We start from the raw sequence: 56308 nt of genomic DNA, 5'->3' as shown, positions 1-56308 counted from the left end.
CTGCGATTGGCAGTCTGTGCGCGAAGTCCATGAAGCCGGCGCCATTCTGGTTAGGCCTGATGGCTATGTTGCATGGCGTCAAAGCGATGCTGTCTGGACTGCCGATGACGCTGTAGTCCAATTGCAGCAAGCACTTCAAAACGTGCTCGGTTAGATTTTTCTCTGGGCCCGGCTTCGGCCGGGTCTTTATTCATCTGGGGAATGATTCCTCAGCCATAAAGAGTGCCGTCACCCGCGTGGCCCCACGCGTTCCTAGCACGGCTACCAAAACTGACTGTTCCGGACCCCGAGGTCAGCAATGCTTTGCTGGTGAGCGTTGCTCTGTGGGTGATGAACTGCCTTGAGTGCGATGAGGTTAACTATGGCTAAGGCCGCCGATGTTGTTGTGCAGTGCTTGGAAAACGAAGGTGTCGAATATGTCTTCGGCATTCCCGGTGAGGAAAACCTCGACCTATTGGAATCCCTGCGCAAGTCGAAGATCAATCTGGTTCTGACCCGCCATGAACAGTCCGCGGGCTTCATGGCCGCCACCTATGGCCGCCTGACTGGTAAGACCGGCGTCAGCCTGTCGACCCTGGGCCCTGGCGCGACCAACCTGGTGACCGCCAGTGCGTACGCTTACCTGGGCGGCATGCCGATGATGATGATCACCGGCCAGAAGCCGATCAAGAAGTCCAAGCAGGGCCGTTTCCAGATCATCGACGTGTGCGGCATGATGGACCCCATCACCAAGTACACCCACCAGTTCGCCTCGGCCGACAACATCCCGGCCCGCATGCGCGAAGCCTTCCGTCTGGCGGAAGAAGAGAAGCCGGGTGCCGTGCACCTGGAGCTGCCGGAAGACATCGCCGCTGAGCAGACCGATGCTCTACCAGTACCACGCAGCCTGCACCGCAGGCCGTTGGCCGAGCACAAGGCCATCGAGGCTGCGGTTGAGAAACTTCAAGCTGCGCGCAACCCGATCCTGGTGATCGGTGCCGGCGCCAACCGCAAGATGACCGCCAAGGTCCTCAAGCAGCTGATCGACAAGACCGGCATTCCGTTTATCACCACCCAGATGGGTAAAGGTGTGGTCGACGAGCGGCATCCGCGCTTCCTGGGTAACGCTGCCCTGTCGTCCGGTGACTTCGTACACCGTGCGGTTGAAGCTGCCGACCTGATCATCAACATCGGCCACGATGTGATCGAGAAGCCGCCGTTCTTCATGGTCCGTGGCGGCACCGAAGTCATCCACATCAGCTTCCGCTCCGCCGAAGTCGATGCCGTGTACTTCCCGCAGGTCGAAGTGATCGGCGACATCGCCAACGCCGTGTGGCAGATCAGCGAAGCGCTGAACGACACCGGGCACTGGGACTTCACCCGCCTCATGGCCATCCGTGAAGCCAACGAAGCTCAGATCGCCGAAGGCGCCGACGACAACCGCTTCCCGGTCTACCCGCAGCGCCTGGTCGCCGATATCCGTCGCGTGCTGCCGTCCGAAGGCATCGTGGCCCTGGACAACGGCATCTACAAAATCTGGTTCGCCCGTAACTACAAGGCGCACAAGCCCAACACAGTGCTGCTCGACAACGCCCTGGCTACCATGGGCGCTGGCCTGCCGTCGGCCATGGCGGCGCACCTGGTGTACCCGGATCGCCCGGTGATCTCGGTGTGCGGCGATGGCGGCTTCATGATGAACAGCCAGGAACTGGAAACTGCGGTGCGCCTTGGCATGCACATCACCGTGGTGATCTTCCGTGACGACGGTTACGGCATGATCCGCTGGAAGCAGGCAAACATGGGCTTCACCGATTTCGGCCTGGACTACGGCAACCCGGACTTCGTCAAGTATGCCGAAGCCTACGGCGCCCACGGGTACCGCGTGGAGAGCGCAGATGCACTGCAGCCGCTGCTCGACCACTGCATTTCTAATCCAGGCGTGCACGTGATCGACTGCCCAGTTGACTACAGCGAGAACGATCGCATCCTAAATAGCGAGCTGCGTGAGCGAGCGCTGGCAATCTAAAAGAACCTATCTCGACCTTTAGAATGTTCGATAGCCGTTGCAACAATGGCGAACGCCTATTGTCGCTGATTAAGGCGAAAGAAAGTCGATCGGCTTTCTTTCGCCGCATCAGAAAGACCATCGTGCATTTGGAGTTGACACCAAGGGCAGTCGTCGCGAAATTCGTGGAGGCACAATAATAATGAAGTCTATACGCTCGTCAATTGCTGTTTATTCTGGTTCTATATTGCTGGTTGCTGTTTTGTCTTTCTTGGCTGCCGTCTATAAAAGTAATTCTGAAGTCTTTGAGCTGGTCAGTCATCGTGTTCAGGGATTGCAGGAAAAAAATATTGAGAAATATTTGTTTGCGAATGCTGGTCAGCAAGCTGAAAAGATTTCGGCGGGTTTGGCTAACGCAGCACTGGTAACAAAAGCTCTTGCAGATGTAGTGTCATCTCAGGCTCAGCAAGAATCGCTGGCAGGGGTGAGCCGGAAAGCCCTGACAGATATGCTTAAAACGTTCATGGAGAGCAATCCAGGTCTTCTGACTATCGGCATAGGCTTGGAGCCAGGGGGGCTTGATAAAAATGACGCAGCTCATCGCGGACAGCCTGGTCATGATGAGCAAGGCCGTTTTCTACCTGCTTGGCTAAAAACTGCATCAGGCCCGATGCTGATATCTATGACTGACATGGGCAATCCTGAGCTGGCTGCTGAAGGGTTTCGCAAAGGCGAATATTATTTGTGCCCGAAAGAAAAGAGAACGCTATGCGTTCTAGATCCCAGAAGTTATGAAACAGATAAAGGACAGATTTTACTACCAGTTTTCTCTAGTCCGATAATTGTTGGTGGGAATTTTGTTGGCATTGCGACCAATGCGCCTTCGATCGCTTTCATACAAAATCTCGCAGAAGCCTCTAATGAGAAGATGTTGTCCGGTGTAGGTGAAGTAGCAATCATCGGGAAAAATGGAAGAGTTATCGCCTACAGCAAGGATAACAATCTCATTACTCATAACGTGAATGAGATCCTCAATAGCGATGAGGTCGCGTTATACAATAGCTCAAAACAGGGTTCAGCCTACAAGCTGGATAGAATCCATGGCGTTGTTGAGCTGTTCATGCCGTTTGCAGTTGCTGGCAGTGAAACCAGTTGGACAATCATGATCAGACTTCCATTGGAAGCCGTAGAATCAGAGTTGATGCGTCTGCAGGTTGACCTGCGCCAAAGTAGCGATAGCTCGATATTCTCACTCGGAATTTTTGGGTTGCTTCTTGGAGCGCTTGGAATAGTTACTATGTTGTGGCTCAGCGTAAGGATCGTTGCACCTATACGAGACCTACGACAAATGCTTTACGAAGTAGCTGCCGGTGATGGTGATTTAACAGGCAGATTGAGCATTAAGAGAAACGATGAAGTGGGAGGCGTCGCTAACAATCTCAATGGTTTTCTAGATAAGTTACAGGCTATGGTTAAGCAGATCATTATCTCTGTTCGCCAAGTCAGGCTTTCTTCAATTGCATCAGCTGGCAACGCAGAACAAACTAAGAATGGGCTTGGCTCCCAGAAGGAAGAGATTTCACTTGTGGTTACCGCCATCAATGAAATGACTGCAACTACACAAGAGATTGCCCGCAGCGCGAGTGAGGCGTCTGTGTCTGCAAGCTATGCGAATGATCAGGCCGGCGTAGGAGCTCAAGTAGTCGCGGTCAGCTCCAATGCCGTTAAATCGTTAGCCGCTGAAATTTCCAACGCTGCGGATGCGGTTAGAAAGCTGGCGTCAGAAAGCGATAGCATCAGCCAGATCTTGAAGGTTATTCGTGGCATTGCCGAACAAACTAATCTGCTGGCATTGAATGCTGCAATTGAAGCTGCAAGAGCGGGTGAGCAAGGTCGCGGCTTTGCTGTGGTCGCTGATGAGGTGAGGGCACTCGCTCAGAAAACCCAAAGGGCCACTTCCGAAATTGAGAGCCTGATTATGCTTCTCCAACAAGGTACGCAAGAGGCGGTTAATTCCATAAACTCTAGTCAAGGTAAAGCTGCTGATAGTGTGAGCCAATCTGAGCGTGTCAGCGAAGCGCTAAATAATATCGCTAGCTCGGTTTTGAAGATAAATGATATGAGTGCGCAGATCGCAAGTGCCGCTGAAGAACAAGCTATCGTTGCAAGTGAAATTCAGCAAAGTATGACGAAGATCGATAACACTGCAAGTGACATCTCAAAGTTGGCGGACGAATCATTTACTGCCAGCCATGAACTCAGGGTTCAAGTCGAGAATCAACAGGGCTTGGTCGAGCTCTTCAAGGTTGGGTAACCGGCCTTGGGGTGTACAGTGATTGACTATCCAGTCGACTCTGCGGCGAGCGATATACTAAAACGGATAGCCTTGCCGAACCTCCTTGCCTACTAAGTAGCAAGGAGGCTTCTTGAGCAAGGCCAAGAATGATCTGAGCGCTACCACGATCACTTGGTTCGGCTGATCCTTGCTTCGTAGTCCCTCATAGAGCAGACCGGTGACCAGTCCCTTAAAGACGGCTATTGAGGTGTGAAGGTCCAGCGTTGGTGGCAAATCACCCTGGTCAATCGCATTCCGAAGAACCTGATGAATGTACTGCTGGAAACGGTTGCTCGCTTGCACCATACGGTTATGGATCAAGCTCGATTCATCCAGTCCCTGGTAAATCAGGATCTCTGAGAACTGCTTTGATTCAGGGCTATGGACTGCCTCCAGCATGGCAGCTACAACCACCTCCCAGGAGCGCTCGATTCCCCTCTCTGCGGAAAATTCCAGCTCAAGTGGATGCCGCCGAGATGACAGCACTGCCTCGAGCACCTCCTGCTTACCGTTGAAATGCCAGTAGACGGCACCACGTGTGACGCCTGCCTTTTTAGCTATTAGATCTAGCGTGGTGTCTGAAACGCCTAGGGAAGCGAAAACCCCAACAGCAGCGTCAATAATGCGCTGTCGCGTCTCCTCAGCCTCAGCTGCTGTCTTCCTGGCCATCGACTTCAGTTCGTTTTCTTCGAGGCACGGCCAATCGCACGCTCGATGTTCTGCTTGCTTAGCAGAAGTGATTCTTTAATCGAGTCAGCTTGCAGCCTGGCCCTGGAGCTTGGCATCACTACAGCGAGCGAGTAGTAGCCTAGGTAAGTATCCAGCAAGGTTGCGAATGAGCACACGCCATCAATGTGTTCATCGATATCACTCGCCACCCCATCCGCTCTGACCGCTACCAGCTGCTTGATCAGATCCTGACGCCCCAGTGTGTTGGGGGTGAAAATAGGAAGCTTCTCGGCGAGTGCCGTTTGAAGCGAATCTTCAGGGAGTGCCGCGAGAAGCACTTTACCTGCTGCGGTTGCAGCTGCCGGCACGTTGATTCCGATTGGGAAGACAACCCGCAGTTCACGCTCGGACACAATGCGGTCCAAGACATAGATTTTCTCCCCCGCAAGCGACGCCAAGCAGACCGACTCGTCGAGCTCTTCCGCGAGTGAGTGTAGGTAGGGTTTTACCAATGAAAGGATGTCGGTTTGCGCCTGGTTGATGAGTTGGCCTAGCGCAGGCCCGAGTCGGAAGCCACCGCTTGGCCCAAGCGCTTCCACCAGAAACTCTTCCTCAAGGGCATTGATGATTCGTTGCACGGTCGAGCGGGGCAATCCCACCAACTGTGCGATGGCGGCCAGGCTCAGCCCGTGTGGGTGGTTGCCAAGTGCACGCATGATGGAGGCGGCTCGAGCAATGACCTGAATGCCGCCACTCTTCCCACCGATATCGTCTGCTTGATTCATAACCCTTCCTCTGCGCGGATTTCCGCCGCGGCCCTCTCTCTATGTGGTCGTCACTTTAGAGCTCCCCGTTTACTCAAGCCAGTCACCTGTCCTGATCGTTGACGACTTATCACCGCGACCGACGGTCGTTCTGGTTCGCTTGCATCCATCGTATCGCATAATGATACACTTGCCCACAATGCGATTCACATAACACTGGCCTCGGTACAGGGGCGGAGACATGGAGCCAACTGGTGAAACACTTACGACCTTTGCGCGCAACTCGCGTGATGCCCTTCGTTGCGCTGATGCTGATAACGGGGTGTGGAGAACAAAAGCAGTCAAGCGTGGCGGCTACGCCCCCTGAGGTGGGTGTCTATACGGTCCGTTCGCAAGCGCTGACTTTGACCACCGACTTGCCGGGGCGTACGTCGGCTTACCGGGTTGCAGAAGTGCGTCCGCAGGTTTCAGGAATTCTCGAGAAGCGTTCGTTTGTTGAGGGTGCTGAGGTCAAACTGGGGCAGCAGCTGTATCAAATTGATCCTCGTACCTATGAGGCTCGACTTCGCCGTGCTGAGGCCAACCGTACGACCGCAGAAAACTTGGCGCGGCGCTATGAAACACTGCTGCAGACCAAGGCCGTCAGCAAACAGCAGTACGACGACGCATTGGCGGCCTGGAAACAGGCTGAGGCCGACTATCAAGTCGCTCGCATCGACGTCCAGTACACCCGCGTGCTGTCTCCCATCTCGGGGCGCATTGGCCGTTCAGCAGTAACTGAAGGGGCGCTCGTTACCAACGGCCAAGCCCAGTCGCTGGCCACCGTGACTCAGCTTGATCCTATCTACGTAGACGTGACCCAGCCGATCACTAAGCTTCTGGGCCTGCAAAAGGCGTTGGAATCCGGTCGACTGCAGAACTCGGGAGAGAACCAAGCACATGTCAGCCTGAGTCTGGATGATGGCAGTGCTTACCCGTTACCAGGTGTGCTCAAGTTCTCGGAAGTCAGCGTCGATCCGACAACTGGGTCGGTCACCCTGCGTGCCGAATTCCCTAATCCAGACCGCAAGCTGCTGCCAGGCATGTTTGTCCACGCGCTGCTCAAGGAAGGTGTTCAGCAGGCGGCAATTCTGGTGCCACAGCAGGCTATTAGCCGTGATACGCGGGGTGTCCCGACTGTCTGGGTTGTGAAATCGGACAATACGGTCGAATCACGTGAAGTTGAGACCCTTCGCACGGTGGGGAACGCCTGGCTGATAGGCAAAGGCGTTAATGCTGGTGAGCGAATCATCACCGAAGGTGTCCAGCGTGTCCGCAGCGGTATTGCAGTCAACGCTGTAGAAGCGAAAAACGTCGATCTGGTAGCTGATTTTGCTACCAAAACTGAAGCCTCGGCTAACTGAGGGGGCGACAGTCATGTCTCGATTTTTCATCGACAGGCCGATTTTCGCCTGGGTTCTTGCAATTGTCGCGATGCTTGCCGGCGCGTTGTCGCTGGTAAAAATGCCGATTAGCCAGTATCCGAACATTGCAGCACCTGCGGTATCCATTCAGGTGAGCTACCCGGGGGCTTCCGCACAAACGGTTCAGGACACGGTGGTTCAGGTTATTGAGCAGCAACTCAGTGGTCTGGATGGGTTCCGCTACATGTCGGCAGAGAGTGCCTCTGACGGTAGCATGACCATCATCGTGACCTTTGAGCAGGGAACTGATCCTGACATCGCGCAGGTACAGGTGCAGAACAAACTGCAGCTCGCGACACCGCGCTTGCCGGAAGAAGTGCAGCGGCAGGGGCTTCGGGTTGTTAAGTACCAGATGAACTTCTTCCTGGTAATGAGCCTGGTTGATCGATCCGGCAAGTTGGACAACTTCGATCTGGGCAACCTGATTGCTTCACAGTTGCAAGATCCAATCTCTCGTATACCCGGTGTTGGCGACTTCCAGCTGTTTGGTTCGCCCTACGCTATGCGCATCTGGCTGGATCCAGGCAAGCTCAACAGCTACCAATTGACTCCGACCGACGTTGCGACTGCGATTCGTGAGCAAAACGTCCAGGTATCGTCTGGCCAATTGGGTGGATTGCCAACCCGCTCTGGCGTGCAACTCAATGCGACCGTTCTGAGTAAGACTCGCATGACCACGCCAAGCCAGTTCGAAGAGATCTTGGTCAAGGTCAATGCGGATGGCTCCCAAGTCCGAGTGAAGGATGTGGGCCGCGCAGAGCTTGGGGCGGACAGTTTCGCGATCTCCGCCCAATACAGGGACTCGCCTACTGCCAGTTTGGCGTTGCGACTGTCCACTGGCGGCAACCTCTTGGAAACCGTAGCTGCGGTCAAGAAGCTGATGGATCAGCAGAAGGCATACCTGCCTGAAGGGGTTGAGGTCATTTACCCCTACGACACGACGCCCGTCGTCGACGCTTCTATTGAGTCGGTGGTGCACACCATCTTTGAGGCCGTTGTCCTGGTCTTCCTGGTGATGTACCTGTTCCTGCAGAGCTTCCGGGCCACGTTGATCCCAACGCTGGCAGTACCAGTGGTGCTGCTTGCCACATTCGCCTTGCTGCCTTACTTCGGCATAAACATCAACGTTCTCACCATGTACGCCATGGTGCTGGCCATCGGGTTGTTGGTGGACGATGCGATCGTTGTGGTGGAGAACGTCGAGCGGCTTATGCACGAGGAAGGCTTATCGCCTCTCGAGGCCACTCGCAAGTCGATGGACCAAATCTCCGGGGCCCTGGTGGGTATCGGTATGGTGCTGTCGGCTGTGTTTGTGCCAATGGCCTTCTTTGGTGGCTCTGCCGGCATCATTTACCAGCAGTTCGCAATCACGATCGTCGTGTGTATGGGGCTGTCGATCTTTGTCGCTCTCGTGTTCACCCCGGCACTGTGCGTGACCATTCTCAAAGCTCCTGAAGGTCATGGTCATCACGAGAAGAAAGGCTTCTTCGGTTGGTTTAACCGAGTCTTCGACCGAGGCACGCTGCGCTTTGAGCGGGGTGTTGGCGCAATGCTCAAGCATCGCGGTCGGTACCTGCTGGCATTCGTGCTGATCACCGGCGGCACGGGTTATCTGTTTACGGAGATCCCAAAGGCATTTCTGCCCAATGAAGACCAGGGCTTAATGATGATTGAGGTGCGCATGCCGGCTAACGCCTCGGCTGAGCGGACCGAGGGTGTGCTGCAAGAAGTGCGTGAGTACCTGGCCAACGACGAGGGGGTGCTTGTTGAGCACTTCATGACGGTAAACGGCTTCAACTTCGCTGGCCGCGGTCAAAACTCTGGCCTTGTGTTGATCACGTTCAAGGATTGGAAGGAGCGTCACGGTAAGGGTCAGGGTGTATTCGACATAGCTCAGAGAGCGAATCAACATTTCGCCAAGATCAAAGACGCAAGTGTCATGGCATTCGTTCCACCAGCCATCTTGGAGATGGGTAATGCCATGGGCTTCAACCTCTATCTCCAGGACAACCTTGGTCTTGGGCATGAGGCGTTGATGGCGGCTCGGAACCAGTTCCTGCAACTGGCGAGTGAGAATACAAAGCTCCAAGCTGTCCGTCCAAACGGCAAGGATGACGAACCACAGTTCCAGGTGAACATCGATGACGAGAAGGCTCGTGCACTGCAGGTGAGCATTGCAGCCATCAACGAAACAATGTCGGCAGCCTGGGGATCGATGTACGTCAACGACTTCATTGATCGTGGCCGCGTTAAGCGGGTGTACATCCAGGGCGAGGATACTTCGCGCATTGCTCCTGAAGACTTCGACAAGTGGTACGTACGCAACAGCCTTGGGCAAATGGTTCCTTTCTCGGCCTTCGCTACTGGAGAGTGGGTCAATGGCTCTCCAAAACTGGAACGCTATGGTGGCATCTCTGCCCTGAACATTTTGGGTGAGCCTGCACCTGGCTACAGCACCGGTGACGCGATGATTGAAATCGCCGAAATCATGAAACAGCTGCCACCTGGCATCGGTTTGAGCTACACGGGTCTGTCGTACGAAGAGATTCAAACGGGCAACCAAGCACCCCTGCTGTATGCGCTGACTGTTCTCATCGTGTTCCTCTGCCTGGCCGCTCTCTATGAGAGCTGGTCGGTACCGGTGTCAGTGATCATGGTGGTTCCACTGGGCATTCTCGGCGCGGTTTTGGCCACGCTGTGGCGCGACCTTACTGCTGACGTGTACTTCCAGGTCGGCCTGATGACGACTGTCGGCCTGTCTGCGAAGAACGCCATTTTGATCGTTGAATTCGCCAAGGAGCTGTACGAGAAACAGGGCTACCCAATCGGCAAAGCCGCTGTAGAGGCTGCGAAATTGCGGCTGCGCCCAATCCTCATGACATCGCTTGCCTTCACATTCGGCGTGCTGCCTATGGCTATCGCGTCTGGGGCCGGGGCTGGTAGTCAGCATTCCATCGCTACCGGCGTTGTGGGGGGCATGATCACCGCTACCGTGCTGGCTGTCTTCTTCGTGCCTTTGTTCTACGTCGTGGTCGTTAAGCTGTTTGAGGGATTCATGAAGCGTAAACCTAACGCCAGCGAGGTAGAGACTCATGAAGTTTAAGTCTCTCCCCGTTTTTGCGGTACTCATGCTGAGTGGGTGCAGTTTGATCCCCGATTACCGTCAGCCAGACGCGCCAGTTGAGGCAAGTTGGCCAAAGGGCCAGGCTTACAGTGGGCCGGTTGCTGAGGCAGGTGCATCGACGGCTCTGCCCGAGGTGAAGCAGTTCTTCAAAGACCCAGCGCTCATCCGTCTGCTGGATGTTGCCCTGCAGAACAACCGCGACTTGCGAGTCGCAGCCAAAAATGTCGAGGCCTACAGGGCGCTCTATCAAATTCAGCGAGCAGAGCGATTCCCGACGCTCGATGGTGCTGCATCTGGCAGCCGGCGACGTCTGCCGGATGACCTGTCGCCAACTGGGCAATCCCGCATCGACAGCCAGTACGAAGTGGGATTGGTTACCGCTTACGAGCTGGATCTGTTCGGCCGCATTAAGAGCCTGACCAGCCAGGCACTGCAGCAGTACCTGGCGACGGAAGAAGCGCAGCACAGCGTACAAATCGCCTTGGTTGGTGACGTGGCTACCACTTACTTCCTATGGCGCACTGATCAGGCACTCTTGGAACTGACCGATGCGACACTGAATAGCTACGTCGAGAGTCTCTCGATGATCGAGGCCAGCGCTGGGGCTGGTACCTCTTCAGAACTCGATGTCCGGCAAGCTCGCACCCTGGTGAATCAGGCAGAGGCGCAAAAAGCGTTGTACACCCGGCGAATTGCTGAAGATGCCAATGCTCTTCAGTTGCTGGTGGGTGGAAAAATCCCTGAGGACTTGCCGAAAGGCTCACATTTGGCAATGAGCGCAATTGGGGACGTCCCAGCCGGGCTTCCGGCGGACCTATTGTTAAACAGACCCGATATCCGTGCGGCCGAACACCAACTGTTGGCCGCCAATGCCAACATCGGCGCTGCTCGGGCGGCGTTCTTCCCGCGCATCAGCCTGACTGCTTCGGTTGGATCGGCCAGCCGTGATTTGGATGGTTTGTTCAATGGTGGATCTGACAGTTGGAGCTTTGCCCCGCAGATCAGTGTACCCATTTTCAACGCTGGCAGATTGCGGGCCAACCTCGACTACGCCGAGATTCAGAAGGATGTCAGCGTAGCGACCTATGAGAAAAGCATCCAAACGGCTTTTCGGGAAGTCGCTGACGGATTGGCCGCTAGAGGTACCTATGGCAAGCAACTCACTGCCCAAAGCCAGTTGGTGGAGAACTACAAATCCTACTTCGATCTGGCGCAGCAGAGATATGACCAAGGTATCGATAGCTACCTGACTGTCTTGGATGCTCAACGAGAGTTGTTCGCGTCTCAGCAGCAACTGCTGAATGACCAGCTCAATCAGATCAACAGCGAAGTACAACTCTATAAGGCTCTTGGAGGCGGCTGGAGCACGAAGTCTATGTGATAAGTTGGGTGGCGCTTGGTTAAGTGTCGCCCTAACTTTCAGCATGAAATTGATTCGTCGCATCTTATTCAAGATCAAGATGGCGAGCGCTTGCCAATTTTACGTCGGGAGTAGAAGTCATGAGTCTGGTGTCAGTTAGTGCTCTGGAAGTGAGCTTTGTCGGTCGTCCGAGTGATGACGTGCTGTTGACTATTGATGAGCTTGTGAATGTCATCAAGTGCGATTCTGATTGTTTGAATTACGTGATGGTTGCGTTGAACAAGCAGTTTAGCTCGCTCATCATCAGTGGGTTTTGGAGTGATGAAGAAAGCATGGTTGAACACTATTCAACCCCAACCTTTTCTGCATTGCTCGATTGCTTGAGCAACAATTGCAAAAGCATATGCTTCAGGTCGTTCTTTGCTCGAGAAGAGTTGAGTATTTAAAATGATATATGATGAAAGTGCCCTTTTAGACGCAGATCTTCATTGCCTGATTGCATTCCTGGTTGTACATCGTGAGGGCGGGGTCAGCCGGGCTGCAGAATGTCTGGGGGTGAAGCAGCCTGCCGTGAGCAATCAGCTGGCAAAGCTGAGAGCGCGATTTGGGGATGAGTTGTTTGTCGGGAAAAGAGCTTGGACCCCAACTGAGCGAGCAGACCAGATTGCTGCCGCATTGGCTCCGGTGTTCAACAGATTGCAAGATGCAATTAGCGCTCTTGCAGATACACAGAAAGAAAATGACCTTGATCTAAGGCCGCCATGAATTGGCTAGTGCTATTGTCGTAGAGAAATTACGATAGACAATAAAAATGCTATGGTCTTTCGGCCATAGCGAAGAGAGGGTAATTTTTAATGATAACCCCAAGGAGACTACGTGTTGCCGGTGTCGTCATATTGGTTGACGCCATAGCAAATTCGGAGTTGGTAAAAAGCCGCCTGATAACAGGCGGCAAACCAAAGGACGATGAAACGTCGCAGGACTAGGTGTAGGGAGGGGAACCTAATCCCGCTTCTCATCGGTGTTAATTTTAGTTCGTATTTTCTTTGTGCGAAATCGATAGTGGTAATAGTAGTTATCGAAGGCTTTAGTAAGGCTTTATCATGAATCATGGTTGCCGGTCTAGTTGAGGTGGTTTTGTTTGAGCTCGATGCGGGGGTTTGATTTTGCCAGCGTAAATGTCAGCCCCTTGAGATCTTCTGCAGCCATATATAGACACACAGGACCGATAAGGTAATGAGCAGGTAGCTTGTGCTGAGCCTGATCGAATCCTCAGTCATGAGTTGTTACCAATTTTTGCGTACCTTGAGTTACTCCATTTCGCCCTTGTCGGGATCTGTACCTATTGTTGCGTGATGAATGTGGGATGGCGATGCGCGAGTGGCCCAGTCGACCCGAGGCGCCTAGGTCGCAGGGTGGTTTAGTTCTGCTTTTCCTGGGTTAGCGTGTGCTCATCTGTCTGATGTGATGCCATTTTAATATTGCATATGGCTTAGTATGCTGTGATGAGCGCAGCTGCGTGGTGGCTTGAAACCCGCCACACCTTGATGTAGCTTTTCGTTACGAAGACTGTTCGATTTTCTTACGGGGTGAACACTGTGAGCGTAAAGGTCAAGGTCGAAATCGAAAAGCTGCTTGGCGACTTCTGGGACAAGCGAGCGCTGGAGATACTTGAAGATCCATTGGCTACCGATGATCTCGGTGCGCCGCTTGATTCGATTGCTGCGTGCGATGCGTTCGTTGGGATCGATAAAATTGTGAACTGCAAGCTGCCTGTTGAGCTGATCGTCCGTCACGGTGGGTACACCTCCAGGCAGCAGTTCGTTACAGAAATCACAAATGGGGTGCTGAAGCATCTCGAAGGGGGCGCCGGTGGCTGAGGATCGGCAAGGCGAACGCAACCAGATAGGTGACCGGCTGCGTAGGGCTCGGGAGTACGTGGGGCTTTCGCAGGATGACGTCGCATCTGTGTTAGGGCTCCCGCGCCCCTCTATCACCAATATTGAGTTAGGTGTTCGAAAAGTCGAGGCTCTTGAGCTCAGCAAGCTGGCAAAGCTCTACCGTCGCACGCTGGATTATCTAACGACTGGGGTGGAGCCGGAGCCAGAAGCTCCACAGCAGCTGGCGTTCCTGGCGAGGGCCGTTAAAGGCCTGTCAGATAAAGATCTGGAAGAAGTCGCTCGCTTTGCTGAATTTCTGAAGCAGTCGGCGCGAAGAGATATGGAGTAACGCATGGCCCGTCGCAACATAGCGCTGACGACAGCGAGGATGGCTGCTGAGGTTTTCGAAAAGTCCCGCGCTATGGAGCGTATTGAACAGGACGGATACACCCGGGTGGACCCTTTCAAGGTTGCCGCCACCGAGGGGCTGTCTGTGGCACTCCGTCCTATGGACAAGCTGCTTGGCGCATTCATCCGCGATGAGCGATCAGGCATCTTGTTGAACTCGGCCCGGTCCGCAGGCCTGATCCACATGACTTGCGCACATGAATTGGGTCACTACTTCATGGGCCATAACACTGCCCTTGATGAGATTATCGAGTACGGCTCCAAGGCTGCTGAAATGGAGCAGGAAGCGGAGGCGTTTGGCTATCACCTTCTAGTACCACGCGCGCTACTGACCATTGTTTGTAAGCGGAAAGGCTGGAACATCAGATCCCTGCACGAACCCTTCAATCTCTATCAGCTCGCCCTCCGGCTAGGCGTGAGCTATTCCGCTGCTGCGTGGTCACTGCTGCGTCACCAGCTGGTTGATTACGACACCGTCCAACGCTTGCTCAAGACTCAGCCATCTGCGATCAAACAGGTTTTGTTTAATGGCCCGCTCCCTGACGCTACAAAGGACGTCTGGGTCTTCGATGAGCGTGACCAGTCCTCTGTTCTAGAGCCCCGTCCCGATGATCATCTGATCATCCGCCTGAAAAGCCATGCCAGTGCGGGCTTCTTGTGGCTCGCTGATTCTGTTGATCAGATCGTGTCTGAAGGCTTCACATTGCAGCCGGCGCCATCTGCGCCAGTTGATCCGAGTAGGCTGACCTTCGGGGCCGAGACCCCAATGGATTACCTGCTGACAGGCGCATCTGAAAGTTATGCCGCTCCTCAGGCCGTGGCTCTTTCCGAGATTCGGCCGTGGGAAGGCAAGCAGCCTGGAGATGCGTCCTACTCTTCCAAGGCTCACTTCGAGCCCATGGCGGAAGGGCTTTCGCGCGAATCCAAGTGGGCTCTGATCGAAGAGGTTCGGAATTCGTGATCACGGTGGAGTGCCTCGTCGACAAGCAGCCAGTCGCAGCCAAGAACCAAGGTAACCGTCCGACGTGTTTGGCGTTTGCAGTGACCGATCTCAACAGGTCATTCGTGGATGAAGATCTCGGACCAGAGTATTTTTACCGAGCAACGCTCTCGAGAATTCCTGGCTGGAAGCCTGGAGACGGATTGCAGATTCCTGCAGCAATTGAAGCCTCGCAGCTCGGTCATCCTACAGAGCGCGAGTACCCCTACCAGGCTGATGAGCCTCAGGTTCCGCTTGAGGCGCTTCCAGAGGATCTTGCGCTGCATGGGCGCTCAATCAAATTCTTCGCTGCAGATGTTGGGCATCTGATTGGCAGTATGCAGGCCATGGTACCTATGGGCTTGGCGTTGAAATTGACGCTCGACTTCTACCAGCCTGTGGATGGAGTCATCTCTTTCAGTCCGACAGTATTGCCGGGTGCGATGATGCACGCGGTCGTTGCCGTCGGCCTGGGCTATGACGAAGGCTCACAGCCTTGGTTCCTGATTAGAAATACCTGGGGAGAGGCATGGGGGCTCAATGGCCATGCCTGGATATCCGCCGCTTACATCGAGTCGCACGCTGCGTGCGCATTTGGAGTAGAACATGGCAGTTCTGATTCACGGTGAACGTATTGTTCCAGCTTGGCTGGCTGCCGCTCGCCATTTGGCCGGCTGCAAAGGAAACACTGAAAGAAACCTGGTGCTGGAAATTGCATCTCCTGGCGAGTTAAATGCTCAGGATCGCGATGTCATCGGCGCAGTGGATGCGGCGCTTCAGCAGCATTCGCCTGGCTTGAGTGTCCAAACGGTCGCCAGCACCATCTTCCCCAACAATCTGTACAAGTTAGATAAGCGGCCTGCGTTCTACGACTCGTACGTAAATGCGATTACCAGGGGGCAGAAAGTGGGCACCTGGGGCACGTATGCGCTACGGATGATACGGCGGGTGGCTCGTAACGGGAAAACCACCTACAACCCGCTGGAAGCATTGGTTCGCAAGCTCCAGAAATCTAAAGACGGACGGTGCTACCAGGCCGTTTACGAGCTGGGTGTCATAGATGTCGAGTTCGATCTTGAAGATGACGGATTTGGCTTTGAGCTTCCGCTGTACGACCCTGGTGCTGATCGTAACATGCCCAGGAACATGCCTTGCCTGAGCCATCTCAGTTTCAAAGTGACCCAGGGCAAGCTCGATCTCACGGCCATGTACAGATCGCACTGGTATGGCCAGAGGGTACTTGGCAACCTGATTGGGCTGAACAACTTGCACAATTTCGTTGCTGTCGAGTCTGGGTTTGAGCGCGGCCCTCTGACGGTAATTTCGACGCATGCCCTTCTCGACATGCAGAGTCTCGGTGGAGCAAAGGCCACCAGGGCTTTACTGAATAGCTTCGGCTGATGGTTTAGAAGAGCGACGCCTGGCGCTTGGGGTCAAGGGTTTCAACGGGGATGCCATAGAGTGCACTCATTCCGTTTCGGAAGTCCTTGATCCCGCCATAGCTCGGGTGTCGTATACCCACAACCTCGACGCCGAATCGGCTGGCATAGCTGAGGGCGTCTTGGCCAATTGCGACAACTCGCTTCACTTTCAGCCATTTGATCAGCGTCCCATTCAGATCGTCGACTTGCTGAAGTTCGCGCGCAGTGAATTTTCGATTACTGAATGGGTTGCCTGGCTCGTGAGGATGGAACGGGAACACATTCCACAGCAATGGCGGCAACTCAACGGCTCGAAGTACCGACCAAATCTCAGACGCAGTGCGCTCCGCGATAGCGGGGCCCAGTGTTGCTTGCTTGAAATTCGAGCCTGGGTACCGCTGCGTCATTTCCGGCAGATGAAACTCATCGGTTAGTGCCAGTCCTGTACGTCGTCCTCCGCGGTAGCCCAGGTCACGCCCCATCCAGATCGTATCCACCCCGATCTCAGCAGCGGCCTTCAGATAGCCTCGCAGGTTGCGTCGACGCGACGCGACGGCGTCGGCGCGATCATGAACCGGGCAGGTATCGGCATAGGGGTTAAACACGTTGTCCAGTTTCAACTCGGACAAGGCGTTCACGAAAGCTGTAGGGGTCATGGCTGCGGATTCTTCGTTGGTAGATCAAAATGCATGGTGTGGTTGAGGACGTCGACGGTAACCGTGCCGCTTCGGTGCTTTTGCAATTGCCGGAATACCTCGAAGCCTTTGAGAATCGCTGTTTCCCATTGCCAAAGCTGGCATTTGTCCACCTCGTAACCTTCAACCATGCTTCGGATCTGCTTGAGGACGTTGTAGTCCAGGCCGCGTTGCTTGTCCTCGCCGTCGAAACGGTGAGTTTTAGCGTGGTTGAAGATCCAGGTGGCAATGCCTTCCTCAATGATCATGGCGCGAGCGCCATCCTCATTCTCATCTTTCTTGGGGTCTGACTTGCGTTTGCGCTTGAGCAGCCCTCTGAGGACAGGAGACCAGCCCAGATAAGCCAGATATGCCAAGTGGAACACGTCGTGGAAGCGATAGTCATCAGGTTCATTGCTGTTGTCCGTCAGACGGTCGCCGATGAATACCCCGTGCAGGCTTTGAACAACATAGGCATTGGCCCCTTTACCGCGCTCAATGAATTTCATGGCGATGATCGGTGGAAAGCGTTCGTGCTCCGGAAAGCCTTCATCGAAAGGGGCAGGGAAAGACTTTTCATCGCCTGGCCATCTGCTGTGAATCTTGTCCAGGTTCGCGCGGGCAACATCTTCTAACCTCAAGTCGAAGCTGGCACAGGCCACTGCGAGCTCAGCCAGGTGCATGCCGAGGTTCGAAGCACGAACGTGAGGTGCCATCGATTTGTAGGCTTGATACGTCGTCGTTGCCATCTGGCCGGCATGATTTGCGAGTCGACCTAGTTGTGTGGAGCGATCGATGGAGTCCGGCTTTCTCCGAACCTCCATCAAGCTGTCGATGTGGCGAAAGGTCACTGGCTCAACCGGCTCTTGTTCCGTTTCACCATACTGCTTACGCAGCGCGATCAGGCAGCTGTCACCTATCTGGTTGTGGTCGACATCAACAAGCGCTGCAACGTTGATTAGGTACCAAAGCGCGTCCCCTAGCTCCTCTGCCGCGAGCTCTGTCACTGTCGCTGCGAGATTGTCGCGACCGGATTTTTTTACGGCAGACAGCAGGCCGCCGACCTCACCGAAGTATCCAAATTTGAGCTGCTGAAATCCCTCTGCGGTCTGTTCGAACTGGTTTGTCTTGCAGGCCTTGAGGCGATACTCAGGGATAGAAAGAGGCATGGGTTGCGGCTTAGGCCTGGGCATTTGAAATCCTTTTCAATCAATGAGTCTATGCGCTAGCGGCGGTAGCTCTGTAGAGCTGGATCATCTCGGATCGCATTCGTCTCGCGCAACTTACGATTGTTTCACGATCTGCCCCTTGAGCTCCCAAAGCTAGCGCTCGAGTGCGAACGGTTTTTGTGACGTCGTAGTGGGGGTAGAGGGTTTTGGATTGAAACCAGCTGCGTTTCAACCCCAAACGATCGGCGAAGGTATGCAATTCATCGAGCGAATCTGCAACCAAATGGCACCACTCGCGCCCCCTCCAACGAATTCCTTCTGAGTCCACGTACACAGCCATTTTGCGTCTCGCCTATCGTGAAAATATGTGCAAATATATAGCATATTTTTTGCAAATTTACCAGGCTCAGATGAACATTAAGCTACTCGGCTCCCAGATCAAGGTGGCACGAAAACGAAGAGGCATGTCATTGAAAATACTGGGAGAAAAGGCAGGTGTTCACTACACGCAGATCTCGCGTATGGAGCGTGGCGAAGGTGTTCTGCTTAGCAAAAATTTGCGGAAAGTTTGCGAAATATTGCAAGTGCCAGTGCCGCTTGCAAGCGGTGCCTCATCAAGCGATGACCTGCCGCAGAAGGTACAAGATCTCATCAAAGCCTGGCCGCATAGTGAGCAGCTGATTCGAAGCGTCGTAGATGCCCTGGAGATAGCTCTAGCAAATGGAGATGGCTCAGAAGCCAGTCCTTGAGCAGGAGATTGATATCACTGCTATCGATGTACGCAAAAGTACTAAGAATCCTGAGATTTACTCTCTGGGTGCCGTTACGATGAGCGCTCAGGATGTCAGAGGTATTCTCTTCCGTAAGTGCAACACGCCAGCTTTTCGCCTTTACGACACGTCGGTAGATGCGGATCGAATGATCGCTCACGCGGATATTGTTGGCACAAAGTACTTTGGGAGGTTGGAAGCCGTTCCGAAAGCTGAGCAGTGAATCGCCCCTGGTTTCCTAGACACTTAATAGAAAGAATTCTTTCTGTTAAATGCTCAGAGGAGAACGCCCTCTAGGAATCGTTTGGACATGAGGCTCACCTGTCGCTCGCTCAGCTGGGAAGAGCTAGGGTCACAGTATGTGCGGGGGGCAGAACTCGTTCGATCTCACTCAGTTGAGGGGGCGTTTCGAGTCGGCTTAGGACGATGACGTCGTCCACCTTTTCAACACTCAGCGTGTCACCTGTCTTGAGGCCGATTGCTTCCATTACGTTGCCAGGGAGCTCATTTATGATGTCTCCCGACCTATCCCTAGCATCCAAGCATTTCACGAACATACGCTTCGGAAAGCACATTTTGGGCTCGGTCATCACCAACCTCCGACGTCTGTTAGATTGGTATCACTACTCGCGGACTGTTCAGCGAGCATGCTCCGGTACTACATGCTTAATGAAAGGTTGCGCTTGGCCTACCGAGAGCTCGAAGCTGATAATCCGTCACGGCCTGAAACAAGGCCTCAGCCAGCAAGCGCAATCGCTTTACTTCCTCAGTCGAAGCCCCTGCACTCTGTGCTTCGTGGTAGCGGCGCATAGCGTCAACAGCCTCGGTGTAGGCCGGATGATCGGGAAAGAGCACCGCAGGCTGCTTGGGCATTTTGGTCTCTCAGTGAGTGGGTGGCTTGAAATCACCCGATAGCAGCAATTGGTAATCGGTAGCTGCCTCGTAAAGGGAGTCGGCCAACAGTTTTAGACGCCGGACTTCTTCGGGAGAAGCGCCCGTACTCTCCGCTTGGTTTACTGCCCTGACTGCTTCGAGAGCCTGACTTAAAAGATGCCATCCCGCTAGGGCCAAGCCTTCGATAGTCCGCTTCATTGGTCTGCTCTACACCTCTGACCAGCAAAGTATAGGTACCAGGTCCTGGTTGGACCATCCCGGCTAGATTTCAGCAGCGCAAGCTAGTCGCATTTATTTCGATTTTTTTGCAGCTATTTCGAAAACCTACAGCTGCCCCCGACCAGCGCCGGGCCGGAGGCGGAGTGATGAGGGTGGCGGAACGGCCGCTGCGGCCAGCTGTTCAGCGGTGCATGCCCGCTGATTGACTGGATTGCCGCCACTTCGAGCGCCTCGTGCTCGTCCAGCGGCGGCAGCAGCCCCGGCAAGCGGCTGGCAAGCAACGTTTTACCGGTGCCGGGAGGCCCGGTGAACAGCAGGTTGTGTGCCCCGGCGGCCGCCAGCAACAGGGCACGCTTGGCCGCCAGCTGCCCCTGCACTTCACTCAGGTCCGGGTAAGGCCGTTGCTGCAGGATCAGGCCGTTGGCAGCATACGGCGGCAGCGGCACCTGGCCATTCAGGTGGGCGACCAGCTCCAACAGGTGCCCCACCGCATACACCACCAGCCCGCCTGCCAGGCTGGCTTCCTCGGCATTCTCCTGTGGTACTACCAGTGCCCGGCCTGCCTCGCGCGCCGCCAGTGCCGCCGGCAGCACACCCTGCACCGGGCGCAGTTTGCCAGACAGCGCCAGTTCGCCCAGGCACTCGACCTCGGTAAGGGCGGCAACCGGCACCTGGCCGTCGGCGGCGAGGATGCCCAAGGCAATGGCCAGGTCGTAACGCCCGCCATCCTTGGGCAGGTCGGCGGGGGCGAGGTTTTGGGTAATGCGACGCTGCGGGTAGTTCAGCCCGGAATTGACGATGGCACTGCGCACCCGGTCCTTGCTTTCCTTGACCGTGGTTTCCGGCAGGCCGACTAGGGTGAGATGGGGCAAGCCATTGGCCAGGTGGGTTTCGACACTGACTGCTGGAGCCTGCACGCCCACTTGGGCGCGGCTGTGGACGAGTGCTAGGGACATGGACACTCCGTTGTCACTGGAAAGGGCCGCTTCCTGCGGCAGGTGCAAAGGATAGCCAGCACTGCCACGGCAGGCGCAACAACTATGCGTCCTGGTATTTCAGGGCAGTGTTTTTCCCTGTGTTTCGATGCCGTCCGGCAAAAATGGATCCAATAGACTTTGCGCAGTCGCCAGGTATGGCTTAGTGTTGTTGGGCAATTGCAGTTGCCATGGGATGGCACCGCGTCTTTTTTCAAATGGACTTGAGGTATTGCGCCGTGCAAACGCTTACCCGCACGCGCCAGGTAATCCGCGAACTGGTACAGGCCAGTGCATTCGTTGAACTCAACCGCTTTTTCGACAGCCTTGAGGCACGGTGGCGCCAAGCCCCGTTCGGCGAGTTCCCGGCCTACCTGGCTGCCATCGAAGGGCACATGCTGGTCGACCTGGAAAACCAGGGTGACAGGGCCCTGAGCCAAGCGCTCAAAGCCTGGATTGACGCCTGCCCCAAGGCGTACCACCCACAAGTGGTCATGGGCATGCATTGCTTCCACCGAGCCTGCCAGGTGCAGGTTGGGGGCCAACGCAACGCTGCCCGCGTGCTGGCCGTCGAGCAAATGTGTGAAACCGCAACCGCGCATCTGTTGCGTGCAATGGACCGGTCTGCACAACCCGTGGCCGCGGCCATTGGCATGCTGCGTATCAGTGCGCAGCTGCGCGAGCCTGGCTGGTTGATCGAACTGTTTCAGGGGCATCCAGCGCGTTACAGGCCCAGTGCCCATGCTGATGTGGAAGTGCAGGAAGCCGCAGCGCCCTTGCTGGTGAAGCATGGGGTATTCCCCCTGGCTGAGCTGCCACAGGCGTTGCCGCCTTGCCTGGGCAGGCGGGTCGATCATGAAAACGAAGACCCCCGCTATTACTGGCTGCGCCATGCACTGGTCGCTCGCCCTGGATGCTTCGAAGCGATTCAGGCCATTGCCGTTTACCTGCAGCCCCGCTGGGGTGGCAGTTTCGATGCGCTTGAGCTTTTGGCCAATGGCCCGTTGTGTTCAACCTGGGACGAAAGCTTGCGCAATGCGCTGCGCTGGATGGCCGTCGAATGCAGGCTGATGCTGCCGCATGCCAACCCGTTGCAGGCCGTTGCCGAATGGCAGCCGGTGTTCGAAAGCTGGTCGCAACGCCCGAAAAGGCCCCGAGAAAGCGCGGTCGTGCTGGCCTGGCGGGGGGCGCTGCGCAGCCGTGCAGTGCAAGACCATGCCGGCGCAATGCGCGATTTTGCCGCGAGCTTTGCGTGCAATACCGACCACGGCGCCATCCGTGCCATGGGCGAGCCATTTCGCTGCCTGGTCGAACTGATACTGCGCAAAGGCATGACGGATGAGAAACACCTGTTGCGCAGCGCCATCGAGCGGTTGTGTGAAGGCCGCTCCCATGCGGGCGCCTGTGCATTGCGCGCTGCCGGGCACCGGTTCGGGCTGTGGGGGCTGCCACGCTCGGTCGAGCAGGCAAGGCTTTGGTCGCAGCGGGCGGTGAAACGCCAGTGCGCGGGTCAGGCACCGGGGCTCGAGGTGCTCGAGGTGGCGAAGTTGCTGTGGGCAGCCAACCGGCATGAAGTGGCCTGCTACCTGTATGAACGCTGCGCCGAACTGAACCTGCCTGGGGCCGCCCTGGGCCTGTACGAGCTGCACAATGGCGGCTTGGCCAACACACCGGCGCATTACCTGGATGATGAGGCAGCCGAGTACTGGCTGCAGCGCGCGGTGGAAGCGGGCAGCCGGCAGGCCAAGTACAACCTGGCCTGCCTGCGCATGGATGGCGATGAGGACCTGAGTGAGCGCAGTGCCATGCTGGCCGTCAGGCAGCTGCTGGTCGACGCGCTGGGCAATGCGCAGACCAATGCCCGTGCACGTTTGCACCTGGGGATTTTGTTGCGTCAGTTTGGTGAAGCACAGGAGCGAGCCGAGGCAGTTACCTACCTGCTGAGCCTGGTGGAGTACCCGGACCCTTGGATTGCCGGGCGTGCCAGCGCCGAACTGGGGCTGGCGTGGATGCAGGGCCGCGGCACCCGCAAGCAGAGCCGCTTTGCCGCCATCGAATGGGCCAACCGGGCGGCCAGATTACAGCCGGGGGATACGGCCATCGAGGATATCCAGGCCGAGATCCTCAATTCGCACAACCGGGTGAAGACGTTGTTTACCCAGTGTGGCGCGGCATTGTTCCGCGGCACCTTGCATGCCAGCGAGTTGCCACCGAAACAGGCCTGTATGAATTAGACCGGGGCTGCAAAGCAGCCCCCTCTCATTCAGGGCTTGGCGCCAAGGATGATGTGCGAGGCCTTGATCAGCGCGGTGGCCTTCACGCCTGGCGCCAGCCCCAGCTCCTGCACGGCTTCGCGGGTGACGATGGCATACACCTCGGTGCCACCGGCCAGCTTCAGCACTACCTCGGCGTTCACAGCACCATCGCCAACCCGTACCACTTCACCTTCCAGGGCATTACGGGCCGACAGCTTGTAACCGGCAGCGTCAGTCAGCAGCACCACCCAAGGCGCCTTGACCAGCGCCACGGCGTCTTTACCGACATTGATGTTGAGGTTATGCAGGCTGGCCATGGTGACCACTGCCACCAGTTTTTCACCACCACCGAGGGTCAGCTCGACTTCGGCATTGACCGCACCGGGCTGAACTTGGGTGACTTTGCCTTCGAAAACATTGCGTGCGCTGACTTTCATGGGGAAACGCTCCGTGTAACAACCCGCGCCCGAGGGATTCAGGCGCGCACATAAACCCAGGCAGTCAGGCCCGAGGCGAGGGTGACGGCGACGCGCTTGTAGTCGGCGACTTCATAGCGGTCCGCCGCCGCCAGCTCTTCTTCGCTGATCTGGAAGACCATGCCGGCCACGCTGTCGTCGGCCTGGCTGCTGGGGGAAACGATGGGGTGATGGGACTTGCCGCTGGCGGCCAGTACGCCCGGGTCGGTGATCTCGACCCAGTCCTGGCGGTAGCCAAGCATACGGTCGGCCTGGCCGCTCAGCTCACGGCCGAAGTTGGCCAGTTGCACGGCTTTGTCCTGCAATGTGCCGTAGGAAAACAGCAATACCGGGTATGCGCTGGAGGGCTGCATTCACTCACCTTGTGGGTTCAGCCGTGCTTCCAGCTCGGCTACTTGTTTTTCCAGTGCTTCCAGGCGCGCGCGGGTGCGCGCCAGCACGACCATCTGGCTGTCGAATTCGTCGCGGCTGACCAAGTCCAGCTTGCTGAAGGCACCTTGCATCAGCACCTTGAACTGGCTTTCCAGTTCTGCACGGGGCTGGGCGGTATCGTTGCTGAACAGGCGCGAGGCTTGATCGCTCAGGGCATCGAGAAGGGCTTTTGGCGCGAGCATGGGGCGGTCCACTGAAACTGAAAGTGGTCGGCAGTGTAGCACGGGCCATTCAGCCACTCAGGCTCGCTCCCCCTGCACATTTTTCGCGCAGTACGCCCTGCCAGCGCGCACCGATATTGTGCATGTTTTCCATACTGGCGACTGGCCAATCCCGACTGTTTCACATAACCCACTGTTTTCCGGTGCTTTGCCGGAACTGGCAAGGTTTCTGCAAAGACCTGAACGAGCCATGCACTGATGCAGTTCCTTGTGACCGGGCAGTGCGCACGCGGAGCCGTATACCGACGACGCGTTACAAAGCCAAGCGCTGCGCTTAGACTTGAGACGGGTTTGTTTTCCTGGGGCAAGTCCACCAAATCGGGAGAGAGTTTCATGAAGCTAGTCACAGCCATCATCAAGCCGTTCAAGCTGGACGACGTGCGCGAGTCGCTGTCGGAAATCGGCGTGCAGGGCATCACCGTCACCGAAGTCAAAGGCTTCGGTCGGCAGAAGGGCCACACCGAGCTGTATCGCGGTGCTGAATATGTGGTCGATTTCCTGCCCAAGGTGAAGATCGATGTCGCCATCGATGACAAGGACCTTGATCGGGTAATCGAAGCCATCACCAAGGCAGCCAACACCGGCAAGATCGGTGACGGCAAGATTTTCGTGGTGAATCTGGAGCAGGCAATCCGTATCCGTACCGGCGAAACCGATACCGACGCGATCTAAGCAGCAAAAAAGCCTCACCAAACCCAACGCCCCAGGAGAAAACAACATGACTCTGCGTAAGATCGCAGGGCTAGGAGCCCTATTGTCCCTCGTAATGCCCGGGCTTGCCCTGGCAGAGGAAGCTGCCCCAGCGCTGAACTCCGGCGATACCGCCTGGATGCTGACCGCAACGGCGCTGGTGCTGTTCATGACCATTCCGGGCCTGGCCCTGTTCTATGGCGGCATGGTGCGTTCCAAGAACGTGCTGTCGGTGATGATGCAGTGCTTTGCAATCACCGGCCTGATGAGCATTCTCTGGGTCGTTTACGGCTACAGCATGGCCTTCGATACCACCGGTATGGAAAAGGGCGTGCTCAACTTCAACTCCTTCGTTGGCGGTTTCTCCAAAGCCTTTCTCAGCGGCGTAACGCCCGAGAACTTGACCTCGGCCACCGCGCTGTTCCCTGAAGCGGTATTCATCACCTTCCAGATGACATTTGCCATCATCACCCCGGCGCTGATCGTCGGTGCCTTCGCCGAGCGCATGAAGTTCTCCGCGATGCTGGTGTTCATGGGTATCTGGTTCACCCTGGTGTATGCGCCTATCGCGCACATGGTGTGGAGTGGTGACGGCGCACTGATGTGGGACTGGGGCGTGCTGGACTTCGCTGGCGGCACCGTGGTGCACATCAACGCCGGTATCGCAGGCCTGGTCAGCTGCCTGGTGCTGGGCAAGCGAAAAGGCTACCCGACCACGCCGATGGCCCCGCACAACCTGGGCTATACCCTGATGGGTGCGGCCATGCTGTGGATCGGCTGGTTCGGCTTCAACGCAGGCTCCGCCGCTGCGGCCAACGGCACCGCCGGCATGGCCATGCTGGTCACCCAGATCGCCACTGCCGCTGCGGCACTGGGCTGGATGTTCGCCGAGTGGATCGGCCACGGTAAACCCAGTGCCCTGGGCATCGCCTCGGGTGTGGTTGCCGGCCTGGTCGCCATTACCCCGGCTGCAGGCACCGTGGGCCCGATGGGCGCTCTGGTGATTGGCCTGGCGTCGGGTGTGATCTGCTACTTCTGCGCCACCACCCTCAAGCGCAAGCTGGGCTATGACGACTCGCTGGACGCTTTCGGCGTGCACGGAATCGGCGGCATCATCGGTGCCATCCTCACCGGCGTGTTCGCAGCCCCTGCACTGGGCGGCTTCGGTACCGTCACCGACATCGGCATGCAGGTCTGGATCCAGGCCAAGGGCGTGATCTTCACCGTGGTGTACACCGCCATCGTCACCTACGTGATCCTCAAGGTGCTGGATGTGGTGATGGGCCTGCGGGTCAACGAAGAAGAAGAGTCGGTCGGCCTCGACCTGGCTCAGCACAACGAACGCGGCTACAACCTGTAACTGCGACGCGGTAAAAATTTGCCCGGCTTGCCGGGCATTTTTTTGTCAGATTTTCAGCATTTCGCGCTCGGCAAACGGTTTATTCGACACGTTCGCGACGTAGGTAAAAAACTTACAAGTCGTAGGGCGTTTATGGAGCTTTGCTTTTTCCACGGGCGCGCTAGAATGCGCGCCGAAGGGTGTTTGACGTGTAGTCCACACACTTCGCCAGCCTTTGCTAGGCTTGCCAATAGCGTGTGGCCAGCAGGGGTTAATGGATTTGTCAGGTCCTGCCAGGAGCAGGGCCTGCTGGGTGCCGCCTCCCATCAGGAGTGCCGACCCAAGGGCAGTGGCCTAACCCACGGCCAGTTGAATTTTCACTGGTGGCTGCCGGTCTACGGCTGCACTGGTCTATAACTAACCTGCTTTTCGCAAGTCATGAGGTAGAACATGAGCGACGACGATCTGGAAAATGATGACCTCGAAGTAGGCGACGAAGACGAGGCTGATGAAGGCCTCGAAGCGGCGGCTGACGACGGCGCCGAAGATGCTGGCGATGACGACAGCAGCCCGGCACCCGCTGCCAAGGGCAAATCCAAGGCGGCGGTCTCGGTAGACGAGATGCCGAGCATGGAAGCCAAGCAGAAAGAGCGTGATGCCCTGGCCAAGGCGATGGAAGAGTTCCTTTCGCGCGGTGGCAAGGTGCAGGAAGTCGAGGCCAACGTGGTCGCCGACCCGCCCAAGAAGCCGGACAACAAGTACGGCAGCCGCCCTATCTGAGTGGCTGATCGCAAAAAAGCCCGCCGTCGCTGCGGGCTTTTTTGTGCCTGTTGTTCAGAACAGGTTGCTGTGCAGGCCGGGCCTTCAACGCCAGCGCGAAAGGATGTCGGGCAGCTGCGACAGGCGCTGGATCTCGGCATCCGGTGCCTGTTCGCCCGCCCATGCCTTACCCTGTGGGTTGAACCATACCGCACGCAGACCGGCGCGCTGGGCGCCAGCGATGTCATCGCCGGGGTGATCGCCAATGTGCACCGCCGCGCTGGCTTCCGATTCTCCACGGCGTAGGGCTTCCAGAAACGGCGCCGGGTCCGGCTTGCCGATACCGAGGTCCTCAGCGCACAGGGCAAAGCGGAAGTAGTCCGCCAGCCCCAGCCGGCTCACATCGGCGTTGCCGTTGGTGACCACGCCCAGGGTGTAGTGGTGGCGCAGAATCTCCAGCACCGGTTGCACTTCGGGGAAGATCTCCACCTGATGGCGGGCATGCAGGAATACTTCGAAACCTTCGTTGGCCAGTTCCTGCGCATGTTTCTCGCTGTAGCCGACCTCTTCCAAGGCATGGAACAGCACGCGCCGGCGCAGGGCGCTGATGCGGTGCTTGAGGCCGGGCTCGGCTTGTACCAGGCGCTCGCGGATGGCGAACAGGTGCTCCACCGGCACGCCGCCAAGGATCGGGGCGTTGGCTTCGAGCCAGTCGCGCAGCACGACTTCGGCAGTGGCAATCACTGGCGCGGTGTCCCACAGGGTATCGTCCAGGTCGAAGGTGATCAGCTTGATGCTCATGAGTCATTGCCCTTGCTGCGTTTGGCCCGAGGGTGGGCGCTGTCATACACCGCGGCCAGGTGCTGGAAGTCCAGGTGGGTGTAGATCTGCGTGGTGCTGATGTCGGCATGGCCGAGCAGCTCTTGCACCGCACGCAGGTCCTGGGACGATTCCAGCACATGGCTGGCGAAGGAATGGCGAAGCATGTGCGGGTGCAGGTGCTGGCCCAGCTCGCGCTCACCGGCGGCCTTTACCCGCAGCCGGACGGCCTGGGGGCTGATGCGGTTGCCCTGGCGGGTAATGAACACCGCGCGGTCGCGCGGGTTGCCAATGCCGCGCAGGCGGTACCACGCCTGCAGCGCCTCGCGCGCCTTGCGGCCAACAGGCAGTACGCGGGCCTTGCCGCCCTTGCCCAGTACCTGTACCAGGCCGGCGGCGAGGTCGAGGTGATCGAGGTCGAGGTTGGTCAGCTCGGACAGGCGCAGGCCCGACGAATAGAACAGCTCAAGGATCGCCTGGTCGCGTCGGGCGATGAAGTCGTCGTCGACGCCGCCATCGAGCAATTGCAGAGCGCGGTCGGTGTCCAGCACCTTGGGCAAGCGGCGCTCACCCTTGGGCGCGCTCAGGCCGGTGGCTGGGTCGTGCTGGCACAGGCCTTCGCGGTTGAGGTAGCGGTACAGGCCGCGCACGGCCGACAGTAGCCGCGCCAGGCTGCGCGAAGACTGGCCATGGTGGTGCAGGCGGGCGATCAGCTGGCGCAGTTGCTGGATCTGCAGCGCCTGCCAGTCGGCAATCCCGTGTTCCTTGCAGTAGGCGATGACCTTGTCCAGGTCACGGCGGTAGCCCAGCAAGGTGTGCTCCGATACCTGGCGCTCGTTGCGCAGGTGTGCGCAATAAGCCTCCAGCTGGCGTTCCATCAGCGTACCGAGCGCAGGGTCTGGGTAACGCGTGGCACAACGCGGCCGAGTACTTCGGCGATGTAGCCGAGGAACAGGGTGCCGACGCTGCTCTTGTAGTGTTGCGGGTCGCGGCTGCCGATGGCCAGCACCCCATGCAGCCCCTGGTACTCAAGGGTGGCCACGGCACTGGAGCCTACTTCCCGGCGCTGTTCCTCGCCGAACAGGAAGGCCAGCTCGTGCTCGCGCAGGTTGCCGCTGACCGTCTTGCCGCCGCCCAGCAGGGCGCCGATGGCCTGCTGGGCCTCGGCGTTGCTGACCCAGCGCCCGACCGGCGCGACGTTGTCGCCGAACAGGATCAAGCTGACGAAGGGCACCTGGAACTCCTGGCGCAGGCTGTCTTCGACCGCCATGACCACGTCTTCCAGGCTGCCGGCATCCAGCAGGTCAAGGATCAGCCGGCGGGTCTTGTCGAACAGCCGGTCGTTGTCGCGGGCCACGTCCATCAGTTGCGACAGACGATGGCGCATTTCGATGTTGCGGTCACGCAGCAGCTTGAGCTGGCGCTCCACCAGCGACACGCTGTCACCACGCTGGTGCGGGATGTGCTGTTCGATCAGCAGCTCGTCGTGCTCGGCGAAGAAGGTGGGGTGGGCGCGCAGGTAGGCGACCACCGCTTCGGCATCGAGTTCGGTGGACTGCTTGGGTACAACCTTGGGCTGATCGGTCATGGCGGTTACTCGCTTAGAGACGAACCTGTCCTTCGTAGACGCGTACGGCCGGGCCGGTCATCAGTACGGGCTTGCCGGGGCCGGCCCATTCGATGTGCAGGCGCCCGCCGGGCAGGTCGAGGGACACCGGAGAGTCCATCCAGCCCTGACTGATGGCTGCCACGGCTGCGGCGCAGGCGCCGGTGCCGCAGGCCTGGGTTTCGCCCGCGCCGCGTTCCCACACGCGCAGGTTGGCGCGGTGGCGGTCGATGACCTGGATGAAGCCGGCATTCACCCGCTGCGGGAAGCGTGGGTGGTTTTCGATCTTCGGGCCCAGCTCATGCACGGGGGCAGTACGCACGTCGTCGACACGCAGCACGGCGTGCGGGTTACCCATGGACACGGCGGCAATCGAATGCAGCTGGCCGTCGACTTCCAGTGGGTAGCTCAGCGCCTGTGCGTCGGCGACGAAGGGGATTTCGGCAGGGATGAAGCGCGGCGGGCCCATGTCGACACTCACCTGGCCGTCGTTCTGCACGTCCAGCACGATGATGCCGCTCTTGGTTTCCACACGAATGCGCTTTTTCGCAGTCAGGCGCTTGTCCAGCACGAAGCGGGCGAAACAACGGGCACCGTTGCCACATTGCTCGACCTCGGAGCCGTCGGCATTGAAGATGCGGTAGCGGAAGTCCACTTCCGGGTTGTTCGGCGCCTCGACGATCAGCAATTGGTCGAAGCCGATGCCGGTATGGCGATCACCCCATTGCTTGGCGTGCTTGGGCTGGATATGCGCGTGCTGGCTGACCAGGTCGAGGACCATGAAGTCATTGCCCAGCCCATGCATCTTGGTAAAACGCAGCAGCATGGGCTTACTCCGGCAGCAGGCTTTCGCCAGCGTACAGTTCGGCGATGGTCTCGCGGCGGCGTACTTCGAACGCCTGGTCGCCGTCGACCAGGATTTCAGCGCAACGGCCACGGGTGTTGTAGTTGGAACTCATGACAAAACCATAGGCGCCCGCAGACGCTACGGCCAGCAAGTCACCTTCGGCCAGGTTCAGCACGCGGTCCTTGCCAAGGAAGTCGCCGGTCTCGCAGATAGGGCCGACCAGGTCGTAGGCACGGCCTTCGCCCGCACGAGGCTTGACCGCGCTGACACCCATCCAGGCTTGATACAGGGCCGGCCGAATCAGGTCGTTCATCGCCGCATCGATGATGGCGAAGTCCTTGTGTTCGGTGTGCTTGAGGTATTCCACACGGGTCAGCAGCACGCCAGCGTTGGCCACGATGTAGCGGCCCGGCTCGAACACCAGGGCCAGGTCGCGCTCGCCCACGCGCTCGCGGATGGCTTTGATGTAGTCGGCCACCAGCGGCGGCTGTTCGTCGCGGTAGCGAACGCCAACACCGCCGCCCAAGTCCAGGTGGCGCAGGTGGATACCGCATTCGGCCAGGCGGTCGACCAGTACCAGCAGGCGGTCGAGTGCGTCGAGGAACGGCTCCACGGTGGTCAGCTGCGAGCCAATGTGGCAGTCGACACCGACCACTTCCAGGTTCGGCAGCTGTGCGGCACGCACGTAGATGGCCTCGGCGTCGGCGATGGCGATGCCGAACTTGTTTTCTTTGAGGCCTGTGGAGATGTAAGGGTGGGTACCGGCATCGACGTCCGGGTTGACGCGCAGCGACACCGGGGCAACCTTGCCCATTTCAGCGGCCACTACTTGCAGGCGCTCCAGTTCGTCGGTGGATTCGACGTTGAAGCAGTGCACGCCAACTTCCAGGGCGCGGCGCATGTCTTCACGGGTTTTACCGACGCCGGAGAAGACCACGCGGTCTGCGCGCCCGCCAGCGGCCAGCACGCGCTCCAGCTCACCGCCGGAGACAATGTCGAAACCTGCGCCCAGGCGCGCCAGTACATTCAGTACGCCCAGGTTGGAGTTGGCCTTTACCGCGAAGCACACCAAGTGTTCAGTGCCTTGCAGGGCATCGGCGTAGCTACGGTACTGGGCCTCGATGTGGGCGCGCGAATACACGTAGGTGGGGGTGCCGTAGCGCTCGGCGATGGCCGACAGGGCCACGCCTTCCGCGAACAGCTCACCGTCGCGGTAGTTGAAAGCGTTCATCTGGTTTCCTTACTGCGCTGGCGACTGCTCGGGCTCGGGCTGCAGTTCGGGCTGCTGCTCTTGTACCGGGGCCGGCTTGGCTTTGGGCTGGTGCTGGTGCGCCTTGTGCGCTTTGCCGTTATCGCCGTCTTCAGGCAGATACAACGGGCCTTTCTGGCCGCAGGCAGAAACGAGGCAGGCAACAGCGACCAGCGCCGCGAAGGAGGAAATCAGGCGCTTCATGGGTGAAATCCTTAGAAAAATGCAGTATTGCGCCCGAGTATACCGAGCGACCGGCGGCTTGCCTATGCAAGGACCGGTCCGCCGGGCGGGCTATTCTTACCCCCTTCAGTGGCTAATCTTTGCATTCGGCGGCAAGCGCCCGTATCTTGCCCGGCTTGCCTGTAACGCAGCCAATTTCGAGGTTCCTGCAATGAGTTTGAGTGAAGCGCGTTTCCATGATCTGGTCGACGCGACCCAACAGGCCCTGGAAGACCTGTTCGACGAGAGCGGCATGGACCTGGACATGGAGAACTCCGCCGGCGTCCTTACCGTCAAGTTCGAGGGCGGCGCCCAACTGATCTTCAGCCGCCAGGAGCCGCTGCGCCAGCTGTGGCTGGCCGACCGTTCCGGTGGTTTCCACTTCGACTACGACGAAGAGAGCAAGAAGTGGGTGTGCGAAAAGAGCGAAGAACTGCTGGGCGAAATGCTCGAGCGCATCGTCTGGGAGCGGGCCGGCGAGAAGCTGGACTTCGACGAGATCTGACATGAGCAGCGCCCAGGCTCGGCCGCCCAAGCCGCTTTACAGCAACGTCAGCCCCGCCGTGCCATCGCCGTGCATCAGCGTATGCCGGTTGGACGAACAGCGGGTGTGCACAGGTTGCCACCGGCATGTCGAGCACATCCGCGAATGGCGCTCGGCTGACGACGAACGGCGTCGGCAGATCTGCCGCGAGGCCCAGGCCTTGCGCGATCAGGCTAAGGCACACTGAGCGCAGGGGCTTGAGTATTTACCCGGCTGTGGTAGTGTCGGGTTCTGCGTCGGTGACGCCAAAGCCTTCTCAAACCCCGCCCTTGGGCGGGGTTTTGCTTTATTTGCACATTGAAAACTGCCTGTTCAAAGGAGTCTGACTGGATCATGAGCACCAAGCCTTCCCTCATCCTCACCCGATTGGACGTACAACGTCTGGAGCGTCTGATCGACAGCCTCGACGAGAGTACGCCGGGTGTGCTCGCCTTGCAGGACGAGCTGGACCGCGCCGGGCAGGTGGTCGGTCACGAGGAAGTGCCAGCGGGCGTGGTGACCATGAACTCGCGCGTGCACTGCCGTGAGGAAGCCAGCGGCAAGGATTACCACCTGACGTTGGTTTACCCGAAGGATGCCGGGCCGGAAGGCAAGGTTTCGATCCTGGCGCCCATTGGCTGCGCCTTGCTGGGGTTGTCGGTGGGCGAGCAGATCGACTGGCCGGCACCGGGTGGCAAGACCCTCAAGCTGAAGCTGCTGGAAGTGGAATACCAACCGGAAGCGGCGGGCGATTTCGACCTGTAAGGGCCAAGGGGGCCGCTTTGCGGCCCATCGCGACACAAGGCCGCTACAAGGAATCGCATTCCCCTGTAGGAGCGGCCTTGTGTCGCGATGGGATGCAAAGCACCCCCGGCAATTCAGGCGCTTTGCGCCAAAACCTGCTCCAGCCCCTCATTCAAAGCCTGCTCCAGCACCCGCTTGTAGCTCAGGTACACCTGCGTCGCCCCCAGCCGGTCATCCAGCAACTCGGATAAGTCCAGGTCGGTGATATAGCACTGGTACCGCCCTGCACCACGGCGCTGGCCAATGATCTGCCGGGCTACCACCGCATACAGCTGCTCGCCATGCTCCAGCTCGGAAAACTCCTGTTGGTCGCAATACAGCGTCACATGCGCCGCGCCCGCGACCCCGGCCTGGATGATCGCCTGCACCTCATAGTAAGGCTGGTCGCTGCCCTCGATCGGGGCCAGGCGCGGCTCGATGCTGCGTGCCTTGCCTGCGCCAGAGGGCAGAAGCTGCGCATAGTGGATATCCAGCGAGGCCGGCCGCAGGCCGTCGAGCGGCAGGCGGGCATCGCGACGCATCACCACCGAGCGCAGAAAGCGTTGCAGCGGCAGCAGCAAGTGCGTTTCGTCATGCAATGGCAGGCGTTGTTGCCACAGCGCGTTGTACTCATCCAACACATACAGCTCGGCCCAACCGTCCTGCAGGCGATAGAACACCTGGATACAGGCCGGCCTGCCGTGCTCCAGTACCAGGCGCAGGTCGTGGTCTTGCAGGGCGTTGGCGTCCAGGTACAGCGGGCTGTAGGCGCCGCGCTCTTCGCCCAGGTAGGCTAGCAGCGCCTCATGCTCGTCCAGGGTGGTCAGGCTGACATGCTGGGGTAGCAGCTCCAGTACATGGGTGTGCTGGGCTACCTGCAGCAGGTAGCGATGGTGCAGCCCCTGGTCCAGCAGCAGTTGCACGGTGTCGAAAATCTCCTCTACACGCTGGCCGATGGCCTGGGCGCGGCTCTGGCAGAAGCAGCGCACCCGCACCCGCGGCCGGTGGCCGTGCAGTACCGGGCTGTTGAGGAAATCGCGCAGGCAGCGCACCAGTGCGTGCTCGCCGTCATAGCGCTGGACCAGCACCTCGTTCCAGCTGTTGATGGTGACCTGGTCCAGGGTCAGCACCAGGTTTTCGCGCACGCCGGCGTAGCTCAGCGAGTCGGTGCGCTCGGTGGTCATCAGAATGTTCAGGTCGCGGTGATGGCGCAGCGGGTCGATGGCGACATTGACCAGCAACAGCACCTCGTCGGCAACGCTGGGCTGCAGCAGGCGCACTTCACTGACGGTCGGCAAGGGCAGGGGAATGCTCTGCTGCAGGCAGCCCAGCAGGTTGAACAGCTCGTACTCGCCAAGGTCGCTACTGCCTGGGTGCAGCGCCAGGCGGGTGCTGCTGTCGATCACGCCGTTGCGATGGGCCCAGGCGAGCAGCTCGAGCAGCTCGCGGCAGCGCTTGATCGGGCTGAAGTGCTCCACCTCGTGGGTGCTCAAGTTGCCGCTGTAAAGCTCCCAGTGGTGGTTGCCCGGCTCCTTGCGGTTGGGTGCCTGGACCAAGGTCAAGGTGCCTTCGGCGAGGTCTGGGGCGATACCGGGGTTGATCACTTCGACCTTGCCGGCGCGGCGCTCGAACGCCGCATACAGGCGCCGGCCCAGTACATTGAGGTCGCGCTGGTCGGCGCGGCTGCTGGCGTTCTGGGTGAGCGCGAACTGGCTGAGGAAGCGGTAACTGTGGTTCAGCTCGGCCACCAGTTCGCGGCGCTCGACAGCAACCTGTTGCACTTTCCATTGACGGCGGCTGTCCAGCAAGGCCAGCTGTTGCTGGCTCCAGCCCCACTCGTCGGTCAGGCGCTGCAGCAGCCGGCGTTGCCAGCCCATGCTGCGACCCTGGTCGCTGAGCTTCTTGTTCACCTTGAGGTACAGGCTGCGGCGTACCAGCTCCAGGCGCGCGTGTTCGCCACGTTGCAGCAGGTAGCGTTCGATGCGCCGGTAAACCATCACGTAGGGGTCGAGCTCGTCGAGGTCTAGCTGGTTGGCGAACACGGCCTGCTTGTAGTCCAGGCTCAGGCAGCGCACGGCAGGGTGTTCGCTGGCGTAGGCTTCGGTCAGCAGCAGTTTGAGCAGCGATTTGTAGGGCGAGTCGATACCTTTGAACAACTGCCACAGGCCTGCGCCGACGAACTCGCCGGGCGGAATGTGCGCCAGGTTGCCGAGGTCGAGGGCGTCATGGCTGCGGATGAACCGCTTGGACAGCAGGGTCTGGGTATAACTGTGGTAGTTGTGTTCCTGATACACCGGCACCAGCCACCATAGCGGTGTGCGCCCGGCCAGCCACAGGGTGGTGCGGTAGAACTCGTCCAGCAGCAAGTAGTGCTGGGTGGTGCCACAGTCGTCGGAGCCGAGCTGGCCATCGCGCTCGCCATGGGCGAAGCCCTGCGTGTCGATCAGGAAAAAGTGTGCTTCGGCTCCCAGGCTTGCCGCCCAGGCCTCCAGTTGCTGGCACTTGCGGCGCAGTTCATCCAACTGGTGTTCGGGCAAGCCGGGTGCGTGGCACACCCACAGGTCCATGTCGCTGTGCTCGGCCTGGGCCAGCGAGCCCAGGCTGCCCATCAGGAACAGGCCGTGAATCGGACGTGGCGGGTTGCCATGCGCGGCCTTGTAGGTGAACGAGCGCGCCAGGCGCTGGGCCTCCGCCACCAGCTCGGCACCTGGCGCATAGCCCGATACGCCGGCAGGCGTACTGCCCGAGACGTAGCCTGGCAACAGCGGGTGGTTTACGTGAAACAGCAGCGGTAGCAGCGTCAGTACCTGTTGCTGACGTGTCGACAGGCCTTCCATTGCCCGCTGCAGCCGCCCTTGGTTTAACTGCAGGAAGCGCGCACGCAATGTCGCCAGGACCTTGCGGTCGATGCCTTCGTCCAGGTCAGGGCGGATTTCGTGAGGGTGGTTCATTGCGCGCTCGGGCAGGCCAGTGAAGCTGTGGCGAGTTTAGCCTGAGTGGCGGGGTCGGATAAGCAGTAATTGTAATTCTGGCGCCATTTTTCCAGCGTTCTCGCGCTCCAGCTTTCGCTGAGCTTCAGGCATGATGGGCGCATTGAGTCCAAGTCGAGAATTTCCGATGCGTGTATGGATCGATGCCGATGCCTGCCCCAAAGCGGCCAGGGATCTGATCGTCAAGTTCGCCCTCAAGCGCAAGTTCGAGGTGGTGATGGTGGCGGGGCAGGCCGTGGCCAAGCCGGCGTTCGCGATCGTGCGCCTGATTGTGGTACCCAGCGGCATGGACGCGGCCGACGATTACCTGGTCGAGCACGCCGTGCCTGGCGAGTTGGTGATCTGCAGTGACGTACCGCTGGCCGACCGCCTGGTGAAAAAGGGCGTGGCGGCACTGGACCCGCGTGGGCGAGAGTTCGACGAACGCAACATGGGCGACCGCCTGGCGGCGCGCAACCTGTTCACCGAGCTGCGCGAGCAGGGCCAGGTGGGGGGTGGGCAGGGCGCTTACGGCGAGCGGGAGAAGCAGGCATTTGCCAATGCGCTGGACCGGATCATTGCCCGGCTGTCCAAGTCCTGAAGAGCTTGCGGTTCTCTGTGGGAACGGCCTTGTGTCGCGAAAGGGGCGCGTTGCGGCCCTTTCGCGAGGCACAGAAGGCCGCGCCGCTTTCGGTGCTTACTCGTGTGTCAGTTCCAGCACCCGGTCCACCAGCTTGTAGATGCCCCCCGCCGCTTCGCTGATCGACTTGGCTTCCATGTAAGCCGGCGTAGTCACCAGTTTGCGCTGGGAGTCTTCGACAATATCGTGCACATCGCACTCCTCATGGGTACCGCCCATCTTCTCGACCGCCGCCGCCGTGCCGGCGTCGCTGCCGATGGTGCAGACCACGCCCGGCCCGTAGATCTTCGCGGCCAGTGCCGGCGAGATGCAGATCAGCCCAACCGGCTTGCAGGCGTCGGCAAAGGCTTCGGCCAGGGTCAGTACGTCCGGGTTGATGCTGCAGTTGGCACCTTCCACGGCAAAATTGGAGAGGTTCTTTGCCGCCCCAAAACCGCCTGGCACGATCAACGCATCGAAGTCCTCGGCCTTGGCCTCGCGGATGTCCTTGACCTCGCCGCGGGCTATGCGCGCCGATTCCACCAGCACATTACGCGACTCGGGCATTTCCTCGCCGGTCAGGTGGTTGATGACGTGCATCTGTGCAATGTTCGGCGCGAAGCACTGCACCTGCGCACCGCGCTGGTCGAGGCGCAGCAGGGTGATCACGCTTTCGTGGATTTCGGCGCCGTCGTACACGCCACAGCCGGAAAGAATCACCGCTACTTTTTTTGTCATGTTCACTACTCCAGTGTCGAGGCGCTAAATGTCCTCTAGTTTGGCAGATGTCGCCATAGGGATTCCCGCGGGTGCGGCCTAATCTTGGTGGATAACGCCTGAGGTCGTGCCCATGGACCTGATACTGCTGGCTGTGCCGTTCTTCTTTGTGCTGATTGCCGTCGAGCTGGTAGCTGACCGCGTGCGTGGCCAGCGCAATTTCACCCTGGCCGACTCGATCAACAGCCTTAGCACCGGCGCACTGTCGACCAGTACCGGGCTGCTGACCAAAGGGGTAGGGCTGGTCACCTATGCGCTGGCCTTCGAACACCTGGCGGTTTTGCGGTTGCCGGCAGAGGCGTGGTGGGTATGGCTGCTGGCCTTTGTCCTGTACGACTTCTGTTACTACTGGCTGCATCGCCTGGGGCATGAGCGCAACGTGCTGTGGGCCGCACACTCGGTGCATCACCAGAGCGAGGAGTACAACCTCACCACGGCGCTGCGCCAGACCAGTAGCGGGTTCATCTTCTCGTGGCTGTTCTACCTGCCGCTGGCGCTGGTGGGCGTACCGCCACTGGTGTTCATCACCGTGGCCTCGCTCAACCTGCTGTATCAGTTCTGGGTGCATACCCGACACATCCCCAAGCTTGGCTGGCTCGAGTGGGTGTTGATCACACCATCCAACCATCGCGTCCACCATGCGCAAAACCCTGCTTACTTGGATCGCAATTACGGCGGTGTGTTCATTCTCTGGGACCGTCTGTTCGGCACCTTCAAAGAGGAGGACCCGGCCGAGCCGGTGGTGTTCGGAGTGACGACACCGTTGGCCAGCTGGAACCCGCTGTGGGCCAACCTGCAGTTCTATGCCCAGCTCTGGCATGACGCCCGGCACACCACCAGCCTGTGGGACAAGCTGCGCATCTGGTTCATGCCCACCGGTTGGCGCCCGGCCGACGTGGCTGCGCGCTTCCCGCAGGCCAAGCAGGACCTGGCGCAGTTTCGCAAGTTCGAGATTGCCCTGGGTCGCGCGCAACAAGCCTACGTGGCGGCGCAGTTCGTGGTGTATGTGGCTTTGGGCAGCTACCTGATGGATGTGGCCGACCGCGTGCCGATCGCCGCGCTGGTGCTCGGCTGGTCGCTGATGGCGTTTGGTCTGTTCGTGCTGGGCGCTTTGCTGGAGAACCGGCGCTGGGCTGCGCGCCTGGAGCTGGCGCGGCTGCTGCTGAATGCGCCGGCGTTGTACCTGGCCGGCGCCTTGGGCTTAGCGGTGGTCGCGCCGCTGGCCTGGTTCCTGCTCGTGGCTTACAGCTTGCTCAGCCTCTGGGGCCTGGGCCAGGCCCGCCGCCTTGCGCTCCGCGCGCAGGGTGCGGAAGCGCCGACGCAGCCACAGCAGGCCGCCCAGCGCCACCAGGCCGCCGAGCACCCATAGCTCGTAACGTTTCACGTTGCCCAGCAGGCCTTCGAGAATGGCGCCGAAGTGGTACGCGGCCGCGCCCAGGGCGATTGCCCAGATAGCCGCGCCAATGCCGTTCAGCAGCAGATAGCGGCGGGGTGGATAGCCCGAAAGGCCAATGGCCACCGGCATGACCGTGCGCAGGCCATAGACGAAGCGAAAACTCAGCACCCAGATATCAGGATGGCGGCGGATGTGGTCCAGCGCCCGGTCACCCATTGCCTGCCAGCGCGGCTTGCGCGCCAGGATCCTGCGCCCGTGGCGGCGGCCCATGAAGTACCACAGCTGATCGCCCGCGTAGCTGCCGAAGAAGGCCACCAGGCACACCAGCTTGATGTCCATGTAACCACGGAACGCAAGGAAACCCGCAAGCACCAGGATGGTCTCGCCTTCGAAGAAGGTGCCTAGAAAAAGGGCAAAGTAGCCGAAATCCTGCAGGAATTGTTGAAGCATTTTCTGAGGTGCTGGCGAAATGAACGCGAAGCCTACCCCTTCGCGCGCAATCGTGAAAGTGTCCAAATGTGTCTCGACGTGAACAATTCCTACACAGACAATGCCAGAGGCCACGCGCCATGGCTTGCCCTGGTGTGTAACACAGGCGTCATAATGGGCGCTTATCTTGCCGCTCAATTGATGATAGGGCGTTAACGTCCTCAGGAACGCCAGATGAATAATGAAGTGCTCACCCCTGTCGCGATCAAGGATGCCCAGGAGCTCCCAGAAGAGATGGTGCAGACCCCGCCTGACCTGCCGCCGGCGCCCGAGCCCGTAGCGGAGCAGGTGGCCGAGCCTGTGGCCCCGGTGCCCGCACCGGCCCCGGCAATCACCGTCCCTGGCCTGGACGACAGCAGCCTGTACATTCATCGCGAACTCTCGCAGTTGCAGTTCAACATCCGCGTGCTGGAACAGGCACTGGACGAGAACTACCCGTTGCTTGAACGGCTCAAGTTCCTGCTGATCTTCTCCAGCAACCTCGATGAGTTCTTCGAGATCCGCGTGGCCGGGCTGAAGAAGCAGATCAATTTTGCCCGTGAACAGGCCGGTGCCGATGGCTTGCAGCCGCACCAGGCGTTGGCGCGTATCAGCGAACTGGTGCACATCGAGGTAGAGCGCCAGTACGCGATCCTCAATGACGTGCTGCTGCCGGAGCTGGAAAAGCATCAGATTCGCTTCATTCGCCGTCGTTACTGGACGCCCAAACTCAAGACCTGGGTGCGCCGCTATTTCCGCGACGAAATCGCCCCGATCATCACCCCGATCGGCCTCGACCCGACCCACCCGTTCCCGTTGCTGGTGAACAAGAGCCTCAACTTCATCGTCGAGCTTGAGGGTGTGGACGCCTTCGGTCGCGATTCGGGCTTGGCGATCATCCCTGCCCCACGCCTGCTGCCACGGGTCATCCGCGTGCCTGAAGAGGTGGGTGGCCCGGGTGCCAACTACGTGTTCCTGTCGTCGATGATCCACGCGCACGCCGACGACCTGTTCCAGGGCATGAAGGTGAAGGGCTGCTACCAGTTCCGCCTCACCCGTAACGCCGACCTGGCGCTGGACTCCGAAGAAGTCGACGACCTGGCCCGTGCTCTGCGTGGTGAGCTGTTCTCGCGCCGTTACGGCGATGCCGTGCGCCTGGAAGTGGCCGACACCTGCCCGAAACACCTGTCGGACTACCTGCTCAAGCAGTTCAGCCTCAGCGAAAGCGAGCTGTACCAGGTCAATGGCCCGGTCAACCTCACCCGCCTGTTCAGCATTACCGGCCTGGACAGCCACCCGGAGCTTCAGTACACGCCGTTCACCCCGGCAATCCCCAAGCTGCTGGTGAACGCCGACAACATTTTCAGCGTGATCAGCAAGCAGGACATCCTGCTGATGCACCCGTTCGAGTCCTTCACCCCGGTGGTCGACCTGCTGCGCCAGGCCGCCAAGGACCCGCATGTGCTCGCCGTGCGCCAGACCCTGTACCGCTCCGGGGCCAACTCGGAAATCGTCGACGCCCTGGTGGACGCGGCGCGTAACGGCAAGGAGGTCACTGCGGTGATCGAGTTGCGTGCGCGCTTCGACGAAGAGTCCAACCTGCAGATGGCCAGCCGCCTGCAAGCGGCCGGTGCGGTGGTGATCTACGGCGTGGTCGGGTTCAAGACCCACGCCAAGATGATGCTGATCCTGCGCCGCGAGCAGGGCGAGATCGTGCGTTATGCGCACCTGGGTACCGGCAACTACCACGCCGGCAACGCCCGCCTGTACACCGACTACAGCCTGCTGACCTCTGACGACGCCCTCACCGAGGACGTTGGCAAGCTGTTCAGCCAGCTGATCGGCATGGGCAAGACCCTGCGCATGAAGAAGCTGCTGCACGCGCCGTTCACCCTGAAAAAGGGCATGCTCGACATGATCGCGCGGGAAACCCAGTTCGCCCTCGAAGGCAAGCCGGCGCACATCATCGCCAAGTTCAACTCGCTGACCGACGCCAAGGTCATCAAGGCGCTGTACAAGGCCAGCCAGTCGGGTGTGAAAATCGACCTGGTGGTGCGCGGCATGTGCTGCTTGCGCCCAGGTATTCCGGGGGTTTCGCACAACATCCAGGTGCGCTCGATCATCGGCCGCTTCCTCGAGCACACGCGGGTGTTCTACTTCCTCAATGGCGGCGAAGAGCAGATCTACCTGTCCAGCGCCGACTGGATGGAGCGCAACCTCGACAAGCGCGTCGAGACCTGCTTCCCGGTGGAAGGCAAGAAGCTGTTGCTGCGGGTGAAGAAGGAGCTGGAAGGCTACCTGACCGACAACACCCACGCCTGGACGTTGCAGCCAGACGGGCGCTACGTGCGTAGCACCCCGACCGGCAACCAGAACCCGCGCAGTGCCCAGGCGACCCTGCTGGAGCGCCTGAGCAACCCGGTCCTCAACGTACGCTGAGGACGAAGCCGACCCGGGCCAGCCACTCCGCCTCGTTGGCGAAGTCGGCCTGGGTCAGCTGGTTCTGCTCCAGCCAGCCTTCAGGGAAAGCTACATCCAGGCTGTTGTCGCCGCCCTTGAGCTCTACCTTTGGCATCTGCTGGGTGCCGCGAATGTGGTGGAACAGAATGGCAAAGCGCAGAAGCACGCACAGGCGCAGCAGCTTGACCCCTTCATCACCCAGCTCAGCGTAACGGTCCTTGGGGATGTTGCGACGGTGGCCGCGCACCAGCAGGGCCATCATCTGCTGATCTTCGCGAGAAAAGCCCGACAGGTCGGAGTGCTCGATCAGGTAGGCGCCATGTTTGTGGTAGTGATAGTGGGCAATGTCTAGCCCTATTTCGTGTATTTTCGCGGCCCAGCCAAGCAGATCGCGCCAATTTCCGTCTTTAAGGTCCCAGGCGTCGGCCACTTGGTCGAAGGCGTGCAGTGCCTTGCGTTCGACACGCGCAGCCTGGCCCTGGTCCACGTGGTAGCGCTCCATCAGCGAGTTCAGGGTGCGTTCGCGCACATCCTCGTGGTGGTGACGGCCGAGCAGGTCGAACAGCACACCTTCGCGCAGGGCACCGTCACAGTGGTCCATGCGCTGCAGCTCCAGGGCATCGAAGATCGCTTCGAGAATCGCAAGGCCTGCGGGGAAGATGGTCCGGCGGTCCGGCTTGACGCCGTCGAAGTCGATCTTGTCGACCTCGCCCAGTTTGAACAGCTTGCGCTTGACCCAGGCCAGGCCTTCGGCGTTGACCTCGCCATTGCCCAGGCCGCCGGCCTTGATGGCGGCGCCGATGGCGCGAATGGTACCGGACGAGCCAATGGCCTCGTCCCAGGTCAGGCGGTGCAGGGCATTTTCGATACTCATCAGCTCCAGGCGCGCGGCGGTGTACGCCTGGGCATAGCGGGCCGGGGTGATCTTGCCATCGCGGAAGTAGCGCTGGGTAAAGCTTACGCAACCCATCTGCAGGCTTTCGCGCAGCAGCGGCTCGAAACGCTGGCCGATGATGAACTCGGTACTGCCGCCACCGATGTCTGCCACCAGGCGCTTGCCGGGGGTATCGGCCAGGGTGTGCGATACGCCCAGGTAGATCAGGCGCGCTTCTTCACGGCCGGAGATGACCTCGACCGGGTGGCCGAGGATGGCCTCGGCGCGCTGGATGAATTCGTTGCGGTTGCGCGCTTCGCGCAAGGCGTTGGTACCGACGATGCGTACGGAGCCTGCCGGCATGCCGTTGATCAGTTGAGAAAAGCGCTTGAGGCAATCCAGGCCTCTTTCCATAGACTCTTCACTGAGCTTGCGCTCTTCGTCGATGCCGGCGGCTAGCTGAACCTTCTCGCCGAGCCGCTCAAGGATACGGATTTCGGTATGGTGGGCCTTGGCCACGACCATATGAAAACTGTTGGAGCCAAGGTCGATGGCGGCGATCAGGGACAGGTTCTTCGCGATGGTATGCGGCATGATCTGGTTGTTCTCGGTCGTTAACCTGGCAATCGTGCCACGATAGCAGGCTGTCGCCAACGCGTGACACTCAGCCGGTGTGCTGGCCTTGATGCAAGGCAATGTGCCATTCGATTCTATGACGGCGACATGACAGTTTCGATTCGCGGCTTCTTGCACAACTATAGTTACACTCAATCGTCCGCGGCTTCCTGTAGGCGGCGGGGGCGGCTATGATGGGCAACGTTTTTTATTGCTTACGACCTTGGAGATTTCCATGAGCGACAAAATCAAACACGTCACCGACGCCAGCTTCGAAGCCGACGTACTGCAGGCTCAAGGCCCGGTGCTGGTCGACTACTGGGCTGAATGGTGCGGCCCATGCAAGATGATCGCTCCGGTTCTGGACGACATCGCTGCCACCTACGAGGGCAAACTGACCGTCGCCAAGCTGAACATCGACGAGAACCAGGAAACCCCGGCCAAGCACGGCGTGCGCGGTATCCCGACGCTGATGCTGTTCAAGAACGGCAACGTCGAAGCCACCAAGGTTGGCGCTTTGTCCAAATCGCAGCTGGCCGCGTTCCTCGACGCCCACCTGTGATGTGAAAAGGCCCCGCAAATGCGGGGCTTTTCTTTTTCAGAGCACTAGACGCAGAAAAAAGCAAGTGTTACATTCGGCCTCGCACTGCTTTTCCAGTGCCCTCTACACGCCGTCGCCGAAGCATCCCTAATTCGAATCAGTACGCGATCCTGTCGCCATCTAGCGGCGCGGCCTCATTAAGCCAGAAGCTTAATTCTCCCTTCTTACATGATTACGTCACTCCCCTTATGAACCTGACTGAACTCAAGCAAAAGCCGATTACCGATCTTTTGGAAATGGCCGAACAGATGGGCATCGAAAACATGGCCCGTTCGCGCAAACAGGACGTGATTTTCGCCCTGCTGAAGAAGCATGCGAAAAGCGGCGAAGAGATCTCGGGTGACGGCGTGCTGGAGATTCTCCAGGATGGTTTCGGTTTCCTGCGTTCGGCTGATGCGTCCTACCTGGCCGGCCCAGACGATATCTACGTCTCGCCCAGCCAGATCCGCCGTTTCAACCTGCGTACCGGCGACACCATCGTCGGCAAGATCCGCCCACCGAAGGAAGGGGAGCGTTACTTCGCCCTGCTGAAGGTCGATACCATCAACTTCGACCGCCCGGAAAACGCGAAGAACAAGATCCTGTTCGAAAACCTGACGCCGCTGTTCCCGAACAAGCGCTTGAAGATGGAGGCCGGCAACGGCTCCACCGAAGACTTGACCGGCCGTGTCATCGACCTGTGCGCCCCGATCGGCAAAGGCCAGCGCGGCCTGATCGTTGCCCCGCCAAAAGCGGGCAAGACGATCATGCTGCAGAACATCGCGGCCAACATCACCCGTAACAATCCCGAGTGCCACCTGATCGTCCTGCTGATCGACGAGCGCCCGGAAGAAGTGACCGAAATGCAGCGCACCGTGCGCGGCGAAGTGGTTGCTTCCACCTTCGACGAGCCGCCAACCCGCCACGTGCAGGTTGCCGAAATGGTGATCGAGAAGGCCAAGCGCCTGGTCGAGCACAAGAAGGACGTGGTCATTCTGCTGGACTCCATCACCCGTCTGGCGCGTGCCTACAACACCGTGATCCCGAGCTCCGGCAAGGTGCTGACCGGTGGTGTCGATGCCCACGCCCTGGAGAAGCCGAAGCGTTTCTTCGGTGCTGCGCGTAACATCGAGGAAGGCGGCTCGCTGACCATCATCGCCACCGCGCTGGTCGAAACCGGCTCGAAGATGGACGAAGTGATCTACGAAGAGTTCAAGGGCACCGGCAATATGGAGCTGCCGCTGGACCGCCGCATCGCCGAGAAGCGTGTGTTCCCGGCCATCAACATCAACCGCTCCGGTACCCGCCGCGAAGAGTTGCTGACTGCCGACGACGAACTGCAGCGCATGTGGATCCTGCGCAAGCTGCTGCACCCGATGGACGAAATCGCCGCCATCGAGTTCTTGGTCGACAAGCTCAAGCAGACCAAGACCAACGACGAGTTCTTCCTGTCGATGAAGCGCAAGTAAGATCGTCGTACCACGCAAAGGCCGGGGAAACCCGGCTTTTTGCTATCTGTATTTTGGCTATTGCGGCCCTATCGGCGCTACACTCTGCACCCCCGACCGATACGGCCAACACGAGGCTCCTGCATGCAGTATCGCGACTTGCGCGACTTCATCCGTGGCCTGGAACAGCGCGGCGAGCTCAAGCGCATCCAGGTTCCGATCTCCCCCGTCCTGGAAATGACCGAGGTCTGCGACCGCACCCTGCGTGCCAAAGGCCCGGCGTTGCTGTTCGAAAAGCCCACCGGTTTCGACATCCCGGTGCTGGGCAACCTGTTCGGCACCCCGGAGCGGGTGGCCATGGGCATGGGCGCCGAGTCGGTCGATGAGCTGCGGGAAATCGGCAAGCTGCTGGCCTTCCTCAAGGAGCCCGAGCCGCCCAAGGGCCTGAAGGACGCCTGGTCGAAGCTGCCGATCTTCAAGAAGGTCGTGTCGATGGCGCCGAAAGTGGTCAAGGACGCGGTGTGCCAGGAAGTGGTGGTCGAGGGTGACGATGTCGACCTCGGCGCTCTGCCGATTCAGCACTGCTGGCCAGGCGACGTGGCGCCGCTGATCACCTGGGGCCTTACCGTGACCCGTGGCCCGAACAAGGACCGCCAGAACCTGGGCATCTACCGCCAGCAGGTGATCGGCCGCAACAAGGTCATCATGCGCTGGCTGAGCCACCGTGGCGGTGCCTTGGATTACCGTGAGTGGTGCGAGAAGAACCCCGGCCAGCCGTTCCCGGTCGCCGTGGCCCTGGGCGCTGACCCGGCGACCATCCTCGGTGCCGTGACCCCGGTGCCGGACACCCTCTCCGAGTACGCCTTTGCCGGCCTGCTGCGCGGCAATCGCACCGAGCTGGTCAAGTGCCGCGGCAGCAACCTGCAGGTACCGGCCACCGCCGAAATCATTCTGGAAGGCGTGATCCACCCAGGCGAAATGGCCCCGGAAGGCCCCTATGGCGACCACACCGGCTACTACAACGAAGTGGACAGCTTCCCGGTGTTCACTGTCGAGCGCATCACCCACCGGCACAAACCGATCTACCACAGCACCTACACCGGTCGGCCGCCAGATGAGCCGGCGATTCTCGGTGTGGCACTGAACGAAGTGTTCGTGCCGATCCTGCAAAAGCAGTTCCCGGAAATCACCGATTTCTACCTGCCGCCGGAAGGCTGCTCGTACCGCATGGCGGTGGTGACCATGAAAAAGCAGTATCCGGGCCATGCCAAGCGCGTAATGCTGGGTGTGTGGTCGTTCCTGCGACAGTTCATGTACACCAAGTTCGTTATTGTCACCGATGACGATATCAACGCCCGCGACTGGAACGATGTGATCTGGGCCATTACCACGCGCATGGACCCCAAGCGTGATACGGTGATGATCGACAACACGCCGATCGACTACCTGGACTTCGCGTCGCCGGTATCGGGCCTGGGGTCGAAGATGGGCCTGGACGCCACGCACAAGTGGCCGGGCGAGACTACACGCGAATGGGGACGGGTTATCGTCAAGGACGAAGCCGTCACCCGCCGTATCGATGAGCTGTGGGATCAGTTGGGAATAGATTGATGCAGGTAACGTTGCAGCCGTCCGGGGCGGTGCTGGCGCTCGAACCCGGGGAACGGATCCTGGATGGAGCGCGGCGGCTGGGCTATGACTGCCCGAACAGCTGCCGCAATGGCAATTGCCATGTCTGCGCCGCGTTATTGGTCGAAGGCCGGGTACGCCAGGAAGGCGAAGTCCGCGACCATGGCGAGTTGTTCACCTGCATTGCCGAACCGCTGGAGGATTGCGTGTTGCTCTGGGATGGTGTGCTCGCCTTGGGCGAGCTGCCGGTGCGCAAGCTGGCGTGCAGCGTCAGCGAATGCGTCGACGTTGGTGGCGACGTCTGGCGGGTGCGTTTGCGCGCGCCGGCCGGCAAGCCACCGCGCTACCACGCCGGGCAGTACCTGATGATCGAGCGTGAGGGTGGCAAGCAGGCCGCTTTTTCGCTGGCCTCCGCCCCCCACGCCGGGCGTGAGCTGGAGCTGCACGTGCTGGCGCGAGAGCCCAGCGCACAGCAACTGATCGAGCAACTCAAGCGTGACGGTCTGGCACGTATCGAAATGCCGTTTGGCGACACCCACCTGGCCGAGTTGCCCGACGGGCCGTTGGTGCTGATTGCCGCCGGTACCGGCATGGGCCAGATGCACAGCCTGCTCGAGCATTGCCGAGCCAATGGCTTCAAGCACCCGGTACACCTGTACTGGGGCGTGCGCCGGCCCGAAGACTTCTATCAGATCGAGCACTGGGACGAATGGCAGCGCCTGCCTAACCTGTTCCTGCACCAGGTGGTCAGCGACCTGTGCGGCTGGGAAGGCCGTTGCGGCATGTTGCATGAAGCGGTTTGCGAAGACATTGACGACCTCAACAGCGTGCATGTGTATGCCAGCGGTTCGCCGAACATGATCTACGCCACCCTCGACGCCCTGGTCGAGGCCGGTATGGATGCGCACCGCATGCGTGCCGATGTGTTTGCCTACGCGCCACGTGGTTAATAACCAAAGTTTGCAAGTATGGGTATAAGGCGGTAATTGTTACCGCCTTGGCCATTAACTTTCACAGTGGCTGAAACAGTATTTCCCAGTCGTCGGAACCGCGCATGAAACACTGACGCGAGGGCTTGAGTATTCCTGCAATTCTGGCCTATGGTTACTGCAAGCGCCCCGGGTAAAGCGGCCTGGGGCTGCAGCGTAATCGAATTTCGCTACATCCGTAGTTCACAGGGATAATGGCGGCAGCTTATGTCGGCACTTGAAAGTATGTCCTGGGAAGTTTCATATCCTCCGGCACTCGACTTCGGTCAGCAACATACTCACGATCAGTTGTTCAACTCCATGAAGACGACCATGTCTCGGCATCAGGGCGGGCCTGTGTGGCTGTTCGCTTATGGTTCGTTGATTTGGCGCCCCGAGTGCAATTCGGTGGAACGTCAGCGCGCGCGGGTGCATGGTTATCACCGGGGCTTGTACCTGTGGTCGCACGAACACCGTGGCACCCCGGAAACCCCTGGGCTGGTGTTTGGCCTGGACCGTGGTGGCTCCTGCAGCGGCTTTGCCTATCGGCTGGATGAAAGCAGCCTGGATGACTCGCTGATGGCCCTATGGCAACGGGAGATGCCGTACCCGGCCTACCGGCCGCACTGGCTTAGCTGCCGGTTGGGCGATGGCAGCAAGGTGCAGGCATTGGGCTTTGTGCTGGAGCGGCATTTACCCTGTTATGCGGGGAATCTGCCGGATACCTTGCTCAGCCAGATTCTGGCCAGTGCCAAGGGGCGTTATGGCACCACGCGCGACTATGTGGAGCAGACGTTGAATGCCTTGCGCAGCCACCAGATGCCCGATCGCAACCTGGAGGCGCGGTTCCGGCGTTGCCATAACCTGCGCGAAGTGTGAACAACCTCTACCGGCCTCTTCGCGGGTTTTTCTGCGAAGAGGCCTGAACTGCCTTACTTGGCCAACACCACCAACTTACCCACAGCCTGGCGCTGCCCCAGCTTCTCGATGGCGGCCCCAGCCTCGGCCAGTGGATAAGTCTGCGACACCAATGGCTTCAACTTGCCCTCGGCATGCCAGGCAAACAGCTGCTTGAAGTTGGCTGCATTATCCTGCGGCTGGCGCTGGGCAAACGCGCCCCAGAACACCCCCAGCACCGCCGCACCCTTGAGCAGTACCAGGTTGGCCGCCAGCTGGGGAATGCTGCCGCTGGCAAAACCCACCACCAGCAGCCGGCCATTCCAGGCCAACCCGCGTACCGCTTGCTCGAATAGCTCGCCACCGACCGGGTCGTAGATCACGTCGACCCCCTGGCCGCCGGTCAGGCGCTTGATTTCTTCGCGCAGGCTGGCCTGGCTGTAGTCGATCAGCTCATCCGCCCCGGCCGCTTTGGCCACGGCCAGTTTCTCGGCACTGCTGGCTGCCGCGATCACTCGCGCGCCCATGGCCTTGCCGATTTCCACCGCCGCCAGCCCGACCCCACCGGAAGCGCCCAGCACCAGCAAGGTCTCGCCTGCTTGTAACTGACCGCGCTGACGCAGGGCGTGCATCGAGGTGCCGTAGGTCATGCCGAACGCCGCAGCGGTGGTGAAGTCCATGCTCGCCGGGATCGGCAGCACGTTGTAGAAAGGCACCGCCACCTGCTCGGCGAACGCACCCCAGCCGGTCAGCGCCATGACCCGGTCGCCCACCTTGAACGTGCCAGCCTTTTCCCCGACTGCAGCCACCACCCCCGCCGCTTCGCCGCCAGGGGAGAACGGTAGTGGAGGTTGGAACTGGTACTTGCCTTCGATGATCAGCGTGTCGGGGAAGTTGACCCCGGCAGCCTGCACGTCCAGCAGGATCTCGTTTTTCTTCGGCTGCGGGCTGGCCACGTCTTCCAGTACCAGATCGCGCGCCGGACCCAGGGTTTTGCACAACACGGCTTTCATCGGGGCTATTCCTTTGCGGGTAATGGCCGATAAGTGTAGGAGGGCCGCTTGCCGGGTCAACGAGCATGGCCTGCCCTGATGGGCCGGCATAAGCCCGGGCTTGGGTTTGAGCGGTGTGCTGGGTAAGCTGGCGCCAACTGTATTGAGGAGCGAATTCGTGAAAGCGTTGATCTTGATGGTGCTGGCGTTGCTGCTGCCGGCTGCGGCCATGGCCGAAGAAGCCAAGGAAGGGGCGCCCAAGGTCGCCTACATCAGCCTGAGCCCGCCCTTTGTCGGCAACTATGCCCTCGACGGCGGCCCGCGGCTGCGGGTGTACAAGGCCGACGTGGCCCTGCGCGTGACCGGCGACGAAGCAGCCAAGGCGGTGCAGCACCACGAGCCATTGATCCGTAATCAGCTGGTGGCACTGTTCACCCAGCAGACGGTGGACAGCATGAGCAACGTCGAGGCCAAGGAGCACCTTCGCCAAGAAGCGCTGAAACAAGTGCAGCAGGTGCTGGAAGCGGAAGAGGGCAAGCCGATTGTTGAAGACTTGCTGTTCAACAACCTGATCGTGCAGTGATCAACTGTGGGAGCGGGCGAGCCCGCGAACACCGGCGAAGCCGGTGCCATTCACCGCGCTGCCTGCTTCGCGGGCTCGCCCGCTCCCACAGGGTCAGGACGCCAGGCTGCGACGGAACCGCGAAAGCGCCACGCTGAAAAATACCAGGCCGATCAGCGCCAGTGCCAGGATATCCGGCCACACCACCGCCCACCCGGCATCGCGGAACAGGATCGCGGCCCCCAGGCTGACGAAATGCGTCGACGGCGACCCCTGCATCACCCACTGCAGCCACTGCGGCATGCTGTCCAGCGGTGTGCTGCCGCCGGACAGCAACAGCATCGGGATGATCACCGGGATCGCCAGCAGGCCGAACTGCGGCGTCGAGCGTGCCAGGGTGGCGAGGAAGATACCCAGCGCCGTACTGGCGAACAGGTACAGCGCGGTCACGGCCAGGAACAACCCCATCGAGCCGGACAACGGCACGCCCAGCGCGCCTTTCACTACCACCACCAACGAAATCCAGGTGCATATCACCACCACCAGGGCGTTGCTGCCGATCTTGGCCAGCATGATCTCCAGCGCGGTCAGTGGCAGCACCAGCAGGTGGTCGAGGGTGCCGTGCTCACGCTCGCGCAGCAGCGCGGTGCCGGTGAGGATGATTGCCAGGATGGTGATGTTGTTGACGATCTGGATCACCGCCAGGAACCAACCGCCCTCCAGGTTGGGGTTGAACAGCGCCTTGGGGTTGATCAGCACCGGGCTTTGCACGTTGCCCCGCTGGCTGTAGTCGAGCAGCTCGCGCTCGAAGATGCGGCCGATGTAGCCGGCGCCCATGAACGCCTGGCTCATGGCCGTGGCATCGACGTTTATCTGCAGCTCCGGCGAGCGCCCGGCCAGCAGGTCACTCTGGAAATTCACCGGTACGTTGATCACGAAGGTGTACTGGCCGCTGTCCATGGCCTGGTCCAGGTGTTGCGCGGTCAGCGGAACGGCAGGTTGAAACTCCGGTGGTTGCAGGGCTTCACTGAGCTTGCGCGAGAGCAGGCTGTGGTCTTCGTCCACCACCGCGACGCTGGCGTTGTGCACACCGATCACCGAGCCGGCGGCCGGCATGTAGATCGCCACGCTGAAGGCATACAGCAGGAACAGCAGCAGTACGCTGTCATGACGCAGGCTGGTCAGTTCTTTCAGGCCTAGGCGCAGGGTGTGGTTCAGGCGCGACATGTCAGGCCTCCTGCTTCTTCAGCATGGCCAGGCTCAGGCCGGTGAATGCGGCAAAGAAGCCCAACAGGATCAGGCACTGCGGCCACAGCTCGCGCAGGCCCAGCGCCTTGGTGAAGGTGCCGACCGCGATGTCGAGGAAGTAGCCCGCCGGGAACAGCTGGCCCATCACCGCCGCCGCGCCGTCCAGCGACGAGCGTGGCACGATCAGCCCGGAAAACTGGATGGTCGGCAGGCTGGTAATGATCATGGTGCCGAGAATGGCGGCGATCTGGGTGCGGGTGAATGCTGAAATCAGCAGGCCCAGGCTGGTGGTGGCCAGCAGGTAGGCCACGCCACCACAGGCCAGGGCCAGCACACTGCCCTTGAGCGGCACGGCGAACAGCCAGCGGTTCATCGCCACCAGCAGCGCCAGGTTGACCAGGCTTACCGCCAGGTAGGGCATCTGCTTGCCCAGCAGGAACTCCAGGCGGGTGAGGGGTGTGGCGTAGAAGTTGGTGATGGAGCCCAGCTCCTTCTCGCGAACGATGCCCAGTGCAGTGAGCATGGCCGGTATGAAGGCCAGGATCAGCGCCATCACGCCCGGGCCGATGGCATTCACGCTGACCACGTCCTGGTTGTAGCGAAAACGCGTTTCCAGGCGCACCAGGTCCTGGCGCGGCTGCGGCTGTGGGCTGGCCTTGGCCAGTTGCTCCAGGTTGGCCTGGTGCACGGCTTCCACGTAGTTGCGGCTGGTTTCGGCGCGGAACGGCATGCCGCCGTCGAGCCAGGCGGCCACCACCGGTTGACGCCCGGCGTACAGGTCGCGGCCAAAACCGGGCGGAATCTCCAGTGCCAGTTTGATTTCCGAGCGCTGCAGCCGCTGATGCAGTTCGCGGCTGTCGCGGATCGGCGCCTGTTCGGCGAAATAGCGTGAGCCTCGGAAGGCTTCGAGGTAGGCGCGGCTTTGCGGGCTTTGATCCTGGTCGTGCACGGCGAAGGCAAGGTTTTCTACATCCAGTGAAATGCCGTAGCCGAAAATCACCATCATGAACAGTGCACCCAGCAAGGCGAAGGCCAGGCGTACCTTGTCGCGCAGCAGTTCCTTGCCTTCTCGGCTGGCCACCGCCAGCAGGCGGCGCAGGCTGAAGCCTTGGCGCAGTGGTGGGGCAGGCGAAGCTGCTTGCTCCAGTACGGTGTTATCCGTGGTTTGCGGCGCGAGCTCCTGGGCTTGTTCCAGGCACCGCACGAAAGCGTCCTCCAGGGTTTCGCCCTGGTACTGGCGCTGCAAGGCCTCCGGCGTGTCGCAGGCCAGTACCCGCCCGGCGTGCATCAGCGAAATACGGTCGCAGCGCTGGGCTTCGTTCATGAAGTGGGTGGAGAGGAAAATGGTCACGCCTTGCTCGCGGGACAGCTCTACCAGCAGGCGCCAGAAGTCGTCGCGGGCGGCCGGGTCGACGCCGGAAGTCGGTTCGTCGAGGATCAGCACTTCAGGGCGATGCAACACCGCCACGGCCAGCGACAGGCGCTGGCGCAGGCCAAGGGGCAGTGCGCCAGACGGTTGGTCGGCGATGGCGGCGAGGTCGAAGCGATTTATCAGCTCATCGATGCGCTGGGCGCTCTGGGCTTTGGGCAAGTCGAACAGGCGGGCATGGAGGGCCAGGTTCTGCCGGGTGCTGAGCTCGCCATACAGCGAGAAGCTCTGTGACATGAAGCCGACCCGCTTGCGCGTGGCCAGGTCACTGGCATCCACCGGGCGCCCCAGCAGGCTGGCGCTGCCCTCGCTGGCAGGCATCAGGCCGGTGAGCACTTTCATGGTGGTGGTCTTGCCGCAGCCGTTGGAGCCGAGGAAGCCGAAGATCTCCCCACGGCCAATGGCGAAACTGACCTTGTTCACCGCTGTGAAGTCGCCAAAGCGCAGGGTCAGGTCGTGCGCCTCGATGGCGACCGGGCCATCCGTGGCCTGGCGCGGTGGAATGCTCAGGGGTTGATGCTGCGCCTTGCCCGCGCCCTGGTAGTGGGTGAAGGCGTCGTCCAGTTTGCCACTGGGGGTGACTGCGGCCAGTTCGTGGCTGGCGCCTGCGGCCAGCAGGCGGCCGCCATCGAGCATCAGGCAATGCTCGAACTGTTCGGCTTCTTCCATGTAGGCGGTGGCCACCAGCAGGGTCAGTTGCGGGCGCTGCGCGCGAACCTGTTCGACCAGTTCCCAGAAACGCCGCCGCGACAGCGGGTCGACGCCGGTGGTCGGCTCGTCGAGGATCAGCAGGTCTGGTTCGTGGATCAGCGCGCAGCACAAGCCCAGCTTCTGCTTCATGCCGCCCGACAGCTTGCCGGCCGGGCGCTCGGCAAAGCGCTGCAGGTCGGTGGCCTGCAGCAAGTTGGCCATGCGCTGCTCGCATTCGCGGCGGCCCAGGCCGAACAGCGTGGCGAAAAAGCGGATGTTCTCGCTGATCGACAGCTCTGGGTACAGGTTGTTGCCTAGTCCCTGCGGCATGAATGCCACTTTCGGGTACAGCGCTGCGCGATGGCGCCGTTGGCGGATCGAGCCGCCCAGAACCTGCAGTTCACCCTGCTGCAGGCGTTTGACGCCGGCGATCAACCCCAGCAGAGTGGACTTGCCGGCGCCATCTGGGCCAATCAGCGCGCAGCGGGTGCCCGCAGGCAGGCTGAAACCCAGGGTATGCAGGGCCGTCAGGTCGCCGTAGCGGTGGCTGATGCCATCGGCCAGCAGTGCCGGGGCGTTCATTGCAGGTTGGCCGGCCAGTCCACCTCGGCCGTGCGCACATAGCCGGCGCCTGGCATGCCAGGTTTAGCCTGTGGCACGACACCTGGGTCGGTCAGGCGGAGTTTGACCCTGAACACCAGCTTTTGCCGCTCGTCGCGGGTCTCCACCTGTTTGGGCGTGAACTGGGCCTTGGCTGCGACAAAAGCCACTTTGGCCGGCAGGGCGCGTTCGGGCAGGGCGTCGAGCACGATGCGCGCCTGGTCGCCCACGGTCAGCTGGCCGCTGGTGGAGGCCGGCAGGTACAGGTTCATGTACTGGTCGCTGGGGTCGATCAGCATCAGCACTCGGCCGCCGGCACCCAGCACCTCACCGGGTTCGGCCAGGCGCAGCTGGATGATGCCGTCGATGGGCGCTCGCAGGCTGCTGTCGTCGATTTCACTGGTGAGCTGGGCCACCTGGGCTTCGGCGGCGCCGATGGCGGCCTTGATCGCTGCAAGCTGGGCGCGGGCGGCGACTACCGCTGCGTTGGCCGTGTCGAAGCGCGCCTGCTGTTGATCGAGCAACTGTTGGCTGGCGTACTTGCGCTGGAAGATCTCGCGCACGCGCTTGAGCTCCTGGCTGGCCAGCAGCAGTTCGCTCTGGCGCAGTTGCACGCTGGCCTGGGCGGCGGCGTAGTTCTCCCGGGCGCGCAGCACTTCGGCTTCGGCCTGGCTGCGTTGGGCTTCCATGGTGCGGGTGTCGATACGCGCCAGCAGTTGGCCGCGGGTGACCTTGTCACCTTCGTCGACCAGCACTTCGGCCAGGCGGCCTGGGATTTTGCTGGCGATTTGTACTTCGGTGGCTTCAAGGCGGCCGTTGCCCATGCTCAGGCCTTCGGGCAACTGGTCGTGGAGCGACTTCCAGTACCCCAGCCCGCCAGCTGCGGCGAGCAGGGCGATTAGCGCGGTGGCGAAAATTCTGGGGGCGTATCGGTTCATCGTTCTGCATCCTTGCGGTCATGCACAGCACATCATGGCCTGCGGCCACGGGTGGCGTGTTGATATCGGTCAAACCCTTGACCTTAGCTACACATTTGGCGCAACGCGACAATCACCGCCCATTGTTCGGGCGTTACCGGCATTACCGACAGGCGGCTGCCTTTTTGCACCAGTGGCAACTCGGCCAGGCCGGCCTGCTGTTTCAGCCAGCCCAGTTCCAGCACCCGTGGCAGGGTTTGCACATGGGCTACATCCACCGCGCTCCACGGGTTTTTGTCGGCGGTGGCCTTGGCATCGTAATAGTGGCTTTGCGGGTCCAGCGCGGTCGGGTCCGGATAGGCCGCGCGGGTAATTCTGGCAATGCCGGCGATGCCCGGCTGCGGGCAACTGGAGTGATAGAAGAAAAACTCGTCACCCTCGCTCATGGCCCGCAGAAAATTACGCGCCTGATAGTTGCGCACGCCGTCCCAGCGCGCTTCGCCCAGGCGGCCGAGGGCTTCGATGGAAAGTTCGTCGGGCTCGGATTTCATCAGCCAGTAGGCCATGGATGCTGCTCCTGAAAAGGTTTGAAATAACCTGTTGCACGAAACCGACAGCCGGTTGGCGTCAAGGTTTGCGTGTGGACGCAGGTTGTCGGAAAATGCGCCCCGTTTAAAGCGCTATGCGCCGGCGGTGCCCAGAAAACCGCCGAGCACTGAACAGTTTGCCTGGGGGGCAATCTTCGATGAATCAACGTAAAAAGCCGGATCTGCTGTGGATCCTGGTGTTCATTTTTGGCCTGGGTGTGGTCACGACCGGTTATGCGCAAGGGTTCTGGGAGCGCAAGCTGGACAACGCCTAT

The 56308-nt window shown here is 59.9% G+C and carries 54 protein-coding genes and 2 pseudogenes (2 of these 56 running past the window's edge); 31 read left to right on the top strand and 25 right to left on the bottom strand.

Translation table 11 applies throughout. The annotated features are described in order from the left end of the window. From Q9451_RS30610 to Q9451_RS30600, 3 genes are all read left to right on the top strand, one after another. Positions 1–154 carry the 3' end of an FAD-dependent monooxygenase gene (locus Q9451_RS30610; RefSeq protein ID WP_345960852.1) on the top strand. Its footprint begins 1595 nt before the window's first position, so 154 of the gene's 1749 nt are visible here — the last part of the coding sequence; the start codon falls outside the window, past its left edge; it ends in the stop codon at positions 152–154. A gap of 207 nt (positions 155–361) precedes the next feature. Continuing rightward, the gene (locus Q9451_RS30605) at positions 362–2005 is read left to right on the top strand and encodes an acetolactate synthase large subunit (protein WP_345960851.1); all 1644 of its coding nucleotides are present in this window, start codon (positions 362–364) and stop codon (positions 2003–2005) included. Positions 2006–2186: 181 nt separating this feature from the next. Then, complete coding sequence (locus tag Q9451_RS30600) at positions 2187–4298, top strand: methyl-accepting chemotaxis protein (RefSeq protein WP_345960850.1); 2112 nt, start codon at positions 2187–2189, stop codon at positions 4296–4298. A gap of 57 nt (positions 4299–4355) precedes the next feature. On the opposite strand, the gene Q9451_RS30595 is transcribed toward Q9451_RS30600, so the two are convergent. Together Q9451_RS30595 and srpS are read right to left on the bottom strand one after the other, a co-directional pair. Then, on the bottom strand, positions 4356–4988 hold the full coding sequence (locus Q9451_RS30595) for a TetR family transcriptional regulator (protein ID WP_345960849.1): 633 nt from the start codon (positions 4986–4988) through the stop codon (positions 4356–4358). A gap of 5 nt (positions 4989–4993) precedes the next feature. After that, the gene (gene srpS, locus Q9451_RS30590) at positions 4994–5773 is read right to left on the bottom strand and encodes a solvent efflux transporter transcriptional repressor SrpS (protein WP_345960848.1); all 780 of its coding nucleotides are present in this window, start codon (positions 5771–5773) and stop codon (positions 4994–4996) included. A gap of 233 nt (positions 5774–6006) precedes the next feature. On the opposite strand from srpS, the gene srpA reads away from it, so the two are divergent. The 10 genes from srpA (at position 6007) to Q9451_RS30540 (ending at position 16367) form a co-directional block, all read left to right on the top strand. Then, a complete protein-coding gene (gene srpA, locus Q9451_RS30585) occupies positions 6007–7155 on the top strand; it encodes a solvent efflux RND transporter periplasmic adaptor subunit SrpA (RefSeq protein WP_345960847.1) in 1149 nt (382 codons plus the stop codon). Positions 7156–7168: 13 nt separating this feature from the next. Then, positions 7169–10318: a solvent efflux RND transporter permease subunit SrpB gene (gene srpB, locus Q9451_RS30580; protein WP_345960846.1), complete on the top strand. Its 3150-nt coding sequence runs from the start codon at positions 7169–7171 to the stop codon at positions 10316–10318. Then, positions 10308–11720, top strand: a complete 1413-nt coding sequence (gene srpC, locus Q9451_RS30575; RefSeq protein ID WP_345960845.1) for a solvent efflux RND transporter outer membrane subunit SrpC — start codon at positions 10308–10310, stop codon at positions 11718–11720. Before srpB ends, srpC begins: the two co-directional genes overlap by 11 nt. 119 nt (positions 11721–11839) lie before the next feature. Continuing rightward, positions 11840–12145, top strand: coding sequence for a hypothetical protein (locus Q9451_RS30570; protein WP_345960844.1), 306 nt, complete (start codon positions 11840–11842; stop codon positions 12143–12145). Between the two features lies 1 nt (position 12146). Then, the gene (locus tag Q9451_RS30565) at positions 12147–12464 is read left to right on the top strand and encodes a LysR family transcriptional regulator (protein ID WP_345960843.1); all 318 of its coding nucleotides are present in this window, start codon (positions 12147–12149) and stop codon (positions 12462–12464) included. Between the two features lie 833 nt (positions 12465–13297). Beyond that, a complete protein-coding gene (locus Q9451_RS30560) occupies positions 13298–13579 on the top strand; it encodes a hypothetical protein (RefSeq protein ID WP_099594231.1) in 282 nt (93 codons plus the stop codon). Beyond that, positions 13572–13928, top strand: coding sequence for a helix-turn-helix transcriptional regulator (locus Q9451_RS30555; protein WP_345960842.1), 357 nt, complete (start codon positions 13572–13574; stop codon positions 13926–13928). The genes Q9451_RS30560 and Q9451_RS30555 overlap by 8 nt, the downstream gene beginning before the upstream one ends. A gap of 3 nt (positions 13929–13931) precedes the next feature. Continuing rightward, entirely contained in the window at positions 13932–14948 is a 1017-nt protein-coding gene (locus tag Q9451_RS30550; protein WP_345960841.1) for an ImmA/IrrE family metallo-endopeptidase, read from the top strand. Positions 14949–15028: 80 nt separating this feature from the next. After that, on the top strand, positions 15029–15595 hold the full coding sequence (locus tag Q9451_RS30545; RefSeq protein WP_345960840.1) for a C1 family peptidase: 567 nt from the start codon (positions 15029–15031) through the stop codon (positions 15593–15595). Next, positions 15573–16367: a hypothetical protein gene (locus Q9451_RS30540; RefSeq protein WP_345960839.1), complete on the top strand. Its 795-nt coding sequence runs from the start codon at positions 15573–15575 to the stop codon at positions 16365–16367. The genes Q9451_RS30545 and Q9451_RS30540 overlap by 23 nt, the downstream gene beginning before the upstream one ends. A 4-nt stretch (positions 16368–16371) precedes the next feature. Here the strand turns inward: Q9451_RS30540 and Q9451_RS30535 are convergent, their stop codons facing one another. Genes Q9451_RS30535 through Q9451_RS30525 form a run of 3 tightly spaced genes read right to left on the bottom strand, consistent with a single transcriptional unit; the run spans position 16372 to position 18570 of the window. After that, positions 16372–17043, bottom strand: a complete 672-nt coding sequence (locus tag Q9451_RS30535; RefSeq protein WP_015272268.1) for a uracil-DNA glycosylase — start codon at positions 17041–17043, stop codon at positions 16372–16374. Then, the gene (locus Q9451_RS30530) at positions 17040–18254 is read right to left on the bottom strand and encodes a nucleoside triphosphate pyrophosphohydrolase family protein (protein WP_345960838.1); all 1215 of its coding nucleotides are present in this window, start codon (positions 18252–18254) and stop codon (positions 17040–17042) included. The genes Q9451_RS30535 and Q9451_RS30530 overlap by 4 nt, the downstream gene beginning before the upstream one ends. 25 nt (positions 18255–18279) lie before the next feature. Beyond that, positions 18280–18570: a DUF4031 domain-containing protein gene (locus Q9451_RS30525; RefSeq protein WP_015272266.1), complete on the bottom strand. Its 291-nt coding sequence runs from the start codon at positions 18568–18570 to the stop codon at positions 18280–18282. 70 nt (positions 18571–18640) lie between these two features. Between Q9451_RS30525 and Q9451_RS30520 the strand changes: the two genes are divergently transcribed. Then, a complete protein-coding gene (locus tag Q9451_RS30520) occupies positions 18641–18979 on the top strand; it encodes a helix-turn-helix transcriptional regulator (protein WP_345960837.1) in 339 nt (112 codons plus the stop codon). Positions 18980–19666: 687 nt separating this feature from the next. On the opposite strand, the gene Q9451_RS30515 is transcribed toward Q9451_RS30520, so the two are convergent. Both Q9451_RS30515 and Q9451_RS30510 read right to left on the bottom strand, forming a co-directional pair. Then, on the bottom strand, positions 19667–19873 hold the full coding sequence (locus Q9451_RS30515; protein ID WP_345960836.1) for a hypothetical protein: 207 nt from the start codon (positions 19871–19873) through the stop codon (positions 19667–19669). A gap of 353 nt (positions 19874–20226) precedes the next feature. Next, positions 20227–21069: pseudogene (locus tag Q9451_RS30510) on the bottom strand (magnesium chelatase domain-containing protein); the annotation flags it as partial. A 257-nt stretch (positions 21070–21326) separates the two neighbouring features. Between Q9451_RS30510 and Q9451_RS30505 the strand changes: the two are divergent. Further along, positions 21327–23321 (top strand): DUF4034 domain-containing protein, encoded by a 1995-nt coding sequence (locus Q9451_RS30505; RefSeq protein WP_012274788.1) that lies wholly within the window; start codon positions 21327–21329, stop codon positions 23319–23321. Positions 23322–23350: 29 nt separating this feature from the next. Here the strand turns inward: Q9451_RS30505 and Q9451_RS30500 are convergent, their stop codons facing one another. From Q9451_RS30500 to Q9451_RS30490, 3 genes are read right to left on the bottom strand one after another with little or no spacing between them, the layout of a single operon-like run. Beyond that, complete coding sequence (locus tag Q9451_RS30500) at positions 23351–23779, bottom strand: TOBE domain-containing protein (protein WP_012274787.1); 429 nt, start codon at positions 23777–23779, stop codon at positions 23351–23353. Between the two features lie 38 nt (positions 23780–23817). Next, a complete protein-coding gene (locus Q9451_RS30495; protein WP_012274786.1) occupies positions 23818–24171 on the bottom strand; it encodes a gamma-glutamylcyclotransferase family protein in 354 nt (117 codons plus the stop codon). Beyond that, positions 24172–24432, bottom strand: a complete 261-nt coding sequence (locus Q9451_RS30490) for an accessory factor UbiK family protein (protein ID WP_041166618.1) — start codon at positions 24430–24432, stop codon at positions 24172–24174. A gap of 372 nt (positions 24433–24804) precedes the next feature. Here Q9451_RS30490 and glnK point away from each other — a divergent pair, with 372 nt between their 5' ends. The 3 genes from glnK (at position 24805) to sutA (ending at position 27280) form a co-directional block, all read left to right on the top strand. Further along, positions 24805–25143 (top strand): P-II family nitrogen regulator, encoded by a 339-nt coding sequence (gene glnK, locus Q9451_RS30485; protein WP_002555808.1) that lies wholly within the window; start codon positions 24805–24807, stop codon positions 25141–25143. 46 nt (positions 25144–25189) lie between these two features. Next, positions 25190–26521 carry an ammonium transporter gene (locus Q9451_RS30480; protein ID WP_012274784.1) on the top strand — a complete coding sequence of 444 codons (1332 nt, stop codon included), beginning with the start codon at positions 25190–25192 and terminating at the stop codon, positions 26519–26521. Between the two features lie 429 nt (positions 26522–26950). Next, a complete protein-coding gene (sutA, locus tag Q9451_RS30475) occupies positions 26951–27280 on the top strand; it encodes a transcriptional regulator SutA (RefSeq protein ID WP_011536349.1) in 330 nt (109 codons plus the stop codon). 84 nt (positions 27281–27364) lie between these two features. Here the strand turns inward: sutA and Q9451_RS30470 are convergent, their stop codons facing one another. Genes Q9451_RS30470 through Q9451_RS30445 form a run of 6 tightly spaced genes read right to left on the bottom strand, consistent with a single transcriptional unit; the run spans position 27365 to position 31984 of the window. Then, positions 27365–28060 (bottom strand): HAD family hydrolase, encoded by a 696-nt coding sequence (locus tag Q9451_RS30470; protein WP_012274783.1) that lies wholly within the window; start codon positions 28058–28060, stop codon positions 27365–27367. Beyond that, positions 28057–28956, bottom strand: coding sequence for a tyrosine recombinase XerC (gene xerC, locus Q9451_RS30465; protein ID WP_012274782.1), 900 nt, complete (start codon positions 28954–28956; stop codon positions 28057–28059). Before xerC ends, Q9451_RS30470 begins: the two co-directional genes overlap by 4 nt. After that, the gene (locus Q9451_RS30460) at positions 28956–29666 is read right to left on the bottom strand and encodes a DUF484 family protein (protein WP_012274781.1); all 711 of its coding nucleotides are present in this window, start codon (positions 29664–29666) and stop codon (positions 28956–28958) included. Before Q9451_RS30460 ends, xerC begins: the two co-directional genes overlap by 1 nt. A 13-nt stretch (positions 29667–29679) precedes the next feature. Then, positions 29680–30510 (bottom strand): diaminopimelate epimerase, encoded by an 831-nt coding sequence (gene dapF / locus Q9451_RS30455; protein ID WP_012274780.1) that lies wholly within the window; start codon positions 30508–30510, stop codon positions 29680–29682. 4 nt (positions 30511–30514) lie between these two features. Continuing rightward, positions 30515–31762, bottom strand: coding sequence for a diaminopimelate decarboxylase (gene lysA / locus Q9451_RS30450; RefSeq protein WP_012274779.1), 1248 nt, complete (start codon positions 31760–31762; stop codon positions 30515–30517). A gap of 9 nt (positions 31763–31771) precedes the next feature. Further along, positions 31772–31984, bottom strand: a complete 213-nt coding sequence (locus tag Q9451_RS30445) for a lipoprotein (protein ID WP_012274778.1) — start codon at positions 31982–31984, stop codon at positions 31772–31774. 190 nt (positions 31985–32174) lie between these two features. Here Q9451_RS30445 and cyaY point away from each other — a divergent pair, with 190 nt between their 5' ends. From cyaY to rnk, 3 genes are all read left to right on the top strand, one after another. Beyond that, positions 32175–32507: an iron donor protein CyaY gene (cyaY, locus tag Q9451_RS30440; RefSeq protein WP_012274777.1), complete on the top strand. Its 333-nt coding sequence runs from the start codon at positions 32175–32177 to the stop codon at positions 32505–32507. Position 32508: 1 nt separating this feature from the next. Then, complete coding sequence (locus Q9451_RS30435) at positions 32509–32733, top strand: DUF1289 domain-containing protein (RefSeq protein WP_012274776.1); 225 nt, start codon at positions 32509–32511, stop codon at positions 32731–32733. A gap of 146 nt (positions 32734–32879) precedes the next feature. Continuing rightward, on the top strand, positions 32880–33290 hold the full coding sequence (gene rnk / locus Q9451_RS30430; RefSeq protein WP_012274775.1) for a nucleoside diphosphate kinase regulator: 411 nt from the start codon (positions 32880–32882) through the stop codon (positions 33288–33290). 113 nt (positions 33291–33403) lie between these two features. Here the strand turns inward: rnk and Q9451_RS30425 are convergent, their stop codons facing one another. Next, positions 33404–36259, bottom strand: a complete 2856-nt coding sequence (locus Q9451_RS30425; protein ID WP_012274774.1) for a class I adenylate cyclase — start codon at positions 36257–36259, stop codon at positions 33404–33406. A 166-nt stretch (positions 36260–36425) separates the two neighbouring features. On the opposite strand from Q9451_RS30425, the gene Q9451_RS30420 reads away from it, so the two are divergent. Continuing rightward, entirely contained in the window at positions 36426–36878 is a 453-nt protein-coding gene (locus Q9451_RS30420) for a YaiI/YqxD family protein (protein WP_012274773.1), read from the top strand. 96 nt (positions 36879–36974) lie between these two features. Here Q9451_RS30420 and elbB read toward each other — a convergent pair whose 3' ends face one another. Then, a complete protein-coding gene (elbB, locus tag Q9451_RS30415; protein WP_012274772.1) occupies positions 36975–37634 on the bottom strand; it encodes an isoprenoid biosynthesis glyoxalase ElbB in 660 nt (219 codons plus the stop codon). Positions 37635–37746: 112 nt separating this feature from the next. On the opposite strand from elbB, the pseudogene Q9451_RS30410 reads away from it, so the two are divergent. Beyond that, positions 37747–38325: pseudogene (locus tag Q9451_RS30410) on the top strand (sterol desaturase family protein); the annotation flags it as partial. 549 nt (positions 38326–38874) lie between these two features. Here the strand turns inward: Q9451_RS30410 and Q9451_RS30405 are convergent. After that, a complete protein-coding gene (locus Q9451_RS30405; protein ID WP_151884243.1) occupies positions 38875–39519 on the bottom strand; it encodes a DedA family protein in 645 nt (214 codons plus the stop codon). A gap of 213 nt (positions 39520–39732) precedes the next feature. On the opposite strand from Q9451_RS30405, the gene ppk1 reads away from it, so the two are divergent. Beyond that, complete coding sequence (ppk1, locus tag Q9451_RS30400; RefSeq protein ID WP_012274770.1) at positions 39733–41976, top strand: polyphosphate kinase 1; 2244 nt, start codon at positions 39733–39735, stop codon at positions 41974–41976. Here the strand turns inward: ppk1 and ppx are convergent. Then, positions 41963–43465: an exopolyphosphatase gene (gene ppx, locus Q9451_RS30395; RefSeq protein ID WP_012274769.1), complete on the bottom strand. Its 1503-nt coding sequence runs from the start codon at positions 43463–43465 to the stop codon at positions 41963–41965. The two genes, ppk1 and ppx, sit on opposite strands and share 14 nt — an antisense overlap. A 256-nt stretch (positions 43466–43721) precedes the next feature. Between ppx and trxA the strand changes: the two genes are divergently transcribed. From trxA to Q9451_RS30370, 5 genes are all read left to right on the top strand, one after another. After that, positions 43722–44048, top strand: coding sequence for a thioredoxin TrxA (gene trxA / locus Q9451_RS30390; protein ID WP_012274768.1), 327 nt, complete (start codon positions 43722–43724; stop codon positions 44046–44048). Positions 44049–44275: 227 nt separating this feature from the next. Continuing rightward, positions 44276–45535 (top strand): transcription termination factor Rho, encoded by a 1260-nt coding sequence (gene rho, locus Q9451_RS30385; RefSeq protein ID WP_003253661.1) that lies wholly within the window; start codon positions 44276–44278, stop codon positions 45533–45535. A gap of 123 nt (positions 45536–45658) precedes the next feature. Then, positions 45659–47125 (top strand): 4-hydroxy-3-polyprenylbenzoate decarboxylase, encoded by a 1467-nt coding sequence (gene ubiD / locus Q9451_RS30380; protein WP_012274767.1) that lies wholly within the window; start codon positions 45659–45661, stop codon positions 47123–47125. Continuing rightward, a complete protein-coding gene (locus Q9451_RS30375) occupies positions 47125–48093 on the top strand; it encodes a CDP-6-deoxy-delta-3,4-glucoseen reductase (protein ID WP_012274766.1) in 969 nt (322 codons plus the stop codon). The genes ubiD and Q9451_RS30375 overlap by 1 nt, the downstream gene beginning before the upstream one ends. Positions 48094–48339: 246 nt before the next feature. Then, the gene (locus Q9451_RS30370) at positions 48340–48990 is read left to right on the top strand and encodes a gamma-glutamylcyclotransferase (RefSeq protein ID WP_012274765.1); all 651 of its coding nucleotides are present in this window, start codon (positions 48340–48342) and stop codon (positions 48988–48990) included. A gap of 53 nt (positions 48991–49043) precedes the next feature. Here the strand turns inward: Q9451_RS30370 and Q9451_RS30365 are convergent, their stop codons facing one another. Further along, complete coding sequence (locus tag Q9451_RS30365) at positions 49044–50021, bottom strand: NADPH:quinone oxidoreductase family protein (protein WP_012274764.1); 978 nt, start codon at positions 50019–50021, stop codon at positions 49044–49046. Positions 50022–50178: 157 nt separating this feature from the next. Here Q9451_RS30365 and Q9451_RS30360 point away from each other — a divergent pair, with 157 nt between their 5' ends. Further along, positions 50179–50583: a flagellar basal body-associated protein FliL gene (locus Q9451_RS30360; protein ID WP_012274763.1), complete on the top strand. Its 405-nt coding sequence runs from the start codon at positions 50179–50181 to the stop codon at positions 50581–50583. A gap of 93 nt (positions 50584–50676) precedes the next feature. Here Q9451_RS30360 and Q9451_RS30355 read toward each other — a convergent pair whose 3' ends face one another. The 4 genes from Q9451_RS30355 to Q9451_RS30340 all read right to left on the bottom strand — a co-directional run bounded on the left by Q9451_RS30355 (position 50677) and on the right by Q9451_RS30340 (position 56012). Then, positions 50677–51789 carry an ABC transporter permease gene (locus Q9451_RS30355; RefSeq protein WP_012274762.1) on the bottom strand — a complete coding sequence of 371 codons (1113 nt, stop codon included), beginning with the start codon at positions 51787–51789 and terminating at the stop codon, positions 50677–50679. A gap of 1 nt (position 51790) precedes the next feature. Beyond that, positions 51791–54511 carry a ribosome-associated ATPase/putative transporter RbbA gene (gene rbbA / locus Q9451_RS30350; RefSeq protein WP_012274761.1) on the bottom strand — a complete coding sequence of 907 codons (2721 nt, stop codon included), beginning with the start codon at positions 54509–54511 and terminating at the stop codon, positions 51791–51793. Then, positions 54508–55467, bottom strand: coding sequence for an HlyD family efflux transporter periplasmic adaptor subunit (locus Q9451_RS30345; RefSeq protein ID WP_012274760.1), 960 nt, complete (start codon positions 55465–55467; stop codon positions 54508–54510). The genes rbbA and Q9451_RS30345 overlap by 4 nt, the downstream gene beginning before the upstream one ends. A gap of 83 nt (positions 55468–55550) precedes the next feature. Continuing rightward, positions 55551–56012, bottom strand: a complete 462-nt coding sequence (locus Q9451_RS30340; RefSeq protein WP_012274759.1) for an EVE domain-containing protein — start codon at positions 56010–56012, stop codon at positions 55551–55553. A gap of 179 nt (positions 56013–56191) precedes the next feature. Between Q9451_RS30340 and Q9451_RS30335 the strand changes: the two genes are divergently transcribed. After that, positions 56192–56308: the 5' portion of a hypothetical protein gene (locus Q9451_RS30335; RefSeq protein ID WP_012274758.1), read on the top strand. It continues 36 nt past the right edge of the window; the window shows 117 of its 153 coding nt (coding positions 1–117); it begins with the start codon at positions 56192–56194; its stop codon lies off the right edge, out of view.

This window comes from Pseudomonas sp. NY8896 (assembly GCF_039634505.1).
This window is presented reverse-complemented; position numbering and strand designations above follow the sequence as displayed.

Excerpts from the sequence above, each read along its gene's own strand:
- Q9451_RS30605 (WP_345960851.1), top strand. The coding sequence starts at position 362 with ATGGCTAAGGCCGCCGATGTTGTTGTGCAGTGCTTGGAAAACGAAGGT.
- Q9451_RS30600 (WP_345960850.1), top strand. The coding sequence starts at position 2,187 with ATGAAGTCTATACGCTCGTCAATTGCTGTTTATTCTGGTTCTATATTG.
- Q9451_RS30595 (WP_345960849.1), bottom strand. The coding sequence starts at position 4,988 with ATGGCCAGGAAGACAGCAGCTGAGGCTGAGGAGACGCGACAGCGCATT.
- srpS (WP_345960848.1), bottom strand. The coding sequence starts at position 5,773 with ATGAATCAAGCAGACGATATCGGTGGGAAGAGTGGCGGCATTCAGGTC.
- srpB (WP_345960846.1), top strand. The coding sequence starts at position 7,169 with ATGTCTCGATTTTTCATCGACAGGCCGATTTTCGCCTGGGTTCTTGCA.
- srpC (WP_345960845.1), top strand. The coding sequence starts at position 10,308 with ATGAAGTTTAAGTCTCTCCCCGTTTTTGCGGTACTCATGCTGAGTGGG.
- Q9451_RS30570 (WP_345960844.1), top strand. The coding sequence starts at position 11,840 with ATGAGTCTGGTGTCAGTTAGTGCTCTGGAAGTGAGCTTTGTCGGTCGT.
- Q9451_RS30565 (WP_345960843.1), top strand. The coding sequence starts at position 12,147 with ATGATATATGATGAAAGTGCCCTTTTAGACGCAGATCTTCATTGCCTG.
- Q9451_RS30550 (WP_345960841.1), top strand. The coding sequence starts at position 13,932 with ATGGCCCGTCGCAACATAGCGCTGACGACAGCGAGGATGGCTGCTGAG.
- Q9451_RS30540 (WP_345960839.1), top strand. The coding sequence starts at position 15,573 with ATGGCAGTTCTGATTCACGGTGAACGTATTGTTCCAGCTTGGCTGGCT.
- Q9451_RS30535 (WP_015272268.1), bottom strand. The coding sequence starts at position 17,043 with ATGACCCCTACAGCTTTCGTGAACGCCTTGTCCGAGTTGAAACTGGAC.
- Q9451_RS30530 (WP_345960838.1), bottom strand. The coding sequence starts at position 18,254 with ATGCCCAGGCCTAAGCCGCAACCCATGCCTCTTTCTATCCCTGAGTAT.
- Q9451_RS30525 (WP_015272266.1), bottom strand. The coding sequence starts at position 18,570 with ATGGCTGTGTACGTGGACTCAGAAGGAATTCGTTGGAGGGGGCGCGAG.
- Q9451_RS30520 (WP_345960837.1), top strand. The coding sequence starts at position 18,641 with ATGAACATTAAGCTACTCGGCTCCCAGATCAAGGTGGCACGAAAACGA.
- Q9451_RS30515 (WP_345960836.1), bottom strand. The coding sequence starts at position 19,873 with ATGCCCAAGCAGCCTGCGGTGCTCTTTCCCGATCATCCGGCCTACACC.
- Q9451_RS30500 (WP_012274787.1), bottom strand. The coding sequence starts at position 23,779 with ATGAAAGTCAGCGCACGCAATGTTTTCGAAGGCAAAGTCACCCAAGTT.
- Q9451_RS30495 (WP_012274786.1), bottom strand. The coding sequence starts at position 24,171 with ATGCAGCCCTCCAGCGCATACCCGGTATTGCTGTTTTCCTACGGCACA.
- Q9451_RS30490 (WP_041166618.1), bottom strand. The coding sequence starts at position 24,432 with ATGCTCGCGCCAAAAGCCCTTCTCGATGCCCTGAGCGATCAAGCCTCG.
- glnK (WP_002555808.1), top strand. The coding sequence starts at position 24,805 with ATGAAGCTAGTCACAGCCATCATCAAGCCGTTCAAGCTGGACGACGTG.
- Q9451_RS30480 (WP_012274784.1), top strand. The coding sequence starts at position 25,190 with ATGACTCTGCGTAAGATCGCAGGGCTAGGAGCCCTATTGTCCCTCGTA.
- sutA (WP_011536349.1), top strand. The coding sequence starts at position 26,951 with ATGAGCGACGACGATCTGGAAAATGATGACCTCGAAGTAGGCGACGAA.
- Q9451_RS30470 (WP_012274783.1), bottom strand. The coding sequence starts at position 28,060 with ATGAGCATCAAGCTGATCACCTTCGACCTGGACGATACCCTGTGGGAC.
- xerC (WP_012274782.1), bottom strand. The coding sequence starts at position 28,956 with ATGGAACGCCAGCTGGAGGCTTATTGCGCACACCTGCGCAACGAGCGC.
- Q9451_RS30460 (WP_012274781.1), bottom strand. The coding sequence starts at position 29,666 with ATGACCGATCAGCCCAAGGTTGTACCCAAGCAGTCCACCGAACTCGAT.
- dapF (WP_012274780.1), bottom strand. The coding sequence starts at position 30,510 with ATGCTGCTGCGTTTTACCAAGATGCATGGGCTGGGCAATGACTTCATG.
- lysA (WP_012274779.1), bottom strand. The coding sequence starts at position 31,762 with ATGAACGCTTTCAACTACCGCGACGGTGAGCTGTTCGCGGAAGGCGTG.
- Q9451_RS30445 (WP_012274778.1), bottom strand. The coding sequence starts at position 31,984 with ATGAAGCGCCTGATTTCCTCCTTCGCGGCGCTGGTCGCTGTTGCCTGC.
- cyaY (WP_012274777.1), top strand. The coding sequence starts at position 32,175 with ATGAGTTTGAGTGAAGCGCGTTTCCATGATCTGGTCGACGCGACCCAA.
- Q9451_RS30435 (WP_012274776.1), top strand. The coding sequence starts at position 32,509 with ATGAGCAGCGCCCAGGCTCGGCCGCCCAAGCCGCTTTACAGCAACGTC.
- rnk (WP_012274775.1), top strand. The coding sequence starts at position 32,880 with ATGAGCACCAAGCCTTCCCTCATCCTCACCCGATTGGACGTACAACGT.
- Q9451_RS30425 (WP_012274774.1), bottom strand. The coding sequence starts at position 36,259 with ATGAACCACCCTCACGAAATCCGCCCTGACCTGGACGAAGGCATCGAC.
- Q9451_RS30420 (WP_012274773.1), top strand. The coding sequence starts at position 36,426 with ATGCGTGTATGGATCGATGCCGATGCCTGCCCCAAAGCGGCCAGGGAT.
- elbB (WP_012274772.1), bottom strand. The coding sequence starts at position 37,634 with ATGACAAAAAAAGTAGCGGTGATTCTTTCCGGCTGTGGCGTGTACGAC.
- Q9451_RS30405 (WP_151884243.1), bottom strand. The coding sequence starts at position 39,519 with ATGCTTCAACAATTCCTGCAGGATTTCGGCTACTTTGCCCTTTTTCTA.
- ppk1 (WP_012274770.1), top strand. The coding sequence starts at position 39,733 with ATGAATAATGAAGTGCTCACCCCTGTCGCGATCAAGGATGCCCAGGAG.
- ppx (WP_012274769.1), bottom strand. The coding sequence starts at position 43,465 with ATGCCGCATACCATCGCGAAGAACCTGTCCCTGATCGCCGCCATCGAC.
- trxA (WP_012274768.1), top strand. The coding sequence starts at position 43,722 with ATGAGCGACAAAATCAAACACGTCACCGACGCCAGCTTCGAAGCCGAC.
- rho (WP_003253661.1), top strand. The coding sequence starts at position 44,276 with ATGAACCTGACTGAACTCAAGCAAAAGCCGATTACCGATCTTTTGGAA.
- ubiD (WP_012274767.1), top strand. The coding sequence starts at position 45,659 with ATGCAGTATCGCGACTTGCGCGACTTCATCCGTGGCCTGGAACAGCGC.
- Q9451_RS30375 (WP_012274766.1), top strand. The coding sequence starts at position 47,125 with ATGCAGGTAACGTTGCAGCCGTCCGGGGCGGTGCTGGCGCTCGAACCC.
- Q9451_RS30370 (WP_012274765.1), top strand. The coding sequence starts at position 48,340 with ATGTCGGCACTTGAAAGTATGTCCTGGGAAGTTTCATATCCTCCGGCA.
- Q9451_RS30365 (WP_012274764.1), bottom strand. The coding sequence starts at position 50,021 with ATGAAAGCCGTGTTGTGCAAAACCCTGGGTCCGGCGCGCGATCTGGTA.
- Q9451_RS30355 (WP_012274762.1), bottom strand. The coding sequence starts at position 51,789 with ATGTCGCGCCTGAACCACACCCTGCGCCTAGGCCTGAAAGAACTGACC.
- rbbA (WP_012274761.1), bottom strand. The coding sequence starts at position 54,511 with ATGAACGCCCCGGCACTGCTGGCCGATGGCATCAGCCACCGCTACGGC.
- Q9451_RS30345 (WP_012274760.1), bottom strand. The coding sequence starts at position 55,467 with ATGAACCGATACGCCCCCAGAATTTTCGCCACCGCGCTAATCGCCCTG.
- Q9451_RS30340 (WP_012274759.1), bottom strand. The coding sequence starts at position 56,012 with ATGGCCTACTGGCTGATGAAATCCGAGCCCGACGAACTTTCCATCGAA.